Raw genomic sequence first — 57,671 nt, forward strand, 5'->3', positions numbered from 1 at the left:
GGAGAAGTTGAATTCCTTAGCCGTTCCAGCTTCAGAGGTAGCTGTCGCTTCGAACGCGCCGGTGATTTCACCAAAGACCGTCAGTTGCTTACCAGCCGGAGCATCCGAATTAACCGTGACACCGGGGATAACCATCTTCATCCAGTGATCCTTCGCACCAGCATCCATAACAATCTTTTGCAGCTGTGCGTAGTTCGTGACGTCCTTATTCAGCGTCATCTTCACCGTAAGGGTTCGACCGTGAACTGATGTTTCCTCAACCTTGAAGCCTTCACCAAAGTCCCGAGCTTGTGGCGTGACTTCTGCCGGAAGCGAGAGCCCTTCCGGAATAGTGAAGGTTGCTTCGAAGGCAAAGTTGCGAATCTGAATCCCAAGTTTCTCGTAATTAGCGACCCCAGGATAAAGAGCCTCGATTGCCTTCATTTGTTCTTTAATAGGCTCAACATTCAGTGCGCCTACAAAGTCGAGCGATTCCCCACGACGCACTGGATACGCAGCATTATGCTGAGTTTCTTCACCAACCCGAATATCGGCGGGCAGAATCCCCTGATACGGCTTCACTACGACGATCGTGTACTCAATTGCCTTGACGTTGCTCGAGTTCGGATCCCCTGTCGAACCATCTTGCACCGCATTCCAAGCAAACTTGAAAAGCTTTGAGGTGCCACCGGGGCTTGTAGCAACTGCCGAGAATGAACCAGTAACCTTTCCACTTATCGTGAGCTTGTCACCATTGGCAACCTTGTCACCATCAATACCCAAACCATTAACCGTCAGCGTTAAACCGCCATCAGCCATCGGGGTAACAGATTCTACAGCCGCCTTGAGTTTGGCGTAATCCGTCATTCCCGCTTTCAGGCTCAGGGTCACGGTGATGTCGCGATCGTCAACCTTCACGTCCGTGACCTCGAAAGCATCACCCAAACCTGCCGGAGTCACCTGAGGAGACTCAGGGATAGTGACGCCCTCTGGCATGGTCAACGTTGCAGTGAACGTCGATGTCGGAGAAGTCAAAGCAATCTGTGAAAGCTTCGAGTTTTCGCTGTTAGCGCTTCGATCCATCATGACCGCAGAACGATCACTACCCGTAACCTCAGGGAACAACGATTCAATCACGTTCATCTGATCTTTGATGGAATCTGCGTTGATAACACCGGTCACGCTGAATGTGTCACCAACGCGAACAAATTGTTCCTTGGAGCTTTCGGCAGGGTTGACACCCCAGATATCTCCAGGGATTTCAGCATCGTTCTCGATCTTGTCAACCTTCGGATCTTCTTTCCATCCGAGGTAGAAGGTCATATCTTTCGTGATTTGTGGGTTATCGCCTGGTCTGGAGAACAGCCACGACTTCCGGTCCTTGAAGTTATATTTCTTTCCACCGGTGGGGGTTGTGTACCAATTCGTCGTGTCGCCGAGTATCCATCCGTTCTTCTGAGCCTTCTGATCCGGCACAAGCGTGTTGTAGTCGAGCGCACCAAGAAGAGAGCGGAACTCGTCGCCGTATTCTGCCTTCTTCTTCAGTACTGCGACGTCGCCACCGTTGGGATCGGTAATAACCGTGAACACGTCTGGATTCGTCTTGAAAACGGAATCATCGGAGAAGCGACCACCATTTGCAGAGAATGCAACCTGATACAGGTTGACGTCGTACTGCGCATACAAGTCGATGCTTGATGCACCCGTAATGGAAAGAGTCTCGCCCGGAGCAATCGGCTTGCCCTGCCCTGCAGGATCCGTCGTCCAATGTTTAAACGTCTTTCCTGGAACAGCAAATGTTGAATCTTGAGCGCTGATCGAGTCAAAGTCCAGAACAGTCGCTGACTGAGCCGAGGGAGCAACGGCACTGACGAAGTTCGTGCCACCGTTGTTGTTGTGGTAGATCACCGACGCTGCATTCCACTTAGCGTAAACCTCAAGGTTCGTATCCACGGCAGATGAAGCATCAAACTCGTGTTCCGCACCAGCGTCATCCCTGTAGAACCATCCAAGGAACTCGACTCCATTCGCGTCGGTCGGAGTACCGGGATCCACATTTCCAGCAATCATGTCGAGGGCATAACCGCGAATTGTGGTGGCAGTCTTGGACTGTTGTGACCCGTCTGCGAATGAGGCGTTGGAGTTGTTCAATACGTAGGTAACCTTGGCGCTTGGCACCCACACGTGTTTGAGACCATCATCTGAGGCACGCGCAACGTTATAGGTGTACCTGTCACCGTTAATGTTCTTCGGATTCAACACATTCGTTGAAGAATCAGCCAAGGTCAGCAGGCTCAGTCGCTCATTACCGTTCTCGGCACCGTTCGTCGGCGTAGTGACGTTATAGTTGTAGGTCGGATCGTAAGCGATCTTGAACGAGCCACCGGTTACAACGTACTGCGCAGGAGCGTTCGCACCACCATTATCGGCTGTTTTATCTACCGCAGCAGTGTTGACAACGCTGTTGCCAACAAACTTAATGAACTGGCCTTCTGGGTTGTTACGACCAGCTCCGAATAGTGGAATGTACCGCAGGTTTTCACCGACGAGAGTCGAGTTCGTAAACGTGGCGTTTGAATTCTCGTAGTTGATGTTGTAGCCACCTGCGGTGCTGTTTTTGAAGACCATCGTGGAGTCGGTGACTTCCATGGTTGAATGATCACCCTGAGAAATACGCGATCCGTCAGAAGTGAGCGTAGAGCCGTTGACGATTCGAAGCTGGCCGAAAATTGCCATCGTCTGCTTATATGCAGAAGAACCAATGGCTTTGTAGACATACAAGTCAGAGTTATTCAAATCGAGAGAATACGTGTCTTTTTCAGGGTTCAGGTAGTACCAGACTCCGCGCGTGGTGAGCGACGCATTATTCATCACAAGCGGAGCGTACTGCTCGCTCTTTTCGTCCTTCGCTTGCACATTCACCGTGCAGTTGTTAAAGCTAGAACCTTTCCCATAGGTGAAAGCTCGCCCAGTGCTCTCTAGGGCAGATACGGTCAGCGCTTCTCGCGACGAACCGTTGAATTTGCCTTTCAAGTTAAAAGCAATCGCGTTCCGATCAAGGATGTAGATACCATCATTGACTTCCGCGCCAGAAGCAATGTCGAGAGCAGTTGCAAAACCGCTCATCGTGAGCTTAGCGCCATGAGAGGCCCCCAGCTTCGCACCGGCAGAGAGAATGATGCCATTTTGGCCGTTTGAACCGGTAAAGGTGGCATCTGAGTACACGTCAAGGTGTGCACCACTTGGGATAGTAAGCGGAGTGCCGGTTGTAAAAGTGCCTGCGATATGCAAAGTTCCGCCGTCACCAAGTGCATTTAAACCAGCTTTCAGCGATGCAAGTGGCGCATCTGCAGAAGTGCCAGCATTATCATCACTGCCAGAATCAGCATTCACCCAGACGTCAGACAAAGACTTGGTAGCCGGCGCCATACGAGGAAGCCTCTGTGGCTGAGCTATCTTATTTGAATCGGAGGGGGAGGCTTGAGAAGGAAGCGATGACGAAGCGGTTGGTTCGCCAGAGCCAGTCGACTGCGTGTTTTCCGTTGGAGCATTCTCTGAATCGCTCGAATTTGAAGCCGAAACTCCCATTCCATTGTCCGATGCATCTGCCTGGGATGACGAATCAGTCGGTGCAGTCTGAGACGCAGGAGCCTGCACCTTAGAAACCGTACTCTCTGAGCCTTCTATCTGTTCAGTAGCCCATGCGCTTGCTGGTACGCCAATCAGGACTACCGAGGCAGAGACGGCGAGCGCAAGTAGGCGCCGGCATGTCCCCCTCGTCCACGGAGCTCGATGATTCTTCATCACTTACCTCTTATTCTTAGACACACGTTTGTTTTCAACGAGGAAAACTCCGGCTCACATATGCAGTGGGATGCTTACATTATCTTCCTCGTCATCAAGAAAGCACCAGCCCCGCACTCCCGCGAGATATGTCATACCTTTTTGGAGTAACTGTCCGTACCAAGCGCAAACCGAGACATGTGCATACACACAGGTGGGCCCACCCAAAGGGTAGGCCCACCAAGAGTTCGAATCAGCAGAGCTGTCAGGACGCCTTGCCGAGCGTGACGGTCACATCCCGCTTCTCACCATTGCGGACGTAAGTGATCGTTACTTCCTGACCACTCCGGTAGCGACGGATGTACCCGGTCAACTGCTTCGACGAGGACACCGACTCTCCATCAACGGCGGTGATCACGTCCCCTGCCTGCAACCCGGCCTGAGCAGCGGCACCGCCACGCGTCAGTTCCTCAACCGAGGCGCCCGCAACGTTAGAACCATCAACGGCAACAGCCTTCGTGGTCACCGAAACACCCAGGACCGCATGATCAACGGTGCCGGTTGCGATTAGCTGATCGGCCACGGAGGTCACCAAATCAACGGGGATAGCGAAGCCCAAGCCGATCGACCCGGCCTTGTCCGAGCTGGTATTCGACGCAATCGACGAGTTGATTCCGATCACCTTACCGGTCGCATCAAACAGCGGGCCACCGGAATTACCAGGGTTAATAGATGCATCAACTTGGATAGCGTTGGTGATCTGAGTATCCGTGGGGGACTGAGCCTGAGCCTGATTTTCTTCTTGTCCACCACCAAAACCGGGCAGTTGACCGAACGGATCGTTCGGGTCGACCTCTTGAGAGTTTTCTTTGCTTCTCGAAACTTCAACTGGCCTGTTCAGAGCGGAAATGATACCGGTGGTTGCAGTGTTTGACAGGCCCAGCGGAGCGCCCACGGCCATGACTTCCTGGCCGACAGCCAAGTCTGACGACGAACCGAAGGCAGCAACCGTCAGGTCGGAAGGAGCGTTTTCCAGGCGAATAACCGCAAGGTCAGTCGTCGGGTCAGTTCCGACGACTGTCGCGTTGTACAAGCGACCATCGCTGAGAGTCACCTGGATCGTCGCATCGGCACCGGTCGCACCTGAAACGACGTGGTAGTTCGTGACAATGTCGCCTTGAGCGTCGTAGATGACGCCGGATCCGACGCCGGAGGACGAACTGGAGCTCACTGAAATCGTGACAACCGCGGGTTGGACAGCGGCTGCAACCGCCTGCCAGTCAGGGTCTTCACCGCTGGTACTAACAGGCTGAACGGTTGACGCGCTTGTCTTCGTGTTTGCTGACGAATCGGTTTCGTTTGCCTTTCCATGGCCGGCATTCATCATCGCGAAGGCTCCCGACAGGGACACGGCAGCAGTAGCCGTCATGCCAAGGATCATTGCAAGCCAGCTAGGACCGCGACGCTTCGAACTCCGCCTTGCAATAGATACCGTCGGCGTATTTGTCGGTGCACTCAAAGGTGAGGTGTAGGGGTGAGTCTGCGTCGTCGGCCCATTCCCGCCCGCGTACGAGGCTCCTTGCGAACGCGATCCTGGCTGATTCGGCTGTTGAAAGCCTGCTGATTGAGTGGCCCCCGCACCCTGGTAAGCCTGAGAGCTCGACGGCTGGTAGGGCTGGCCGCTCGTTGCAGATTGGTAGGTGCCACCGGAGGTCACGCCGGAGTACGCAGAACCTGTTCCGTATGACCCCTGCTGTTGGGAGGGAGTCGAACCGGTCGCACTGGCCTGCTGAGCGGGTGAGGATGGACGCGCAAACCTTGCGTGAGGCAACGGCTCTGTCGGCCTAGTTGGAGACGACTCTGTCGGCGTGGTGGGACCTGAGACTTGAGCGGGACGCCCCGCCCAGCGGGAGAGCGGAGTCGATTCCGATGTCCTCGAAGCGCCCGTGCCACTGGCCTGCGTCTGGACACGTGGTGCTGGCTTAGCTGTGGGGGTGGTTTCTGTCTTCGTCGGTTCCGATGACAAGGCGCGCTGTTTACCATTGTTGGGTGAGTCGCTCATTGCGGATCCTTCATTAGCTAGCGTGTTAAAAACTGAGTGCTTCTTGGAAGCTGATGACATTAGTGTGCACCCGCTTCTTGCCGACTCACTGAATCTTTCCTGTGCGTTTCCTGTGGTGCTAAATCTGATCCGCCAGCTTCCTCACATCAGCAATTTGCACAGGTCGAGCGCATTTCACATGACAGATCCGGATCCCGTGTACGTCGGAATCAAGCTCGCGCATCACGTCTTGACGCGTCATACATTCCACATAATCCACGTCGTAGGCGTGAGCCAGGTGCTTAAGAGACTGCGGTTGAGCAGTCGCAAACCATCTCTCGAACGTCGGAGCGTTTTCTGGGCGCCCGTGTTCAAGGGTGGAGAAAATTGACCCGCCACCATCGTCAGCAACAAAGATCAACAAATCGGGGGCGGCCTCGTCCGCTGGGATAGCCAACGCGCCCACATCGTGGAAGAACGTCAGATCCCCCATCAGCGCAACAGTCGGCTCTTCGCGAACAAGTGCCAGACCAATCGCAGAAGCGATCGTGCCATCAATTCCCGCAAGGCCCCGGTGAGAAACAACGGAGCGCCCATGCCCATCACCGCCAACCAGGTCAAGTGCACGGATCGAGTGAGATGCTCCCACCATCAGCGGACGCGAATCGTAACTCCACACTAAGTCAGCAAGAACAAGCACTGACATCGGGGATTCATCAAGAATCGTGCGAATCTGCTGGGAGACTCTTCGGCCAGCTTCCTTCCACTGCTCCAGCCACACATCGTCCGTTGAAACCTGGCGTGGCGGAGCAAGCGATGCCACCACTTCACTGGCACACCCTTGAACATCAACCCACTCATCATGCGGGTCGACAACAATCAAGCGAATGTCACTGCGCCCAAGTAACGCAGACACGGGACGCGACAGGGTCGGACGACCGGTAACGATCACCTGTTGAATCTGATCTGCTAGGGGCGAGGCAAGGAGCACCTGCTGGTGAGCAATTCGATTCGGATCGCACGCAAGAACACTGGTCGGTTCAGCAAAAATCGGGATCTTCGCATAATTCGCCCAAGCTTCCCCACTCTGGTCATCACCATCGCCCGCCACGATCACAGTTCGCAGTGACGAATCAACGACGTCATCCCACGTCTGACCGAGACGACGAGGCCGGTAGATCGACGGCGATGACACCTTGGCAAGAGACAAAGGCTCAAGTGTCGCTGAACCTGACTGAGGTGTCAGCGGATCACGGAACGCAACATTGATGTGAACGGGACCTGCAACACCTGACGGTCTACCGCATGCGCGATGCACGGCTCGAGCTACTCGCGAGTCAACGCGCTGATCGGGCTTGGTATCCGCTGGCAAATCAAGGACAGTTGGAGCGTGCGGACCGAAAATGCCGTACTGAATCGTGGTTTGGGATGCTCCAACACCGCGCATTTCATCTGGACGATCCGCACTGAGAACGATCAGAGGCCGGTGAGCATGAGCGGCCTCGGCGACCGACGCATGTAACTCAGCCACTGCCCCGCCCGAAGTCGTCACAATCGCAACCGGCGACAGGTCCTCGACGTCGTGGCAGGTGGGCTCGCTTGCCCATCTCCTGGTCAAGCCGAGTGCGAGGAATCCAGCTGAGCGCTCATCAAGGCGAACATGGGCGCGGACAAGGTCGCCCCGCACTGCTGAGTCAAGAGCGTAAGCAAGGGGCGCGCTACGAGACCCAGGGCAGTACACGATGTCATTGACACCCGCAGCAATCAGCGCACCGACAATGCGCTGGGCAAGAACAATTGACTGGGATTCAGGCATGATGTCCTCCAGCGACAGATTCGAGATGCGCACACATGAGGTCAAGACGGTGAAGCCACCGGTCACGTATTTCAGCGTCAACGGGGCGGGCATCAACCAGACTCTGATCTGGTTCAACGTCACGCACCGGCAAAAACCCGTCAACAGGAAGCAGGCGTTGAGGGACAACGTCACAAGCCAAGAAGTGCGATGTCGCCAATCCGCACGCGCGTATCATTCCTGGCAGAAGCGAAGCGGCCCGCACACCGACGGCCAGGCCAACACTGGATTCCAAGGCGGACGAAACCACTAGGTCCAAGCCGGTTTGCTCACCAATCTGTAGGGCTCGTTCGATTCCACCAAGCGGAGCAATCTTAATGATCGCAACATCCGCGGCCTGAGCGCGCGCAACTGCTTGAGGATCATCCGCCCTGCGAATTGATTCGTCTGCAGCAATGGGCACATCAATTGAACGACGCAAGGTTGCCAAATCTTCGACCCTGGCACACGGCTGTTCTGCGTATTCAAGACCGCCCACTTGCATTGCTGCACGGTCTAGCTGAGGAACGGCTTTTCGCGCGTAGTCCACATCCCATGCGGCATTCACATCGACTCGAATACGACCGCGTTCGGCTCCGACCGTATCAACAAGCGCCTGAGCAACGGCTTCGACTCGAGCAATATCTTCGCTCAGTTCAGTATTGGGATCCGCAACTTTCACCTTCGCCGTAGCGCAACCACCCGAACTGATGACTCTCTGGTAGGCATCGGATGCGCAAACAACCGGAATCGTGACATTCACGGGAACACGATCGTGCAGTGAAGTTCTGCGCGGTCCAGTCGCCACCGAATAGGCGCCAGCCAGCCAGGTTGAGGATTCAACCGGGTCATAATCCCAAAATGGCGACGCTTCTGCCCAGCCGGACGGCCCGTGTAATAGCAGTCCTTCCCTGCTGGTCACGCGCCTAAAACGCACGTTCATCGGCAGATGGTGAAGAAGCAGATCATCGACGCCATCAAGAACGCGACGAACATGGCTCGGCAAAGATGCCATATCAATGCGCGTCAATTCACCATGGGATTCGCTCATACTTCCATTGTGCCCGAATTGGCGTCTCAACAAACTGTGAGGACGCCCAGTTGTGGATTGTCGTTATTCACAGGCGATACCTATGGATAACTGGTTTCCACAAGGAGTCCCAGCCTCGTGCGCTTCACGGAAGGCAAGACGCTAGGCTGGTTGCATGAGCGCACTGCCTTTCATCTCCGATACTTTCGACCCTGCCCGTTGGCGCGAGGTCGAAGGATTCACGCTGACCGACATGACATACCACCGCGGTATTTCGCGTGGTGAAGCCGAAGACGGCCAGCCCAAGGGCGCCGACATGCCCGTCGTTCGAATTGCATTTGACCGCCCCGACATTCGAAACGCCTTCCGCCCCCACACCGTTGATGAGCTCTATCGCTGCCTCGACCACGCACGGATGACGGGCGATGTCGCTGCGGTGATCCTGACGGGCAATGGCCCCAGCTCCAAAGACGGTGGCTATTCCTTCTGTTCGGGCGGAGACCAACGCGTGCGAGGCAACGACGGCTATCGATACGAAGTGGACGGAGCCGACTCTCAAGCCGACACTGTAGTTCGTCGCGAGCAAGTAGATCCCGCTCAGGCTGGACGCCTGCATATTCTTGAAGTTCAGCGTTTGATTCGTACCATGCCGAAAGTTGTCATCGCGGCAGTTCCTGGGTGGGCTGCCGGTGGCGGGCATTCTCTGAACGTGGTCTGTGACCTGTCCGTCGCGTCGAAAGAGCATGCTGCGTTTATGCAGACTGACGCGAATGTGGGGTCCTTTGACGCCGGATACGGGTCAGCTCTACTGGCCCGCCAGGTCGGCGACAAAAGGGCACGCGAGATCTTCTTCCTCGCCGAGCGCTACGACGGCGATACTGCTGAAAAGTGGGGCGTTGTCAACGCGTCGGTTCCCCACGCGCAACTGGAGGAACGCGCGCTCGAGTGGGCTGGCACAATCGCTACCAAGAGTCCACAGGCAGTCCGCATGCTCAAGTTCGCATTCAATTTGGCAGATGATGGAATGGCAGGCCAGCAGGTGTTCGCGGGCGAGGCCACTCGCATGGCGTATATGACTGCGGAAGCACAAGAGGGACGCGATGCATTCTTAGAGCATCGTCAGCCCGATTGGAGCGGGCACCCGTACTACTTCTAAACCGAGGAAGCCAGAACGCAGTGAAGGCTCAGCGGCATACAACCGCTGAGCCTTCACTATACAAACGTGTGGACAAACCTTGGTAAAAGCCTGTAGCGGGCCCCCAGTAAAAGCCTGGGCATACCTCAGTAGTGAGAAACCACCGTGGTGCCGTAGTCGGACCAGTCGTAGATGAACTTGGCCGCTTCAACTGGCATGTTCACACAACCGTGCGAGCCACCGGGGCCAGACCAACCGAAGGATGAACGCCATGGTGCACCGTGGAACGCGTAGCTACCGGTGAAGTAGGTAACCCACGGGACGTTCGGAGTTTCGTACTTGGAACCGTCAACGTTTTCGCCACGCATTGTCTGCTTCGCGTACTTCAAGTAGACGTGGTAGGTGCCGGTGACAGTCGGGGTCGCGGGGGCGCCGGGAACCATGTAGTAGGGGCCGCCAACGACCGTACCACCCTCATATGCAATAACGGTGCTTTCGCTGAGGTTGAGGTCGATCCACTTTTCACCGTCGGCCGCCTGGTAGACCAGGTTTTCTGCGCCTTCAGCGACCTGACGGCTCTCGTAGGTGGGTTGAACCTCGTCATAGGTAAATTCAGCACTGTACGCGGTCCGGGCGTTGACAGATTCAACCAGTGCCTGAGCGATCGCATCGACATTGTTGACATTCTTGCCAGGCTGGCCTTCCTTGAAGACAGTCAGAACCTGACCCGCAGAGTTCACATTGTTCACGCCGTTCACAACGGCGATGTTTGATGCTTCAGCGGTTGCCTGAACCCACGCGGTGGCCTTTTCAAGGTTGACCGAAGGAGCCTTCAGCGAGCCGTCTTCGTTTGTGGTGACTTCAATCCACGATGCTTTTTCTGCCGGTGTCGCGGTCACGGTTTCTGTTCCAGTGTTGATCGAAACGTCAACGGCGACCAGAGCATTTGCTTCAGTGGCTTTCTCGGCAGCGTCTTCAGTTGTCACCTTAGGCTCACGCTGAACCGGAGAAAGAGTAACAGATCCGGAGGTCAGTGTACTCGCCTGCGTCAGCACGCCGTCCTTCACAGTCTTTGTATCGATCAGCGCACCCGCAACAGCTTCGGTGCCTTCGAAAGTTACACCGTCGCCGCCAAGGACAACCGTGCCTTCCTGCGCGACAGTGCCGGTCGATTCAGCTAGTGTGGTCGCAAACTCGGACAGGATCACGTCGTCGGTGACCAGAACCGGAGCAACGTCCTTCTTGACGAACAGAGCCTTCATTTCAGTGAAGAAATTCTTGTTGCCTTCAAACGCTTCGTCGACGGTCTTGTCAACGTCAACAGTAACGCCAGCATCGGCAAGAGTCGTCTGCGAGGTCGCACCATCAACGTCGAACGTCACGATGGTGTCCTCAACTCGCTGTGCGATGGACTCTTTGACCTGGTCGCGCGTCATCCACGTAACGGAAACACCAGCGATCTTGATTCCAGGTAGAGCCTTGTGAGCGAAATACGCGGCATATGCGCCGGAGGCACCCAGGGCGACAAGAACAGCCACAACGATACCTGCGACCGTCCACTTCATCTTGGAATTCAGCGTGTTCAACATCGGCTCAACCTTATCGGTTGTACATTTTTCAAGCGACTTGAGTCCCACAAGGATGACTGGGAAATCTGCCACAAATTCCACGACCATTCTTGGCTTAATTTAGCGCTTTTTATACGTGCAACCTAGGCTGTACGCAGTACAGAACAGACGCATTCTAGGGGGATCCACATTGACAACTCGAACGCTGGTCGTACCTGGAGGAACCTCAATCGGAGCTGTCGCTCTTGCACATGCGGCTCTTCACAAGCTGGTGGAACTTTACGAAGAACGCCAAGCTGACCCGAATCACCCCGCACCTCACACGGTGGTTGTGATGCGTGATCCGAAGGATGTTCCGCCATCAACTCTGCGCGGGGCCTCGGCAACCGTCGAAGAGGCGTTTCCAGCCGAGCGTTTCCCCTCGCTCTATCCGGCGATCACCGAGCCTGATTTCTTTAGCGGTGTCGACCTGGTCATTCCCACGTCCGGTTCGTCCGCAGGCACACCTCATCTTGTGGGCTTGTCGATCGATGCGTTGATCGCGTCCGCGCGTGCAACGCACGAAGCCCTTTCCGGGCCGGGAAAATGGATTCTAGCATTGCCGGCCCACCACATTGCCGGAGCGATGGTTTTGCTTCGCGCGGCCGTTGCCGAAACGAATCCGCAAATCGTTGATACGTCTGCGGGCTTCGATCCGCGAGCGCTTCTTCCTGCGATCGCTGGGGCTACGGCCGAGGACGGAGTTCCTGGTTATCTGTCGTTGGTTCCGACTCAGTTGGCCTCGTGCTTGGCTGACGATCAAGTGATCGAGGCTCTTTCAGGGCTTTCTGCGATTTTGGTTGGTGGCGCGCACACGCGTTCGGATCTGCTGGATGTGGCACGAGGCCGTGGTCTGAATATCGTCACGACGTATGGGATGACGGAAACGTGCGGAGGGTGCATCTATAACGGGGTGCCTCAGCCCGGTGTTGAGGTGCGAACTGTTGAGCATGATTCTCAGGCGCGGATCGCTCTTTCAGGCCCGATGCTGATGACTCGTTATGTGGACGGGGATTCCCCTCTTTTTGTTGAAGGAGGCACAACCTGGATGCTGACGGGCGATATCGGTGTGATCACGAGTGAGTCAACCGTGAAAATTCAGGGGCGCGCGGATGATGTCATTGTTTCCGGTGGTCTTTCTGTTGCTCCTGCCCCGGTCTTAGAAGCTGTTCTATCTTGCGATGAGGTAGCTGACGCATGGGTGACGTCGACTCCTGACGATAAGTGGGGCGAGTTAATCACGACGCTGGTTGTCCCGAAGAATCCTATTTCATCTGCGGACGAAGTCGATCAGTTTGCTCGGCATCTGCGTTCTGACGTGGGCGAGGTCTTGGGGCGCGTGTACGCTCCTCGCCGTGTTGTTGTGACCGGTGTTCTCCCCTACCTGTCGGAGATGAAGATCGATCGCATGGCGGCCACGAAACTGTTGAAGGATGCTGAAGACACGGTCTTTGACTGGCGTCGTTAAGGCGCGCTTCTTGGCTTTTGTGCCTGACATGCAACCGAAGCAGAATGCTGTTTTCATCTTAGACAGCGTATTCTCGTGAAGCACGCTTGCGACAAACGCTCGTGAGCCCGTCACTTTTTCAGACAATGGAAAGCAGGTACTGCCACTCATGGCAACGTTGAACGACTGGATCGAAGGGGCGCGTCTTCGCACTCTGCCTGCTGCTATTGCTCCCGTGATGGTCGGTACCGCGTCAGCAATCCACATGGGTGCCGTTGCGCCAGTGCGCGCCGTTCTTGCTCTTGTCGTTGCCTTGGCGTTGCAGATCGGCGCAAACTATTCGAATGATTATTCGGACGGTATTCGAGGCACCGACGATTTCCGCCTGGGGCCTGCGCGCCTTACGGGTGGAAAGTTGACCGCTCCGAAGAATGTCCTGATTGCCGCGCTCACTTGTTTCGGGATTGCTGGTGTGGCCGGCTTAGCCCTGCTTGCTTTGTCTGGCGCATGGATTCTTCTGATCCCGGGCATTTTGGCCGTGCTTGCCACATGGTTCTACACGGGTGGCCGCACTCCCTACGGCTACATGGGGATCGGCTTGTCCGAGCTGTTCGTTTTCCTTTTCTTCGGTTTGATGGCGTGCGTGGGCACCACGTGGACTCAGATCCCTCAGGCACCGGGCTGGCTTTGGATGCTCGCATCCACGCTGGGTTTCCTGTCAGTCGCACTGCTGATGGCGAATAACATCCGCGATATTCCAACGGATCGCAAATCCGGTAAACGCACTCTTGCTGTTCGCCTGGGTGATACAACGTCGCGCAATATATTCACCGCCTGCTTTACTCTGTCCGTGATGAGCCTTGCAGTATTGCTGTTCACCCTCACCTATTCGTGGCCACTGATTCTTGTTGCCCTCATCATCACCGGATTCATGACTGCTCTCGCAGTTCTCCCGATCGTGCGTGGAGAAACTGGCGCCCGTTTGATTCCTGTTTTGCGCAACACCGGCCTGTACACGCTCGCCTGGGCGATCGAGGTCAGCGCTTTCCTGCTCCTCGCCTGATCCCCTAGCCACTCAGCTCGGACTTTCAGCCTGAGCCTCGTACACGATGGCGAGATTGAGCACCCCGCGCATTTCGCTCGCATCCGTTGACCGCGAAGCCCTCCCCGCGAAGCCCTCGCTGCGACGCTTCAACGCTCCTTGGATAGACTGGCGCAATGGTACGCATTCTTGGCATCGTCATTTGGGCCGCGGTCACGATTTACGCGATCACGGATTGGCTTCGCACGCCCGAAGATCAAGTGCCGGCGAAGTTGCCAAAGAACATCTGGCTACTGCTGATAATCCTGACGATCCCGTCGTTGTCGATCGGGTCGATCGCGTGGATCGCCTTGCGTTTCGTCGCCAAAGCGGAAGCCGGCGAGGCTCCCATCAGCTTCTCCGTCACCCGCCTCCCCTCGGAGAAACAAACGCCCGCACCCCTTGCTCCCGATGACGATCCGGAGTTTCTTTTCCGGCTCGAGCGCGACATTCAACGCCAACGCAAGAAGGCCAGCAAGGAAAGCGCGAACGCGTCTAACGATTCCGCTCCCGATTCACCATCCGCATTCGAAGAGGGCTCGGGTGCGTCAGATACGTCCGCGAACCATGACGACGAGACCACAAACCGCAACGACCCCCCGGCTTGATCGGGTCGGCGCGATAAAGACTCAGCGTTTGAGGGCCGCTTCGGAATCCCCGGGAGTCATATCGTGTGCGTGAACAAGCAAGTCAGCGCTTGGCTCAACGTAGTCAATATCGACCAGTGTGCCGTCATCGAAAATAAACGTCGTGATCGACGCTAGGGAACAGTGCCTCGACCATGGGGCGTGTGCCAGCATCTGCTTGCGAGCAAAACGCGTGAGCAACGTAATCGGACTCTGGTGCGAAACAACAAGGGCCTCGTGACCATAGGCGCGTTTCAACGCGCCTGACAGTGCGGCACTCATGCGCGACGCAATCTGCGCATACGGTTCGCCCCACGATGGCTCAAATGGATTGCGATAGTACTTCAGCACATTCGGCTTGATCAACACCCTGCGGTCAGCATTCACCGGCTGGCCTTCGAAGATATTTCCAGCTTCGATCAGGCGAAGATCCGAGTGAATAGGAAGCTCGTAGGCGCGAGCAGTCGGGGTCGCGGTCTGCTGCGCACGAAGAAGAGGCGACGCAATGACGGCCGTGATATCCGCGTCGGTTTCTTTCAGATAGTCGGCTCCACGCTGAGCCATCTGATGTCCGAGCTCCGTCAAACCAAAACCGGGAAGACGCCCATAGAGCAGGCCGTCTGGATTATCGACTTCGCCGTGGCGCATCACGTGGATCTTCGTTGTCGTCATGGGGTAAGTCTGACACGAATCATGTGAGTACGCGCAAAACGGGCTCCGACCAAAGCGGGCTCCACAGATAAAAGCGAAGGCCCGACCGAATCGGCCGGGCCTTGAAGCTCACTTCTTGTTGCGACGCTGGTGACGCGTCTTGCGCAGCAGCTTGCGGTGCTTCTTCTTTGCCATACGCTTGCGGCGCTTCTTGATGACGGAGCCCATGGGGTTCCTCCCTCTTGTTGAAACTAGCTCGCGGCAGAGGTTCCTACCGCCTGACGAATCATGCCCATTACAGGCATAGCGTTGCTATCTTACCCGTTAATGGCACTACTCACCGAAATGGAAGTCTCGGTGTGATCAGCAAGACCCGATTCGATGATCTGGCCAAGAGCTGCTTCCGGCACGCGGAAGCTCTTGCCGACGCGGATCGCAGGCAGGTCGCCAGAATGAATCAAACGGTAGACGGTCATTTTTGAGACGCGCATAATTTCCGCCACTTCAGCGACCGTTAGAAAACGGGGGGCGGAATGCGACACCATGAGAACTCCCAAAAATATCTTCGTGAGGCAGCCAGTGGCGCCGGTCCTTTTGCGCGCGTAGCCTCAGGGTCAATACTAATGCCTAAAGACAGGTTGTGGATAATTCTGGAAGAATGCGTTCAGATATCTTTACTTCGCAGTCGCGCGCCGGCGAAAACCAAGAGTTTCTTTGGTGATAGTGGGGTGGTAGCGTGGCAAGGAATCATGGAATGCCAAGCGATAGGGGGCGAGTGTTGTGTCGATAAGGCGAAAGCATTCCGCATCGTCTGAACGCTCGTCGCACTCCGATGACTTCGCCGCTACCCCTCTTGTGCAATACGCAGACCAGTCCCTGGCGACACACTCAGCGTCCACGCGCCCCTTGGCTCACGAAAAAGAAACCACTCGGATGGATAAGTTCCGTGCGTGGTTTGTTTCTCAGGCCCGCTATTCGCCGGCGCGTCTGGCTCTGGGCATTTTCGCTCTGATCATTGCGGTCATCACGGGGCTTCTCTGCTTACCTTTTGCGTCCGTGTCAACGCGTTCGGCATCGTTCGTTGACATTCTTTTCACCGCGGTTTCTGCCGTGTGTGTGACAGGTTTAACGACCGTTGATACAGCCACCCATTGGACAGTGTTCGGTCAGGTCGTCATTGCAATGGGCATCATGATCGGTGGCTTGGGCGTGATGACCCTGGCGTCGATCCTCGGTTTTGCCGTTTCACGTCACCTGGGTTTGACGCAAAGAATGCTGGCCGCCCAGGAAACAAAGTCCGACGGCCTCGGCCAAATCACGGGGCTGTTGAAGGCTGTTATCGCAACCTCACTTGTGGGCGAGTTGCTTCTTTTCCTGGTTTTCCTGCCACGTTTCCTGACCATGGGTGAAGGCGTTCTTCACTCGCTATGGGAAGCGCTTTTCATGGCGATCTCAGTGTTCAATAACGCGGGATTCGTGATTCTAGTTGGTGGGCTTGCTCCCCACGTTTCCGACTGGTGGATGCTGGCTCCGATTGCTTTAGGTACCTTCACCGGCGCCATTGGTTTCCCCGTCATCCAGGATCTTGCTCACCGTTGGCGCACCCCGCAAAAGTGGGCGCTCCACACGAAGCTGACCCTGTCGGTCTACGTGTCCTTGATCTTCATTGGCGCTGTCCTTTTCGCATTGACGGAGTGGACAAACCCGGAGACGCTGGGAGCCTTGCCTGTTCCCAGTCGTATCTTGAATGCGTTGTTATCCGGTGTGAATACACGTTCCTCGGGATTATCCGCGGTTGACGTTGGGGTGATGCGCCCGCAGACGCACTTCGTTCAAGACATCTTGATGATGATCGGTGGTGGCAGCGCATCGACGGCCGGTGGCGTGAAGGTGACGACTTTCGCCATCTTGGTACTCGCCGTTATCGCCGAGGCTCGAGGTGATCAGGACATCGAAACCTTTGGCCGTCGCATTGCTCCGTCGGTTGTCCGCCTTGCTGTTGCCGTCTCGCTGTTGGGGCTGGCAATGGTGGCCGTTTCCGTTGTTATTTTGCTGAGCCTGACGAACTATTCGCTGGACACGATTCTGTTCGAAACAATTTCTGCCTTCGCAACAGTTGGCTTGTCGACAGGCATTACGGCGACTTTGCCTCCACTAGCGAAGTATGTCTTGATCGCCCTGATGTTTGCCGGCCGAACGGGGTCGATGACGGTTGCTGCAGCTCTGGCTCTTCGTGAGCGTTCTCGCGTGATCCGCATGCCCGAGGAACGCCCAATTATCGGCTAACGTTGCCTGATCGGCCACCGGGAAAAAGAGGGCCACGAAGGTGCGGCCGGCCTCGTCGCTTGGTGCGAACGGCCACCTACCTGCCCGCCCACGCCGCGGCCTGTCTGCCCCATACCCATTGGAAACAAAAACAGGGCATAATTGCGCCATGGCATCAGATGACATCAAGGACCTTTCGTCCGGCACCCTGGCTATCGGATTGGGTCGTTTCGGATCGGCAGTTGCGGTCACACTCGACAAGCTGGGATACGAGATCCTGGCAGTGGAAAAGAACCCCGCTCGCGTTCAGGCGTTCGCAGGCAGGTTCCCACTGGTGGAGGCCGACGCAACGAGTATCGAGGCTCTTGAACAGCTAGGTGCTCGCGATTTCCGCGCTGCCGTGGTTGGCGTCGGCTCGTCCTTGGAAGCGTCCGTGCTCATCACAGCAAACTTGGTTGACATGGGGATGCCGTCGATTTGGGCGAAGGCAACCTCGCGTGAACACGGTCGAATCCTGCGTCGTATTGGCGCTCATCACGTCATCTATCCCGAGTTTGATGCCGGCCAGCGCACGGCTCACCTCGTTGGTGGTCGCATGATCGACTACATCGAGATGGAGAAGGACGGCTTCGCGATTATGAAGTTGCGTCCACCAAAGGAAGTGCACGGTTTTACGTTGGCCGATCTGGATCTACGAGGCCGGTATGGCGTGAATATGCTCGGCTTACTCAGGCCGGGAATGCCGTTCGAGTACGCCGATGCAACGACCCGCATTAATCCCGAAGACGTCATCATCGTATCGGGCGATGCGCGCCTTCTGGAGTACTTCGCGAACCGTCCATAAAGTCGCATCACTTCAGCGGGTTGCACCACGTCATGTGGAATTGCAATCGGGTTTCTACACGGTGGGCTGTAGCGTTGTCCTATGGCTAAGGAAAAGATCAGCTACCGATGCACCGACTGCGGGTGGACTTCACCCAAATGGGTCGGCCAGTGTCGCGAGTGCCAGGCGTGGGGAACAGTGGAAGAGGCCAGCGCGGGTGGCGCCATCGCTGGTGTTGCCACGCCGGTTGCACCCAGGGTTCTTGCCCGACCTATTGCTGACGTTGATTCTGCTCAAGCCCAGTCTCGTCCAACAGGGGTGGGGGAAGTCGACCGCGTCTTGGGTGGGGGCATTGTTCCCGGTGCGGTGATCCTTCTTGCCGGGGAACCGGGCGTTGGTAAATCAACACTTCTTTTAGACGTTGCCGCACGCGCCGCGCGGGATTCAGGGAAAAAGGGGCCGGTTCTTTACATCACGGGTGAAGAATCATCGTCGCAGGTGAAGGCTCGCGCAGAACGCATTGGAGCGATTCACAATGATCTTCTGCTCGCCGACGACAATTCTCTGCCGACCATTTTGGGGCACGTGGATGCGACTTCTCCTTCGCTTCTGGTGGTTGATTCGGTTCAGACAATTCAGTCTCCACAGGTTGATGGTGGCGCGGGTGGTGTCGCGCAGGTACGCGCTGTTGCCGCTGGGCTGATTCGCTTGGCTAAGGAACGAAACCTGCCGATTCTTCTGGTTGGTCACGTAACAAAAGACGGCGGGATCGCCGGCCCTCGCGTCCTTGAGCACCTTGTGGATGTGGTGTGTCAGTTTGAGGGCGAACGCCATTCACGCCTACGCCTATTGCGGGCAGTCAAGAACCGCTACGGACCAACTGACGAGGTCGGTTGTTTTGAACTGATCGATTCTGGGATCCGCGCTCTGCCGGATCCTTCCGGATTGTTCTTGTCACAGACGTCGCGTGATGTCCCAGGATCGTGCGCGACCGTGTCGCTTGAAGGCCGACGCCCCATGCCGATCGAGATTCAAGCTCTTCTTGCCCCTAGCGCGGGCGGATCTCCCCGGCGCACAACATCGGGCGTCGACCATTCGCGTGTTTCGATGATCTTGGCGGTGGCACAATCGCGATTGGGGCTCGATTCGTCTTCCTTAGACGTGTATGTCTCAACCGTTGGTGGAGCCAAGACAACTGAGCCCGCCATTGACCTTGCTACCGCCATTGCGATCATCTCGGCTTTTAAGGGCACTCCCCCACGGGAGTCACTCGTTGCGATGGGTGAAATCGGTTTAACCGGAGAAATCCGAGCATGCACCGGACTTGGGCGTCGCCTCACGGAAGCCACTCGCCTGGGGTTCACAACGGCGATCATTCCCGCACAGGGAAGCGAAGATTTGCCACCAATCGAGGGAATGACCGTGTTCACCGTCTCTGATCTTTCAACAGCCATTCGTGTTGGTCTCCCGTAAAATTTCAATAGATACTCGATAAAGGAAGGCCCGAGCGATGACAGACGATTCTGTAACTCTCCGTGAAGCCCTGCAGGCTGTTGCTCCAGGCACAGACCTCCGCGAGGGACTTGAACGCATTAAGCGTTCGCACACAGGGGCGTTGATCGTGCTCGGATACACGCCTGAAATTGAAGCCATGTGTTCGGGCGGCTTCGATCTCGATATTCCTTTCAGCGCCTCGCGTCTTCGCGAACTCTGCAAGATGGACGGCGCTGTCATCTTGGACAAAAACAACTGGCAGATCCGAAAGGCGAACGTCCAGTTACTTCCAGACCCGTCGATTCCGACGGAAGAATCCGGTATGCGCCACCGCACGGCTCAGCGTACCGCCCGCCAAACACACTTGCCTGTCCTGTCGCTCTCGGCGTCGATGCGCATGATTTCCATCTACGTTGGACCTCATCACCACTTGGTTGAAGAGCCTGAAGCTCTGCTGGCGCGCGCAAACCTGGCCGTCGACACATTAGACCGCTACTCGCAGCGTCTTGACGAGGTCCTCCAGACTCTGACCGTTCTTGAGATGCGCGATTCTGCGACCGTTCGCGATGTCGCAACCGTTATGCAGCGCATGGAAATGATCCGCAGGATCACATCCGAAATTAATGGTTATCTTGAAGAACTCGGTTCGGAAGGTCGACTACTTGCGCTGCAGCTTGATGATCTGATCCGAGGCTCTGCATCCGAACGTGCGCTGGTGATGCGCGATTACATTCGCGATCAAGCAAATGTTGCTTCGGTCGAAAAGCATCTGTCGGATATGCCCAGTGAAAAGCTCGTCGACCTGGCAGTAATCGCTAACGTTCTTGGCCTGTCCGTCTTTGAGGTCGCTGACCTCGACCGTGAGATTCAACCTCGTGGCATTCGTTCGTTGTCGTTGGTTCCGCATCTTCCGTGGAGCGTCATCAAAGCACTGACCACCCACTGGGATTCATTCGCATCTCTACGTGGAGCTTCCGTGGACGAACTCCAGAGCATCGAAGGAATCGGCCCCTACCGCGCACGCTTGATTCGTGACAGTTTGGAACACCAAGCCCAGGTTGCCGCAAACGGAATTGTCGGCTGGTAATTCTTCGAATTGAGCACTACTCCAAACTGCATAAGCCCTCTGGTGAAGTAACTGTTGAACCGACAGACTTTTCAGCTTCAGTTCATTCTGCGAGGTTTTCTCAGGCTTGACGATCCTGCTGAGCCCTACGCAGCAGGATCCGGTTCGGGGGCAATCACAACAAACGCACTCTTATCCGTTACCGAGCGAGCTCCCACATACAGCTGAGCGTTATAGGTTCCCGCAGCGGCAACCGGTGCCGAACTGGTTTCTTCACCCTCAGCAAGCTCAACGCATCCGCCTAAGTGATGACGCCCATCCCACGTGATACTGGTAGCCCATTCAAGGTCAGGGGTCAATACCAGCTTCGTCGCCGTCTCATCGAACGCAGAACACTGCGCTGAATCATAAATCAGCTGATCACCACTGGTGATCTTGAGTGAAACCTGCCCGAAGGTTGTCCAGCAGGAAATATTTCCCTCATTTTTCACGATAACACTGACTCCCTCGCCAGCGCCCTCATTCGTATCCGTCGTCGATGCCTGATACTTAATCGCGGCCGAAGTACAGCGAGGGATCGTCACCGAATCATCGGCAGCAATAATCCCATCCTTGGTGACCTTATCGGTTGAGCGAAGACGAATCTCACCATCACCAGATTGCACCGTCTCTTCGGTGTACACCGAAATCGACTGAGGTCCTTCCACCTGCTTCTTCGTTGCATCCGTTGCCATTATGACGAGCGAATAGATGCCCCACCCAAGCAGAGCAATAATCAGAAGAAGACCCGTGCCCGTGATGATACGTCGCGGCCAGAGATTCACTTTTTTCACGCGCTTCTTCGCAGGCTGAGGCCGAGGTGCTGTGGAAGATAAGCCCATCGCCGAATTCCTCCTTATGAAGTAAAAGCAGGCAAAAACGTGTGGTTCGTCGAATCAGGCGGGGCTGACATTCGGGCTGTGATGCTCCGGATCATCGTCAGCATCGATGACGCACCAGCGTTCAACGATAACCGCACACACGCACCAAATGATTCCCGCAACGGCGCTCAACCCAGAAATCACAGCATTGGCAACCATTGCTGGAGCCCCAATACGCGCCATCGAAATGAGCATGAGAGCGATAAGCGTACCCGTGACGATTGATGAAACATACGCGCTGGCGCGGGCTGCCACGGCGATACGCAACGCATTGAGCGCGTTCACCCAGGTTTTACGGTGAGCAAGATAGCGCTTCACATGAATACCCGACCAGATCAGCATGAGTGCAAGGAAAAGTTCAAGCACCATGATCATCGGAGTGACTTCAAGTGGAGTGCCCCCCATGATGACAACACCCATTCCGATCACGCCCACCAAGAGCAACGCAATGATTGCGTACCCAATCAGACGAGGTAACGAAACGGGTTTCATTCACTCACCCTGATCTTTAGTCAGTGGAATGTGTCCAGTTGAAGAGGGACGAACCACAAGCTTGCGGATGATCGATGTCTTCGTTACTTCAGAGTCATCGATCGGACCGCGAAGCGCATCTGCCGGTAGCTGAGGATCAACGATTGAACGTCGCTGAACGGCCCCAGATGACGAAAGAGCATCGACGGGGCTTGGTTCGTCAACAATACGTACCTCACGATGAGCGAAATCCCAACTCGGAAGAGCACGTGACGTCGGCCGAACCTCACCCTTGCGAGCGTTTTCAGGCACACGATCTTCGGTCGGGTTCAGTTCTTGGGCTTCGTCACGCGGGAACAGTGGGAACCACTTCAGTGAGCGTCCAAACCCCTGCAGACGATGGGAAGACGTCGACTTGGAAACAGGTTCTGACTCCCGGCCAGCCTCTTCACCCGCTGATGTTTCTTCGTCGTCATGAACGTCTGCATCAGCATCCGCAACAGATTCTTCCTGCGCATCCACGTTAGGAGGAATAGAAGCCTCGTCGCTCATCTCGACGGGCGATTCCGATTCTGTTTCGTTCCCTTCGACCAAGTTGTCCTGATCAAGCATCACTGGATTATCAACGTCCAGCTCAGGCACCTCGACGATATCGCCAGATTCTTCCTGGTACTGAGTGTCAGCTTCGTCCTGCTCAGCAACGGTTTCTAAGGCCTCGTCGGCCCGGCTCAGCGACCACTTGGCCCACAACGCGTTCCAGAGTTTGTCATCTGCTCCCTTATCCGGTTGCAGATTCACGCGAGAGATAGCCGGCATACGGTCAAGACGAGTCTCTTCACCTTCAAGAGTCGGAGGAGCAGCTAACGCGACCGACAGATCCGACAGATCCAAGTCATACAAGCTCGGAACACGTGGCGTCTGAGACTCAGCATCAACGCCAACAGCAGAGTCCTGCCGAAGCTCAGACTCCGATTCAGGCATCGCGTCAGCCGAACGTGTCTCTTCGAGATCCACAATCGAAGAGACACGAGCAGACGAAGTAGCATTCAGACACTCATCCGACTCAGCGATCACGGACGCTGGGTCCATCAGCCAATCTTCAACCGCGTCAATGATGCCATCTTTGTCCGAGGCATCGTTGAAAAGCTTTTCAACTTCCACCCCATCAAGCTGGGCCGAAGAATCAGCCATCAGCCAAGGAGCGAGAACAAAAGCACGAGAATGCGCGCGAATATGCGGAAGAACAAGCACGCCATCGTCGTATGAAATACCCGCGTAATCGACAATGTCAATGTCCAGCGTGCGCGCACCCCAGTGCTCGCTACGTTCGCGCCCAGCTGCGTCCTCAAGTTCGTGGGCAACGTCGAGGACCTCGCGCGGGGTCAAATCTGTATCAACCAGTACGACAGCATTCCAGTAGTCACTCTGCGGCTCCTGGTTCTCGTTCAAAACAGGAAGTGTGCGTAGGATCGGCGATACGTTCACAACGTCGAAACGCGCATCATCAATCAACGCTTCGATTGCCGAAGCGAAGGTTGACGGCACGTCACCAATATTTCCGCCCAATGCCAAGACCACTCGGACGGGCGATGCCGGACAATCCTCACCCTGATCGGCTACCTCGTCTACCTCGGAATCAAGGGCAAGGACAGGAACCAAAGCCGAAGGTCGCGGCGAAGAAGAATCCGTGTCCACGACAGACGCCGATTCGCTCAGGTTCGCGAGCCGATCATCATCGGCCATATCACCGCCAGTAGCGACTGAGCCGGGGTGGCCGGCCTCGTCGATAAAGGAACGATCCCGGGCAGAATCTGACACGCCAGCTGACGCGGACACATCAGGAGACGAAGATGCAGATGACGGCACAGCAAGCGGAACCTGCCCGCGACGAACCGTCACCGACACATCCACAAATGGCTGTTCAAGCGGGGCCTGGGGCTTGTGAACCGTCACTTCAACGCCGAGGACGTGAGCCAAGCGCAAAAGACGCCTCGCAATCGCATTGCCGAGGGTCTCGATCAGCTTCACGGAGGGACCTGAAACAATCGACGTGATTTCATCCGCGACCAGCGCATACGACACAGTGTCGGCGATATCATCTGACGATGAGGAAGCGGACGTATCCACCCACAGGGCACAGTCGACGATAAACGGCTGGGGCGCGTCATGCTCGAAGTCAAATACACCGTGAGCAGCCTCAACGTTCAGACCACGCAAAGTGATGACGTCAAGCGGCGAGCTCATCGCGTTTCCTCATTTCCTTCACGCATCATGGCAACGTTCAAGCCAACGTTGTGAACGCGAACCGCCCACACACTGTTACGCATGCACGTCACACTGATCCGACCAGTTTCTTCATCCATGTCCCGCCCAGTCGCTTTGATGAAACGCTTACGGGACGCACCGATAAGAATAGGGTAGCCCAGTGCGGTCAGTTCCCCTAGAGAACGCACAATCTGCCAGCATTGTTCGTTCGTCAGCGAGAATCCGAGACCGGGATCAATGACAATCGCATCACCACTCACGCCGGCATCCAGAGCCAGATCAACCTGGTGCATCAGACGCTCCGACAGTGTTGCCATCAAGTCGGAGCCGTAGTCGAAATGTTCACCAGGCATTCCGGGAAGCGCACGATAGTGCTGAAGAATGAAACCTGCCTTCGTATCCGCAACAACCGAGAGCATCTGCGGATCCCAGCCACCACCGGACACATCGTTAATGATCAGCGCCCCAGCTTCCATGGCACGCACCGCGCTCACAGCGTGCAACGTATCAACCGAGCAAACGATCCCATCTTCAGCCAGCGATGAAACGACGGGACCAATGCGTTTCCACTCTTCGTCCGTATCGATCCGCGTTGACCCGGGAGCCGTGGACTCGCCACCAATGTCGACCAGCGCAGCCCCTTCGGCGATCATCTGGTGCGCATGTTCGATCGCGGCATCCACGTGCGCCCATTTCCCGCCGTCTGAAAAAGAGTCGGGAGTGACGTTAAGGATGCCCATGACCAGCGTGTTTTCGCCCCCAAGCGTACGGCCATCAGGCAGAAGCGGACCGCGGAGATTCACGAACGATCACCTCCAAGGACGAGAGCCATCATCTCAGCGCGTGTCGTTCCGTCATTCATGATTCCGCGCAGTGCACTGGTAACAGTGGAAGACCCGGGCTTCGTGATGCCACGCATGGACATGCACATATGCTCTGCTTCCATAACGACGATGACTCCCTGGGGGCAAAGGACCTCGTCGATGGCGTCCGCGATCTGCGCGGTCAGGCGTTCTTGAACCTGAGGGCGACGCGCGTAGCCTTCGACGACACGTGCGAGCTTCGACAGGCCAGTGACCTTGCCACCGCACGGAATATAACCGACGTGTGCACGACCGTAGAAGGGGAGCAGGTGGTGTTCGCAGATAGAGTGGAAGGTGATGTCGCGGACTAGGACAAGTTCGTCCGTTCCCGCCTCAAACTGAGTACGCAGGTAGTCGCGCGGATCTTCTTCCAAGCCAGAGAGCATTTCACGCCATGCGCGCGCCATCCGTTCAGGAGTACCTGCCATACCTTCGCGCGTCGGGTCCTCGCCGATCGCAATCAGCAGGTCGCGCGACGCTTTTTCCACGCCGGCCGCGTCGTACGCCATCAGTTCTCCCCTGCTTGGCTTTCGTTCGTGGACGAGGCCGGGGCCTCTTCAACACGGTCAGCTTGCTGGGCCGGCGCAGTGGGAGTCTGAGCCGAGGGAATACCCACGGGGTTACCCAAGCGAGCACCTTCAATAGCGGCATCCGCGCCGTAGTTCCAAACGGGGCGCTCATCCTGCTTAACGACATCCTTAAAGATTTCAGCAAGCTGAGCTTCATCCAGGGTCTCTTCGTCCAGTAGGCGCTGGGCAAGGGTGTCCAAGACATCGCGGTTCTTGGTCAGAATCTCCCATGCTTCGCGCATAGCGCCATCCAAGAGTAGGCGAACTTCATCGTCGATGATGCCAGCCATCTCGTTAGAGTAGGGGCGAGCTTCAGAGCCACCGCCGTGACCGAAAGCTTCGGTGTCGGTGGTGCCAAGCTTGACCAGACCCACGCGCTCAGACATACCGTAATCAGTGATCATGGCGCGTGCGGTCTTGGTGGCCTGCTGGATGTCGTTTGCCGGGCCCGTCGACGGATCGCGGAAGATGAGTTCTTCGGCTACGCGACCACCCATTGCGTACACCAGTTCATCGAGGAGCTGGTTGCGCGTGTGGTTGAAGCGGTCTTCGGTCGGCATGACCATGGTGTAGCCGAGCGCGCGGCCACGCGGAAGGATCGTCACTTTCGTGACTGGGTCGGTATAGCGCAACGCTGCGGCGCAGAGTGCGTGACCACCCTCGTGGTAGGCGGTAACAGCCTTGTCATGGTCATTCATCACGCGGGTGCGCTTCTGCGGGCCGGCAATCACGCGATCGATTGCTTCGTCAATCGCACGATTGTCGATCAGGTCCGCGTTCGAGCGCGCTGTCAGCAGGGCTGCTTCGTTCAGAACGTTGGCCAAGTCAGCGCCGGTGAAACCAGGGGTGCGCTTCGCGATCTGACGCAGATCAACGTCGTTGGTCATGGGCTTGCCACCAGCGTGGACCTTCAGGATGGCTTCGCGGCCCTTCAAGTCGGGAGCTTCAACAGCGATCTGACGGTCAAAACGACCCGGGCGAAGAAGAGCCGGATCCAGAATGTCAGGGCGGTTCGTTGCAGCGATCATGATGATGTTCGCACGCTCGTCGAAGCCGTCCATTTCAACCAGCAACTGGTTCAGAGTCTGTTCACGTTCGTCGTTGCCACCGCCAATGCCGGAGCCACGATGGCGACCAACTGCGTCGATTTCGTCGACGAAGATGATCGCGGGAGCCGCCTTCTTGGCGCGCTCGAACAGGTCGCGAACACGAGATGCGCCGACGCCGACGTAGAGTTCCATGAACTCCGAACCGGAGATTGAGAAGAATGGGGCGTGCGCTTCACCTGCGACTGCCTTGGCCAGCAGGGTCTTGCCGGTTCCGGGAGGACCGTAGAGCAGAACACCACGCGGGATGCGTGCACCAACCTTGTGGAACTTGTCAGGCGAAGCCAAGAATTCGCGGATTTCTTCGAGTTCTTCGACGGCCTCGTCTTCTCCGGCAACGTCAGCAAAAGAGATGTCGGGGCGTTCCTGGTTAAATTCCTTTGCCTTGGATTGGGCGAATCCGCCCATCATCCGTGAGCCGGACAATCTGGACATCAAGAACCAGAAGGCGAGCATCAGGATCAGGATGGGGATGACCATCTGTAGGACGGCAGAAATGGCTGACCCCTGGGGACGAATGGCGTTCCATCCCTTTACGGGGGCCTTTTCAGTGACCGTGGTAAGAATCTCTTCGGTCTGGGTGTACGAGTACGTGAAGTAGACGTTCTTACCCAGATTGCGAGTCCTATCCCCCAGGCCGGTGGCCTCGTGTGTGTAGTCCTGCGTCAGCGTCAGGTTGACCTGCTGGGTGCCTTCGTTCAGGACAACGCGTGACACGGTTTCACCCTTGAGGATTTCGAGGCCCTCGGACGTGTCAACTGCGCGCGGTTGGAAGTACTGCCAGAGGAACCATCCACCGATCATGAAAATCATGAAAGGGACGATGATTCCAGTCCAGCGAACTCGCTTCTTCTTTGCCTTTTCAGCCACAAGTTTCCTTTGAAGTAATGCGATAGATCAGTGTGAGTACACGAACGGCTTGAGCGTTCCAACGAACGGCAGATTCCTGTACTTTTCGGCGTAGTCGAGGCCGTATCCGACGACGAATTCATCAGGAATGTCGAAACCGACGTAGGAAACTTCCACGTCAACCTTCATTGCTTCCGGCTTGCGCAGGGCGGTGGCGATCTTCACACTCTTCGCGCCACGCGATTCAAGGTTGGTCTTCAACCACGCAAGGGTCAGGCCGGAGTCGATGATGTCTTCAACGATCAACACGTCGCGACCATTCACATCGTGGTCTAGGTCCTTCAGGATCCGGACAACACCCGACGACTTAGTACCACTGCCATACGAGGACACGGCCATCCAGTCCATTTCCAGCGGAGTGTGCAGTTTGCGTGACAGGTCAGCCATCACCATGACAGCGCCACGAAGGACACCAACCATGAGGATTTCTTTGCCTTGATAATCCGCGTCAATTTGCGCGGCCATTTCGCTCAGGCGCTGGTCAAGCTGCTCTGCCGTGACCAGAATTTCCTGCAGGTCGTCGCCCATATCCTGTGCGTCCACGTCATCTTCTTTCCGTGAATGCGCCCCCAATTCGAGAAGCGCCCTACCATCAAGATTGCCACATGTGCCCGCCTGACGCGATCCATCACGTTCTTTGTCACCTTAGGGCGAACGTGCCACTGAGGTTCGACGCTAGTGAGTGCGAAGAAATGGGACGAGGCTGGCCCCATTTTCTTTATCTTTTAGCCGAAAAATGGCCAGTGAGGGCACCTCAATTTCCTTCTGACCGTGCCAATTCACGACAAGGTTGTCGACGCGATCAATGTGGGTCATAGCGAGCTTTGATTCGTCAGCTCCACATTCGATAAGGAAGCGTCGAATGATGCGGGTTCTGACAGCTTGCGGAAGTGATTTCAAAGGTTCGACTGTAAGAGCCACCGTTTGAGTGTGCGCCTCGGGATACGTGTGGGTGGCCTCGTCGATGGGGGAAAGCGAAACGGGGCGCTCTAGCGTCACTTTCACGCGCGCCCACTCCCTATCAGCCCATTGGTTCAGAGCATCATCGTCACGCGCCACAAGGGTCGCCGTGCGCGCTAGGGCAAGCGCAGGGTCACTACCGAGCGCCTCCCCCAGTATCGGAATCGCACGGTGACGCAGAGCAGATCGGCGAAGAGGAGACCCGTCGGCGGCTTTCCAAGGACCATCGGGATAGTTCGTCGGATCATCAACAAAGCTAACTGCAAGCGCCTGACAGGTAGCGATCGTGTCGGCTCGACGCAGATGTAGCAGGGGACGAATCCACCTGATCCCCTCGCGGTCGGTCGCATCTTGACGCATCGCACGTAGCGAATGTGCTCCCGAGCCTCGTCCCAGGCGCAGGAGAACCGTTTCCGCCTGATCGTCCAATGTATGCCCCAGCAGAATCGGAGCATCGTAGGAACGCGCCACCCGCGCGAGCACCTCACGACGCGCCTCGCGCCCAGCACCTTCAGGACCTCCTTTATCCGCGAGCGCGACCCGCACAACGCGGGAGTCGGCTCCATAGGATCGGGCAAGGTCTCCGACGGTACGTGCCTCGTCAGCTGATTCCGCGCGAACTCCGTGGTCGACAGTCACAGTGACAATGTTGAGTCTCAAGCGGGAGGCACAATCTAGGGCACACAAGGTGAGCGCCAACGAATCGGCGCCACCGGACAAGCCGATGACAACAGCGGAGCCCGGCTGGAATTCCTTCAAACACGCCCAGACGGCACGCGATACTCTGCCGAGTCCGCCACCGGGGTTTGGGCCGATACGCGACGAAAGAGAGGGTGTTTCAGCCAACGCGCATAGTCCACACGTCAGGGTTTGCGCATTCGTGAGCCGAAGGAACGTTCGCTTCGTCTTCAACCAGTCGCGGCAAATGCCCACCGTGGATGATGAATCGAGCAAATTCTTCAATACCGTCACGGCTGGGATTGTCAGGCATATGAGTGTTCTGGTTCTCGTCGGTTGGCTCGCCAACTCCGACGTAGTCAATCAGGGAACGAACAGAGACACGAGGCCCGTGACTGCGCAACCACTCTACCGAGGACAGGTCCTTTGCCGTCAGAGTGTCCATACATGCGTCGACAAGAGCGTCAGCAAGCAGGAGTCGTTCAATGAAAACGTCCAGCCCACCATCCGGTTTCCAGAGGAAGGGAGCGGCGCTCAAGATGACGCCATAGAGACCCGCATGCATATTGACCCACTTACACCATTGGGACTGATCCAAGGAATAGCGGTAGGTGCGTTCCAAAACGTTGGGAGCCAGCAGAACACGCGAGCTGGTTGTCGGATCCCACAGGGCGGTCGCGTGCATTGTGAGCGTGCGGGTAATCCTTGCCCCAGTGACAACATCCATCAGAGATTCGTTGGGCATCGACGTGTCATAGATCCTGGCGACCATTGAGGCGAAGGTATGACGATCAACCACATAGGTCGGCTGATTGACTACACAATCAGCCGCTTCGTCTAGTCCGGTCAACTTGGCAAGCCTGCGATCTGCCCACCCGGTTGCTTTCTTCAGCATCGCAACACACGTATAGGCATTCGACGAGTGAGTCGCCGGGCCAGCATAGGACAAGGCATTCATCACGGACGCCATAGCGGACGCGCCAAAAGGTACCTGCATGCCCCCAAGTCTAAAAGGAAAGTGCTGTCCCGACCTTTTAGTCGGAGAAACGTGCACGGGCGAATAGAGGAAAGGTGGTGCGGGCACACGTCCGGCGTGTCTCAGAGCTACGGCATCACTCCTCAGGGCCACACGGCCTGGCGCGTCAGAGAGCTGCAAGTGCGCCGACGAACTTATCCAACGCGGGACGAGTGTTCGCAGCTGCATCGTCAGGAACGTTCTCCGTGCCGATCACGTAGACCAGCAGTCGCCCGCTGGAGGTCGACACGATGCCAGCGAGGGTCGAAGCCGTCGACAGTGAACCAGTCTTGGCCTGTGCGTTTGCCCAGGCGGCAGAGTTGGACATACGACGTGTCATCGTCCCGTCAAGGCCGGCCCACGGCAGTGAACGGACCAGGTCAGCCGTGCCACCCGACCCCATAACGGACGATTGGATGACATGTGCCAGCGTGTAGGGGGCTATTCTGTCGTTGCTCGACAGGCCCGAGCAGTCGTCTAGGCGCAGCCCGTCAATAGGATGCCCCGCGTTCGCGACAGTGGTGGCAAGAGTGGCGGCCGCTCCTTGGTACGAGGTCTCTTGTCCTGCGGCGGATGCACTCAATCGACAGTATTGGTCGGCAAGCGTGTTGTCAGAGTTGTGAAGCATCCATCTGACCTGTTCAGCGACCGTTGCTGAGTCGATTTCTGCGATCTTCTGCGCCCCTTCGGGGGCAGTGGCAACAGAGCCTAGGGTTGTCGCGATTCCGGCCGAATACAGGGCGTTCGCGAACACCTGCGCGACTTGCGCTTCGGGGTCAGCAAAGAAGGAGTAGGCGTCAGGCGCTGTCCTGCCAGCATCGATGGCCATCGCCCCAACATGTCCCTCGAATTCACCAGCACCCTGAGAAATCCAGTCTGAGAGATAGTCGGGGCCGACAAACGGATCGGCTTGCCAGTAGAGGGTGGTTGCGCTCACCCCAGCTTCGGCCAGCCCCTTCGCGGTTTCGTTTGCCAGATCGACGAGGCCGGCTCGCCCATTGACCTCACTGGCATTCGAGGGGCCGGCGCCAAGAAGTAGATCCCCATCGGAGGACAGGTAGATGTCTGAGCCTTGAAGCTGAACGCGCGTCTTCAACGTTGAGGAGGGATCAAGGGTGTTGAGTGCGGTAAATGCTGTCAGAACTTTTGTGATTGATGCGGGAGTGTGCCCTTGGTTTGCTCCAGCATCCAGCAGAACTGTGCCCGTTTGCGCGTCAAGGACGCTTCCCCATGTCGTGTAGTGGCCTTCGCTGCCTGCTCGGGTGACAGAAGATGCCCAGGCGGCTGCGACAGCGTCAGGAGATACTTCAGCGCCTTGCGAGAGTGTTGCCGGCGAGAGGGATTGGGGTTGTTCAGCGGGAAATCCAGGAATCGGAGCCGCTTGCACATCTGACGACGTTTGCGCGGCCGACGAGGCACTATCACCAATATCGGCACTGTTGCACGCAGCAAGACCCGCAACTAGGCCTACAGCGCATACAATCACACCAACAGTCCTGTGACGCATGGATCTCCTCGAGGTTAAATACACTGGTTTCAACAGTAGCGTTTCGGGTAGCAGGCAGGCGGTCCGACACCCATAGGGCCGTCTCGATAATGAAGGAGCTCACCATGATGGAATTCGACGTGACCATCGAAATTCCCAAGGGGAATAGAAACAAGTACGAGATCGATCATGAGACCGGGCGTATCCGTCTGGATCGTATGCTCTTCACGTCGACGCGTTATCCGGATGATTACGGTTTTATCGATGACACCCTCGGCGAAGACGGCGACCCCCTTGATGCGCTGGTTCTGCTTGAAGAACCCACGTTCCCCGGTTGTGTGATTCGTTGCCGTGCTCTGGGTATGTTCCGTATGCGCGACGAAAAGGGCGGTGACGACAAGGTTCTGTGTGTCCCCGCATCTGACCAGCGCGCCTCATGGCGTACCGACATCGATGATGTGTCGGAGTTCCACCGCCTCGAAATCCAGCACTTCTTCGAGGTCTACAAGGATCTTGAGCCCGGCAAGAGCGTTGAAGGCGCTCACTGGGTAGGTCGTGAAGACGCCGAAGCTGAAATCCAGCGTTCCTATGATCGCCTCACGGCAGCAGAAGACCACTGACCTTCCCTGAACCTCAAGAGGGGCGGGAATCGAGTTCAACTCGATTCCCGCCCCTCTTTTTGGATGCTCTGAGCTTCCTTGCGATACCTCGATCAGAATGACTGGTATCAGAAGCGCACGACGTACGGCATGAGCTGATTCCAACCCCAGATTGAGGTGATACGGACACTACTACCCGGAGCCGGTGCTTCGATCATGCTACCGCCACCTAAGTAAATGGCAACATGATAAATTCCGGACTGCGAACCGTTGGTCGACCAGAACAGCAAATCACCGGGTTGAGCGTTATTGAAGGACACTTTGGTTCCGTAGTCGTACTGCGACTTGGAATAGTGAGGAAGATAAACACCTGCTGATGCCCACGCAATCTGAGTGAGACCCGAACAGTCAACACCACCTCGTGACGCCCCACCCCATACGTAGGGGACGCCCAGGTAGCTCTTCGCTGTTGCGATAGCAGTCGATGCACCACCGGAGCCGGGGTAGCTGACTGGCGGTTCGTATGACGGTTCCGGAGTCCACGACGATGAGCCTGACGCCGCCGCTTCAGCTTGGCGAGCTGCTTCACGTCGCGCAGCTTCCTCGGCCGCTGCACGCGCCGCAGCTTCGGCGGCGGCTGCGCGTTCTGCTTCAAGGGCCGCTTCGCGTTCTTGGATCAGTTCGACCGTGGTGTTCTGCTTGCGGGCGAGCTCAGCAAGGTAACCTTGGCGGGTTGCCTCAGTGGTTTCTTGAAGAGCGAGTGCCTTCTGGGCACTCGCCTGCGCAGCTTCAGTGCGTCGCTGTACTTCAGTCGTTGCTTCAGTTTGTGCAGCAACTGCTTCGTCGGCAGCTTTCTGCATGACGTTGGCGACCTGTTGAAGGGCAGCAACGCGTTGCATCTTTGCGTCAGCTGAAGCGGAGAAAGCTTCGATTGATGCCTGCTTGGTTTCAACGGTGCGCAGACCATCCGCGTTCACGTAGGGGGCAAGGGCATCCATTTCGGATCCGCCATCGCGGTACGCAGTCTGTGCGACTGAGGCAATTTCTTTCTTGCCCGCTTCGAAGTTCGCTTTTGCTTCATCAGCATCAGCTTGCGCTGAGCTGGCAGTGTTCTTGGCTTCTTCGAGAGCTATGTTGGCTGCGTTGAGATCTTCTGCTGCGACCTGGGCGGCCTGAAATGCTTGATCGGCTTCAGTCTTCACTGATGCAAGGCGAACTTCGATCTGAGCCACTGAAAGCTTGGCAGCTTCTTCTTCTGCCTGCGCGCGGGCGATGTCCGCTTCTGAGGGGGCAGCTTGCGCCATTTGTGGGGCGATCAGCGCCATGCTGGCAAGCAGAACCATTGCTCCTACACGGAAGCGGAGACGCTGCGAACGTCTTGACTGGTTGAACACTACTTCACCTGTCGTCGGGAACATATACGAGCATCGTCATCAGACAGTGCACCTGTGGTGAGAGTAGTCACTCTTAACAACAAAAGCAACACCTGCAACTATTTTCACATCTTTCCCATTTACAACATTGACAACATCAGCAACATATTTGGTCATCATCTCGCCCCCGCGTCATACAAGTCCTTGGACTGAACAGAGCGCTTTTTCTCCTCTTAGGCGGACACGTGATCTTACGGATACCTCGCTGACTGCGGGTCAGTCACTTTCAGCACCAGCACTAAAGCGCGCCGAGCAAGTAGCACACCGCTTTGCCTTGCGCCTCAACCGTCACGTTGACAATGCGCTCGCAGCCGCAAAGGTCGGCCTCATCCAGCGCGCACTGACGGGTGATGCTCAGTTTTCGACCGAGCCGCACCGTCAAATCCCGTCGCGCGTCTCCGTTTTTGCGCAGTAAGTCCTCAGAATGACGCACACCTTCCCGCCCACCAGGAAGTCCTGCCGGACTTGGCGGAACCTCGTAGGGTTGTCGTATGACTGACGAGGATCTCGAGACACGCACACTTCACACTCGTGAAGCGGCCGCGGACAGTGAGCACCTAGAGGGTCTCGCCGCTTCAGATGGGGAACCCACCTATGACGTGATGAGCCCCTGGGGCGAAGAAGGACCAGCTCCGGTTGGCCAGTGGCGCACCGACATCCTGGGGCCGGCTTATCAGTCACAGACGATCGAACTGATCGCAGATGCCGAGGGCGACAACGTGGCAACGCTGGTGAAGTATCTTCCCCACCGTGACCCAGATGTCAGCGAAAATGCGAAAGCATTCCCGAAGAGCGTCACCCTGTACCTACACGGGCGCAACGACTATTTCTTCCAGACTGAGCTGGCGCAGACGTTCGCCGAAGCAGGTTCCGCTTTCTATGCGCTTGACCTGCGCAAATACGGTCGTTCACTTCGCCCCTGGCAAACGATCGGCTACACGGACAACCTGAATGTCTACGACGAGGAGATTGGCGAAGCACTCGACATCATTGCCGAAGAGAATCCAAATCTGCCCCTGATCCTGTCGGGACATTCAACGGGTGGTTTGATCACAACGCTGTGGGCGCATCGCCACCCTGGCGCGTTCGACGCGTTAGTTTTGAATTCAGCGTGGTTAGAAATGCAAACGCTAGCAAATCTACGGACGACGGTTGCGCCTGTCCTAGAACGGATCGCGCAACGCAACCCTCGCTGGGAAGTTCCCGGTGGCGGTGGCCCCGGCTTCTACGGGCGTTCACTGACTCAAGGCTGGGCAACCTCCGGTCTGACTGTGCCACAAGCGTGCGCAGACAATCCCGACGATCCAGCGGTGAAGGGCTGGGAGTATGCGCTGGCCTGGAAGCGCCCGGAGTCGTATCCGATTCCCGTCGCATGGTTAGACGCAATCTTGGATGGCCACAACACGGTCGAAAACGACGTGCACCTGTCATGCCCGGTTCTGTCCATGATGTCGACCTCGTCGTACACGGGCGAAGAATGGTCAGAACGCATCTTTTCCTCTGACGTTGTCTTGGACGTCGAGGTGATTGCTGAACGCTCAATGAATCTTGCTGATTGCGTGACGATTGCTCGTTTCCCAGGCAAGCACGACCTATTCTTGTCCGACCCGGATGTGCGCGCGAATGTGCGTCAAACGATGAAACGTTGGATCGGAGCGTTCGTCACGCCCGTTGAGTAAACCAACCGGCAACTAGGCCGTGAGCGGTCAGATACGGGTCATCGCCCGTGTTTCCCCATGCCCGAAGAAGCGGGAACGATGCGGTATTCGCGGATCATTTCGCGATTGACCTCTATAAGGGCCTCGGCAAGTGTTGGTCCCGCAAGGTCAGCGATGTAGAGGTTATTCCAGGCGTCAGAAAAGTTGGGAAGAAGCTCTTCAAGCTCATCGACGTCGTTCCACTGTCCAAGCGCGCTTCGAATCATGCCATCGACACCAAGTTGAAGGTCGGACGGCACCTTGAACGTTGGAGGGGCAACAAGGGGAACTGCCTGGCCGATAATCGCTCCAAGAATAGGAAGAGTCGATGCGGTGGCATCTAGGATCGGCACTCCATCTTCACGAGCTTGGCGAATATCGTCGGGTTCAACGAAGCCACGTTCATCTTTAGTTGCCGGGGCATCCGTAACGATGGAGTCGAAACCATCCGCGTCGTCTGTTTCATTAAGGTTGGCGCGGACTCCCCCGGCAACAAGAGCAAGTGCATCGTTGACAAAGTCAGAGACACCAGCGTCGAGCGTCATTTCGATTTCTTCGGGTGCAGCAATGAATTCCGCGTCGTCTGCCGGTTGATCATTCTCAGGTGCCTGTTCCAATGCTGACGCATCATGGCCGGAGTCATCGAGGGAAGCCGTGATTTCACTGATGCCTTGGGAGCCTTGGGACAACAGGGCTGGCGAGTGCATGTACAGGCGCGAGCCAACGGGCACAACATCAAGGAAAACGCGTCCATTGGACATCACTCGAACCTGAACCTCGTGAACTTCCACGCCAGAATTCGCCAGAACGTCCAGAGCGGGGCGAACCTGCGGATCAATTTCGCCGGTAACAACGATCAAGCGCGGGCCCGCACCCGGCGACGGTGGCATAGCGTCACGGAACTGCATCCACCCATGACGGAACGCGTCAAGACCACCGTCGTATTCGCGCGCCAAGTCACTCCACGACAGGGCAGCAGTATCCGCCAAACGCGACAGAGAGCTAATGAGGGTGTCTGAATCAAGGTATGTAATCACTTCAACACTGACGACTTGCCCCGTCGCATCGAGGGCAGTCAAGCGTTGAGAATCTTCGTCTTCTTCGTAACCGCGAACAATATCCCGCCAAGTAATTGGGAAAAGCGGGCGGGAAACAATCTCCAAGACCTGCCCACACACAGCGTCGATAACGTCGCCAGTCAAACCAGAATCCAATGGGCGCCCAAATTGCGCAGGAACCAGACGACCGTTGTCGAACTCGAAAAGAGCCACTGGCGTTTCCTCCCTGGATTGACCGGACATATCGCCTTGCCGAGAAAGGCGACAGTGTCCCCCTATTGTTTCACATCTGGCAGGCGCATAACACTGCCCAAAAACTAGGGGCTCAATAAGAATTACGGCCTATGCTCCCCCTCAAATTCAGGGCCTCATCACGGACTGTTCCACGTGGCGAACACACAGATTCACGCATTGGCGCCAAAAAGTATGCGACAAAGCAGTGAAAAGGCTAGCTCATGCGAAGATTCACCTATGAGCGTCACGTGGGATCCAGCCCCTACAACCGGGCATTCATCAACGCCGATCGATCCTGCCCCGAAGAATGGGACGGCAACACGGCAAGCTGCGGTAAGCCAGATCGATCCGGAGTTTCTGCGGGCTCTGACCGAAGCGGTCGACGGCGATATAGATACGTCGACGGGATCTCGCGCGCGCTTTTCCACGGATGCTGGCCTGTACCGCATTCCACCGTTGGCGATTGTGTTCCCGAAATCGATCGAGGATGTCGAGGCAACGCTTGCCGTGGCGCGCACCTTCGGCGTTCCGGTGACGACGCGCGGTGGTGGCACATCCTGCTCCGGCAATGCTGTTGGCCCAGGTCTCATTATCGAATTCACCCGCTATTTGAACCATGTGGTCAGCATTGATCCCAAGGCAAAGACCGCTGTCGTTGAGCCCGGATGCGTGCAGGCAACTTTGCAGGCCGCGGCGGCCCCTTTTGGGCTACGTTTCGGTCCTGATCCGTCCAGCCAGAATCGCGCGACGATCGCGGGCATGGTTGGCAATAACGCGTGTGGCCCACATGCGACCGCTTGGGGGCGTACGGCTGACAACATCGTGTCCCTCGAATGCATCGACGGGCTGGGACGTCGATTCACGGCAACCACCGAACATGCCCCCGATATTCCCGAAGTTCCGGGTCTGACAGAGCTTGTAGATGCGAACCTGGCATTGATCCGCACTGAGCTTGGCACCTTCGGCCGCCAAGTATCCGGCTATTCGCTGGAACATGCGACGCCGGAAGGTCACCGTAATCTTGCCGCGATGCTGGTGGGCACCGAAGGCACACTGGTCACGATCCTATCGGTCACGGTTCGCCTTGTTGACCTGCCAACGTCTCCCGTTTTGGTTGTCCTCGGCTATCCGAACATGATCGACGTTGCCGACGACGTGCCCGCACTTTTGGAGCATCATCCTCTGGCGGTTGAGGGTATGGATAAGCGCCTCGTCGATGTTGTTCGCCAGCACCGAGGCCCGGGCACTGTCCCCGAACTGCCGCCGGGCGAAGCCTGGATGATGTGCGAGGTCGGCGGAAGCTCGCCAGAGGATTCTCTGGAACGCGCTCACGCTTTGGTCGCGAGCGCCACCACCGACTCGGTCGCGATTTACCCGCCGGGTGACGATGCGGGTCGCTTGTGGCGTATTCGCGCTGATGGTGCCGGTCTTGGTGGCCGTACGCCGTTTGATCCGGCGTCCGGCACAGGCAATGAGCAGGGGTGGCCAGGATTCGAAGATGCCGCGGTTCCGCCCGCGAAATTGGGCGCGTACCTGCGTGATTTCACTGCTCTGATGGATGAGTTTGACATTGACGGCCTGCTCTACGGTCACTTCGGTGACGGCTGCGTCCACGTTCGTCTTGATTACCCATTGGACACTGACGAGGGTGTCGCCCACACTCGTCGCTTCTTGGAGCGCGCGGCGACCGTGTGCGCGAAGCACGGTGGGTCTGTGTCGGGTGAGCACGGTGATGGTCGCGCTCGCACAGAGTTGTTGCGCTTCATGTATTCGCCGGCAATGCTGGACTTGTTTGCACAGGTGAAGGCTCTGTTTGATCCGCGCAACATGATGAATCCGGGTTTGTTGACTGCACCGATGAGCCCGACCACCGCAACCGAACGTCGCCACGCTTTAGGTGACGCCTATTCACTGAAGCCGGCCGCTGTTGCTGTCTCGGCTTCGCGCGTTGATCCACAGCCGGGCGTTGATCTGGTGGATCATTTCCTTCGTCGTCCCGCAGCACGTTCGATGCCCGCCGATGGTGGCTTCGCGTTCTGCGAGGATCACGGCGATTTCACGAACGCGATTCACCGTTGCACGGGCGTGGGCAAGTGTCGCGCGGGTATTTCGGGGACGTTCATGTGCCCGAGTTGGAAGGCGACGAAGGACGAGAAGGACGTGACTCGAGGCCGCGCCCGCACCCTGCAGGATGCGGCGAACGGCCAGTTGATTTGGGCGATTGATTCTCCGGAAGTCCTCGATGCCCTCGACCTTTGCCTGGCATGCAAGGCGTGCTCCTCGGACTGCCCGGCGGGCGTCGACATGGCGAAGTACCGTTCGGAGACGCTGTTCCGCCGTTACCGCGGAAAGGCTCGTCCGTTGTCGCATTACACGCTGGGCTGGTTGCCACGCTGGACGCGCCTGACGGCATCAATCCCCGGTTTGGCAAAGGTCGGCAACGCACTCCTCGACGTGGATGCACTACGTCGCCTAGCGTTCGGACTGATCGGGTTGGATTCGCGGCGTCCGATGCCACCTCTGCAGTCGGGCACGTTCTCGCGCTGGGCACGTAAGCGTGGCACACGTTCGATAGTGCCGTCCGCTCTCTCCCCCATTGACGAGGCCACCTCCACGTCTAGCGACCAGCTGTCGCCGGGCGGAGGCCGACCGACCTCGTCAATAAGCGAAACTGGGAAATTGGCGACGCCCATTTCCCCCACGGACCCGGCTGGCCATCGTTATGCGGTGGTGTGGGCGGATTCCTTCTCGCAGACATTGGACGACACGGGCGCACGCGCTTTGACCGAGCTACTGGAAGCGAACGGCTTTTCCGTGATCGTAGCGCCGGACGTCTGTTGTGGTCTGACGTGGATTACGACGGGCCAGCTGAAGGGAGCAAAGAAGCATCTGGCAACTCTGTTGGACACGCTCGCGCCATTCGCGGCGAACGGCATCCCGATCGTGGGTGTGGAGCCGTCGTGTACTGCTGTTTTGCGCGATGACCTGCTGGATCTGTTGCCGGATGACCCGCGTTCGGCGATCGTCTCGAAGAATACTGTAACGCTTGCTGAGCTACTGGCGACCGTCCCGGATGAACAGTTGAACCTACCAGACCTGAGCGGTGTTGAAGTTGTGGCTCAGCCACACTGCCACCACTACTCGGTCATGGGGTGGGACGCGGATCGCGCGCTACTGGATCGTCTGGGTGCGACGGTTACTCAACTATCGGGATGCTGCGGTTTGGCCGGCAACTTCGGCATGGAGAAGGGACACTACGAGGTCTCCGTCGCGGTTGCAGAGCAGTCGTTGCTACCTGCGCTCAGCGAGCACCCGGATGCCGTGTACCTGGCGGATGGATTCTCCTGCCGCACTCAGGCCGGCCAACTCGCCGAGCGCGGCGGCGTCCACCTCGCGACCCTCCTCGCGTGCGGCCCGAAGGCCGACTGAGCCCTCCCGGCGGAGACACCGACGCGCTCCCGGACTCAGGCCGAGCTCTTGGAGGCGGAGGCGATACGCAGGATCCACGTCGATCGAGACGAGCCTTCCGCGACTGTTCCTGGGGCACTTCGAAAGCGGCACGCAGGGGAGCCTACTATAACGGGAACGAGAACGCCCTTCGGACGAATCGCGAGATCAGGGCGCGGATCCGCCCGTTCCTCGAGCCCCTTTCGGCACCCACCCCGCCCCCTCGGAGAAGGCAATCCCGTCCCTGCGCGCGACGACGCTCTCCCACCGGGTCGAGAGCCCCCTCGCCCTCCCCCAGACGTCCAAACGGGTACCGTCGACGCATTCCTCCCCGGCGACGAGGAGGGCCGTTGAAAGCGCCTCCGCCATGACTCCCGACGCGCAGATCACGCTCGCCTGGAGAACGCCCGATTCGCTCGGCCGTCCCGTCCTCGGATCGAAGGTCTCGTGGGCGAGCGCCTCCGGGAACGGGCGACCGGCGTCGAATGATGCGGGCGCGTAGTCGCCCGAGGTCGACAGAGCCGATGAGGAGGAGAGCTCGACGCTGCCCGTCCACTCATTCTCCGCCGCGCCCGGCTCCCGCAGGCCGACCGTCCACGGCCTCCCGTCCCACCGGCGTCCGAAAGCGGCGATGGACGATGTGCCCAGGGAGACGAGAACCCCCTCGGCGCCGGCCGCCACGACCGCGTCACGCACCGCGTCGGCGGTCGCCCCTTTCGCGATGGCGCCGAGGTCGAGGGCCGGTCCCCTCGACGGTGAGGCTCCCCCGTTCACGGCCCGCGCGAGACGCCAGCGAGCGGCCTCGTCGCGTTCCAGGAGCGCCGGATCGCACGAGCGGAGCGCCCCGTCGATCTCCTCCTGGGACGGGGCCTCGGGCACGCGCCCGCTCGCGAGGAAAGACCTTCGAGCACCCTTGACATCCCACAGGCGCGCGAGCGCCCCCGCCAGCGGAGTGAAGGCCCCACCGGTCGCCTCCGACAGGGCCAGAGAATCGAGGAGCAGCGAATCCGTGCGCGGATCGACTTCGCACCACCCCTCGCCGGAGTTGATCCGCGAGACGTCCGAGTCTGGGCGGAAGACGGACCACAGCGCTTCGCGTTCGGCGACCAGTCGGCACACCCCGCGCGTGATGTGCGGAAGATCCCCGCCCGCACCGATGAGGTCAACGCGCGTGCCCATCGCCGGGAAGGAGACTCGCCAGGAACGCGCGCCCCCGCCCTCGCCGACCTCGAATTCGACGAGCGGACGCTCCCCCACCGCTAGCGGTCCGTCCCGCCGAGGTCCTTGTCGAGATCCGCGTCCCCGATGCGGGTCGACTCCTCCAGCCCCGGGATCTCCACGCCGTTCGCCCCAGAGTCGTCGACCCCCTGGGCCGCGGAGATCGCCCGGATCGCGGCCTGGATGAACTGGCGGTGCGCGACGGTCGCGCCCGACACGACATCGACCTTCGCGGGATCGTCCTTCTCGGTGAGCTCCTGCGAGTAGCGCGCAAAGGATTCGACGGCCCTCTGCGCCTTCTCGTAGTAGTCCTCGTTGAAGACCTCCCCGGAGGAGCTCTTCCCGTAGTCGACGTCCTTGTCCGTTCCGTTAGCCTGGAGGGTCTCGTAGCTCGTGCTCGTGATGTCGCCACCCTCGACCGTGATCGTGATGACCCCGATCGCCCCCTGATCGTCCGCGTTCGAACGGCCCTTCCACTCACCGTCCTTCATCGGCACGCTCATGTCGACGCCCGGCGAGGAAGCGCATGCGGCGAGCATCATCGCGCCGAGTCCCACGATCCCGGCCCTCAGGGCCCCGCGCTTCGCGTTCATCGCAGATCCACCTTGCTCTTCCCCGTTCCCGACTCGAGCCCCGCCTCGAGCGCGTCGTGATCGTGCCACGTCTCCTTGAAGATGCGCCCGTGATCGAGGGCGATCTCGCGCTGGCCTCGGCCGGCGACCAGGGCGTCGTGCGTGACGACCATGAGGGTCGTGCCCTCCTCGTGGAGTCGCCCGAACAGGTCGAGGACGATCCTCTCGTTCGTCTCATCGAGGTTGCCGGTCGGCTCATCGGCGAGGATGAGCTTCGGGTAGTTGATGAGCGCGCGCGCCACACACACCCTCTGCTGCTCGCCGCCGGAGAGCTGACGGGGCAGATGGGTGGCGCGATCGGCGAGGCCCACCCTGTCGAGGGCCTCCATCGCCTCCTTCTCGTCGGGCATCGAGTGGTAGTACTGGGCGACCATGATGTTCTCCAGCGCAGTGAGATGCCCGATGAGGTGGAACTGCTGGAATACAAGCCCGATCGTGGAGCGGCGGATCTCCGTGAGCTCGTCCCCCGTGAGATCCGAGATGTCCTGGCCGTCGAGGCGGACCCGTCCCTTGGACGCGGTGTCCATGCACCCGACGATGTTCATCAGGGTCGTCTTGCCCGATCCGGAGGGCCCGACGATGGAGACCCATTCCCCACGCCCGATGGTCAAGGAGACGTCGTCGAGCGCGTGGAGGTCGCCGTAGATCTTCGAGACCCCCTCCAGATCGAGAAGGGGCGTCGGCATCGTGTCTGTCATGATTCTTCCTTCATTCTCCACGTAGGACGAGGGCGGGGTCGACGGCGGCGGCTCGGCGCACCGGGGGCAGGCAGGCGAGGACGGCGACGGCCACGGATGCGAGGACCGTGATGAGAGCGATCAACGGCGGAAGGGAGATGCTCCGGTGGAACACGTTGTAGCTGATCCCCGAGGCGAGACCGTACCCGAGGACGACGCCGATCAGACCGCCGATCAGACCGAGGAGCACACCCTCGCCGATGAATTCGAGGGCGATGGAGCGCGAAGTCGCGCCCAGGGCCTTGCGCAGGCCGATCTCGTTGCGCCTTTCGGCGACGATGGCGACCATCGTCGTGGACACCCCGATCAGGGTGAGGACGAGGACGATGCCGGCGATGATGACAAGCAGGGAGCGCAGCATCGAGATGACGCCGGAGTCGGATTGCGCGAGGCGCTTGACGGCCTGCGCCGACACTCCGGGCACGGAGTCGTTGATGGCCGCGACGACGCCCTCCAGGACCGGGCCCTCGACAGCGATCGAGTACTCCGCGACCGTCGCGCGCGCCTCGACGCCGGTCAGGGCGGAGATCGCCTGCGAGGTCATGTACATGTAGGAGTCCTGCGTGCCCCCGGTCTTGAGGACCCCGGATACGGTGAAGTCGACGCTCGTCTTCGCCTCGGCCCCACCGGACTGGGCGCGCTCGTCCGCCTCCTCGAGGCGGACGACGGAGATCCTTTTCCCGACCGAAGCGCCGATCGTGTCCGCGATCTCCTCGCCGATCAGCACTTCGTCGGGTCCTTGCGGCCACTCCCCCTCGACGTACCAGTACGGGTTCATCGCGCGCACCGACTCCAGATCGGCTCCTGCGGCGACGTAGGGCCGATCGTTGACGCTGATCGCCTCGTAGTCGAAGGCCGCCGAGCCGACGAGGGCCCCCTTCGGCACGAGGGAGGGGATCGCCTCGAGGGACTCGGCGCTCATGGAGTCCTTCCCCGAAACGGGGGAGACAACGAGGTTCGCGCCGTAGGAGCGGACCTCGCGTGCGAGCTGAGCGGGGACCTCCAGGGCGATGGTCGCCAAGCCCGACAGGGTCGTGGCGCCGATGGCGACGGCCAGAACGGCGATGAGGACGCGGGAGCGCCTCCTCAGGATCGACGAGGAGACCATCCGCCAGAACATTGTGCGACGCTTCATCTCTCTCACCTTCCGTGGAGGACTTCCGCGGCGTTGAGCCGCAGCAGGTAGCGGATGGCCGGGATCGACGCGCTGAGGACGACGAGCAGGACGAGGAGCGAGACGAGTACCAGGACGACCGGGGTGAAGGAGATCGAGGCGCCGAACACGATCCGCCCGATGATCTGCGCGAGCCCGATCCCGCCCCCGTAGCCGAGGGCCCCTCCGACGAGGCCGACCACTGCGATCTCGCTGAGGTGCAGGGCGATGATCGAGCGGTTCTTCGCCCCGATCGCTTTCATCAGACCGATCTCCCCGGAGCGCTCCATGACGTTCGCGGTGACGAGATTCGCGATGGCCAGCGCGGAGGCGACGAGGGCGAGGACGGTGACGAGGAGCATGAGGAGCTGCGTCTTCTCCAGGATGGTCCCCTCCGATTCGGCGACCTGCCGAACGGGCCTGGCCACGGAATCGGTCATGACCTCTTCGATCTGGTAGGCGATGGAGGAGACGTAGGCGGTGCAGTACCAGGTCTCACGCTCGGACACGGACAGGGACTCCGGATTCTTCGCTGCCTTCCGCGCCAGGTCGTTGTCCGGGGTCGTCAGGGCGGACACCTCGACGGAGCTGACGGCTCCGGGCTCTCCGAGAAGGTCCTGGGCGACAGCCAGGTTCGCGTAGACGCCGGAATCGGCCTCGTCGCCCGATTCGAAGATCCCGCGCACCTTCAGCTCAACGGAGCGCCCGTCCCTGCTCAGGGTCAGGGGATCGCCGAGGGCGAGGCCATGCGCCGCGGCGTAGCCTTCACCGACCATCGCACCCTCGGGGTCCTCGTCTGCGACCCACTGGCCGGTAACCGTCCACCAGGCCCGCAGTTTGTCGAGGCCGGTATCGAGCGTCTCCTCAGTCTCCAGGTCGAGGTGGTGATCGAACCAGGTCCCGGTGAGCGCGACGGGCTCCCCCGAGGGGCCGACCGCGTCGACGGACAGCAGCGGGGCGAAGTCGAGGATGTTGTACGTCCAGAAGATCGTCTTGATCCGGCCGAGCTCGTCCTCGCGGAGGAAGGTCTGCGCGGGGGAGTGAGCGCCGTAGAGGTCCTGGAGGACCGCCGCGCCGCGCGGTCGCACAACGATGTTCGCGCCGTAGGACTTCAACTCCTGGTTGACTTTGTCCCCGACGTCGAACATCACCGAGAGCATGGACGTGGCCACGGCGGCGCCGAGGGCGACCGTCACGGCGATGAGGAGGTGACGCTCGCCCCTGCGCGCCAGAGCCCCCACCAGCATTCTCAGGAACATCATGGGATCAGATCCTCTCCCTTGTGGGGTCGGAAAACGAGAGGGCTCATGCGAAGACGCTCGCATTCGCCTCGAGGACCGACAGCGGGACCGTCAGCGTCCCGTTGGAGACCTCGTACTCGATCGGAATGGGGTTGCAGCCGCCCTTGAATCCGATCGTCGCGATGTTCATCGCGACTTCGCAGAGCTTGCAGATAATCTTCCCGTCCTTCTCGTAGTAGCCGGTCGGCCCGCAGATCTCGCAGGCGTCGAGGCCGACGCCGAAGGAGGCGCCCGCCTTCTGGATGACGATGAAGCGGACCTCGACCCCCGAAGAGGTCGTGTAGGCGTAGCGGTGGAGGTGGCCGTCGGAGATGTCCGCGATGTCGATGACCGCACGCTCCTCGACAACGGAGTAGGACTCCGGTTCGGAGAGCTCGACTTCGGCGGAGCCGACGACGACGCCGAGGGTGACCAGCAGCGCGCCGCACAGGTAGCCGCCCGCCGCCACCCCGGCCATCGTCTTCCAGACGCGGGCGCGGGCGCGGTAGAGGCGCCCCTCGGCGGGGTTGGAGCCGACTCGGGGCAGGGATCGTCCCTCGCGGACGACGAGAGCGGCGACGAGGAGGAGGACGAACATCGCGACGATCGGGAATACGGCTTCGTGGTTAATGAGCCAGGAGAGCACGGTGAAGGCCTCGTTCGACATCGAGACGACCCTTTGCGCCTGAAGGATGCGCACGACGAGCATGACGTGAGTAAGGGCGAGGACGGCCACGACGAGGGCGATCGGCCAGGTCCTGCGTCGACCGAGGGAGACGATCCTCCAGGAGAGGGCGCCGAGGGCGAGGGGGATGAGCCAGCCGAGGACGTAGCCGACCAGGGCGAGCATCGTAGTCGTCGCGAAGACCTCGATTCCCCGAGGGAACATCATGACCGCCTGGGCCATCGCCGTGGGAGCCGCGCGGAAGATGATGAGCGCCAGGTAGGCGCTCATCACGAGGAGGAGAGCGGAGTCGAGGGGCGCGCTCGGCGCCCGGCGCGCCCGCAGCGCCAAGAGCGAAACGAAGGCGATCGCGAGGAGGACGGCCAGGGGCAGGGTCCACAGGGCGACCGTTTGCCGATTGACGGCGCGAGGCGCGAGGGTGTTGACGAGGGTGAGGACGAAGGCGGAGACGAACCCGGCGACGGCACCGATGCCGATGGCCCATCTCCGGGCGGCTCTACCGGATCTGCCGCGCTCTCGCGCCGGTAGCGCGCCGATGGCCGCTCCCGCAGCGAGAGCGGTGAGGAGCAGCGCGAGAGTCGCCTGGCTCATCTGTTCGATCATCGTTCATCCTTATTCTCGTCGTCGCGACGCGGGGGCGCGTCGGCGTCATCACGAGGGCACGACAACGGGCCGGAGTCCGCCTCCGGCCCGTCCGTCACGTGGTCACCACTCTACAGCGGAGGGGTCCCACTTCCAATCCTTGAACTCCGCGGTGATCGGCTCGGTCCAGAAGCGCCCCTTGACGCCCGTGGTCTCGTCGGTGTGGAGGAGCCAGCCGTTCTCCTCGGGGGAGTGGACGATGAACTGAACCGTGTAGGTGCCGGCGTCGAGCTTCGGCAGGTTGAGGCCGTAGTGCGGGCCGTCGGAGGCGTTCATCGGCATGAAGGTGCCCTCGAGAACGGCGTTGCCGTCGGCACCGAGGATCTTGTAGTCGACCTTGAGGCCCGGGATGAAGTCGCCGACGCCGTAGCCGAGATCGTTGCCCTCGACGGCGGAGATGTCAGCCTCGATGTGCATCGAGGAGTCCTTGGCGGGGGTCTGGACCTGGGGCTCCATGTCGACCGGCTGGAAGTAGACGCCGGAGATCTTCAGAGGGCCGGAGAATACGTCGTCGCCGAGGGGGAACTCGTCGAAGCCGGCGTCCTCGCCGGGCGCAGCAGCCTCGCTCTCGCTGGACTGAGTGGCCATTTCCGCGGGCTTCTCGGTCTCTGCGGTCTGGGAAGAACATGCCGAGAGGCCGGTCATCAGGGCGACGGCCGCGACGGCCGCGCCGATGGTGCTAAGTGAGCGCTTCATGAATCAAACTCCATGTCAGTGTGGGATGGTTCGACGGTTCGTCACTTCTCGGGGATCGCGCGGCGCATGCGCCGCTTCCCCCAGAGGTACAGGCCGACGATGATGACGAGAACCGCTGCCTGTGCGGAGAGGTTCTCCACTCGGGGGTAGATCCCCAAGAGGTCGATGGTCGGGAGGCCGTCAAGAGGCGTCAGGGGCAGAACGTCGGCCTCCTGGAGCTCCTTGATGCCAGATCCGGTGAAGGTGACGGCCATGACCGCCAGGAGCAGCGATGTGACCGCGAAGAAGGGGCGCAGCGGAATCCTCAGGGCGGCGAATTGGATGAGGAGGTAGACCACGACGAGGACGGCGAGGCCGACGCCCATGCCGATCCACACGTGCCCGATGGCCGCGCCCGCGTGGGAGATGACCGGCACATAGAAGAGAATCGTCTCGGCGCCCTCGCGAAGGACCGCGAGGAACGCGATGGCGGCCAGGCCGAGGAGGGAGCCGCGAGTGAGCGAGGCATCCGTCTGACCCTTGATGTAACGGTCCCAGGCTTCGTTGGAGGACTTCGAGACCATCCAGTTCGAGACCCAGATGAGCATGGCGACCGCGAAGAGGGCGGCGAAGCCTTCGAGGAGCTCCTGATTGGCTCCGGCGAGATTCGCGAACGAGGAGAAGAGGACGGCGAGGGCCGCGGAGGCGACGAGGGCGAGCGCGACCCCGATCCACACGATCTTCGACTTGTCCTTGTGCCCGGCCTTGCCGAGGTAGGCGAGGATCGCGGCGACGACGAGGATCGCCTCCATGCCCTCTCGGAGGATGACGAGGAGCGAGGGGAGGAAGCCCGAGAGCCAAGGGCTCGTGGGGGCGGCCGCCTCGCCGACGTAGCCGTCGAGGGTGTTGGCGTCCTCGCGCAGGTAGTTCTTGAGATCGGTGAGGTGCTGAGCGACCGCAGCGTCGTCATGATCGCTCATCGCCTTCTTGACGAGGGAGAACTTCATCTCGACGGTGGAGACCCGATTCCCCGAGATGCGCGCCATGACCTGCTTCTCGAAGCCGAGGGTCTCATAACGCCGGTAGTAGGCGGTATTCACCCCGTCTTTACCCGCCTCGACATCGCCCGCCAGATAGTCCTTCTCGGCCTGATCCAGGATCTCACCCATCTCCTTCGCGACGCGCCCCCAGGCCCCCGGGCTGTAGTCGTTCGAGACAGCCGAGTTCCCGGCGCCGTCGAGGGTCTTGGCGTCCTCGCGCAGGTAGTTCTTGAGATCGGTGAGGTGCTGAGCGACCGCAGCGTCGTCATGATCGCTCATCGCCTTCTTGACGAGGGAGAACTTCATCTCGACGGTGGAGACCCGATTCCCCGAGATGCGCGCCATGACCTGCTTCTCGAAGCCGAGGGTCTCATAACGCCGGTAGTAGGCGGTATTCACCCCGTCTTTACCCGCCTCGACATCGCCCGCCAGATAGTCCTTCTCGGCCTGATCCAGGATCTCACCCATCTCCTCGGCGACCGCGCCCCAGCTGGACACGGCGCCCTCGGCTCGCGCAGCGGCCGGGGCGAGGACCCCGATGAGGAGGGCGAGGAGGAGCGGGGCGAAGAGGATCCAGGGACGCCTCGTCAATGCCGTCGTCGAGGATGTCGATACGCCCACCCGTGTTCCTCCAGAATTCCGCTTGTCGATGTTGATGAGGGCGAGGGGACCATGCCGACCCCGAAATCGCCAGAATTAGTTTAGCCTAACCTCCGCAAATTCAGAAATAAGTCACCGAAGAGTTACCTATTTGAGATCTTCGCAGGTGGGAGAGCCTCCGCGCGGGGCATCCCCAAGGCGCAGGACTCCGCTTTCCATCACCATCACACGATCGGCGAAATGAACGGCCTCATCCTCGTGCGTCACTACGAGCACCGCCGCACCCTCGTCCGCCGCACGCCGGAGCATCCTCAGCACCGTCTGGGCGTTCCCCGCGTCCAGCCCCGCGGTCGGTTCGTCGGCGAGGACCGTCTCCGGCCGCATCACCAGCGCCCGCGCCACAGCCATCCGACGCAGTTCCCCTCCCGAGAGCTCATCGGGGCGAGCGTCGGCCAGGGGCGCCAGATCGACGCCCTCCAGCAGGGCCTCCGCCCGCTCGCGGACCCCCTCCTGCTCGACTCGCGCCCGGATGATCGACGGGAGGAGGACGTTCTCCAGCACCGACAGGCTGCGTAGCGCGGTGTGCCCCTGAGGGATCACGCCGATCCGCTCGTTGCGGAGCGCCGAGGCCACGGCATCCGGGAGGGCGTACAGATCCTCGCCGTCGATCAGGACGGCCCCCTCCGTCGGCGCGAGGATCCCCGCCATCATCGACAGCAGGGTGCTCTTACCGCTCCCCGAGCGTCCGCGAATCACCAGCAACTCGCCGGGGTTCAGGCGAAGATCCACCGGCTCGACCGCCGAGAACATCGCTCCGCCGCGGACGCGCGGGAAGTCCTTCCTCACGCCTTTCGCTTCAAGAGTCACGTCATTCCCCTTCCCTGAGGACGAGCCCCACGTCCATCGCACCGATACGGCGAATCGAGACCCACCCCGCGACTCCCGCCGAGGCCAGGGCGACCAGGAGCGCGGCGAGGGCGATGAGTCCCGACTCCAAGGGCCCCGGCATGAGGAACCCGATGCCGAGCATTTGACTGACCAGCACCCGGAAGGCCGAGAGCAGGACCCCCGACACGACGATGCCCGCGAGCGCGCCGGCCAGATCGACGGCCGCGGACTCCGCGAGGACGAGACGTCCGAGCCGCGAGCGACTCACGCCCATCGCCCTGAGGAGGGCGAACTCCCGAGCCCTTTCGTGAATCATCATCGTGAACACGAGGACGCTCATCCCCGATCCGACCGCCCATACGACGCCCACGAGCAGCGCGACCGCGCGCGATGTCCGCACGAGCGTCTCCGAGATCCCCGAGACCATGCTCTTCGCCGTCGAAACGGAGACCCCGTCCACGTTCTCGCGGATCCGCTGAGCGACTGCCTCCGCGTCCTCGCCGTCCGCGACGCGGACGAGAACCGAGGACACGACGCTCCCCGGATCGGCGTCCTGATACTTGTTCAGTCCCTTCTCCAAGGAGGCCGCCATGAGGCTCCTGCCCGTGTCGAAGTTCGCGTACACGGCGTTGTCGAGGGTCGAGCCTGTCGGATCGAACTGGCCGACGACCCTGAGAGTCCGACCGTAGATCTTGAAGGAGCCGTCGACCGGTACGGTGACGTTCGCTCCCACGAGGACGTCCATCTCGCCGATCTCCACGTCGCCCGTCGTGTCGGCGATCCACGGTTGAATGGCGAAATCCGTCTCCGGATCGAAGGCGATGACCTGGTATCTCCCCGAGCAGCAGCTCGCCCTCGCGGATGCGAGGAAGATCTGGGGAGATGCCTTCTCCACGCCGACGACATCGCGGACCCTCGCAACGACTCCCGCATCCATGTAGAAATAGCCCGGCTCGGCCTCGAGGAGGAAGGTCTGGGCGTCGAAATCTCCGCCGGCATCGCTCGGGGTGACGAGCACATCGGCCCCGAGACGCGCCTCCACCGTCGCCAAGCCGCCGCAGATCCCCTGGACGAGGATGGTTCCCCCGAAGACGGCCGAGGCCATGAGCGCTGCGAATATGAACAGCGCGAAGGCGCGAATCGGCTGCGCGCGCAGAGCGCGAAGGGGCAGCTCCCTCAAAGAACGCATGGATCCGTCTCCTTCCTACGTCGTCAACAGCATCGAGTCGTCGGCGGCTCGCAACAGCCTCGGAAGCACGGCCCTTGCGCCGATCCAGGCGACGAGGAGGCTCATCGCCATCGCCGCGGCGGCGAGCGTGGCGAGGTTGCCCGGGGAGACGAGCTCGCTCCTCACGGGCGCGACGCCGATGAGGGCGACGAGCCCCGCTGCCACGAGCGCCCCGAGCAGAGCCCCCGAGGCGTGGACCATGAGCGCCTCCCGTAGGAGGACGCGCTCGACGAGGGCCCTCGAAGCCCCGAGGATCCGCCACACGTTCGCCTCGCGGCGCCGCTCGTTGAACAGCGCCCATTGGGCGACGGCGAGCGCCCCGAGCAGGATCAGCCACGTCAGGGCCGCGACCCCGGCGAGCATGGACGAATGCGCGGACACCGAGGAGGCGGTCCCCGCCAGCGCTTCCTCCGAATGGACGGCCGTCACGCGTCGGATGTAGAGGTTGATCCAGTTCGTCACCGATTCCGCGTCGGAGCGCTCCTTGAGTCGTAGCAGCGCGACCGAGTAGTCGGCATGCGGGTCGATAGAGGCATAGGAATCGTCGCCTGTGGCGACCGCGGCGGCGATCACCCGCTCGAGGGAGCCTATCGGCACGAGCACCGCCTTGTCCAGCTCGGCGCCGGTCCTCTCGAGATGGGAGTCGACCGGCCATTCCTCGCCGAAGAGGGTCACCGTGCCCTCCCGCGACACCGCCACATCGGCGCCCACCGCGACGGATCCCTCCGGCACCACGTGATCGGGGCCCTCGCGCAGCCAGGGCGCGACGACGAAGTCGGAGGCGGGGTCGAAACCGATGATCCAGAGGGGCTCCCCCCCACCGCTCGCGTCCGACAGGTAGAGCTGATAGGCGATGCGATCGATGTCCTCGTTGGAGTTCAGACGCGACAGAGTTGAGCGCTCCTTGTGGAAGAGGACGGGGCTACCGACCATCTGGATGCAGGACTTGTCGAGTTGTAGGAAGCCCGCCGAGGGGTAGACGACGACGTCCGCGCCCAGTCTGTCTCGAGCCAGAGAGAGCTCCGCCCTCGTCGACTGCACGAGGAGCAGGCCCGTCAGCGCACAGGCGGTCTGCGCGAGCGCGAGGAGCGCGATGATCATCGTCCTCAGCGGGCGGGCCCGCGCGCTCTTCAGCGGGAGGCCCCTCAGGGAAAGACGGTCGTGCCTCATCACCCGGCACCTCCCGCGCTCGTATCGAGCCACAGGGCCGGACGGACTCCGTAGGTCGCATCGGCGGCGGCACCGGAGCCGTGGCGTACGCCCTCACGGTCGACGTACTGCGCCGTGAAGTCGTAGGTCCCCGGGGAGCGCAACCACCAGTCGGCCCGCCCCTCCTCGTCCGCGGGCAGATCGTCGTTGTCGACGGCCGCAGACAGGGCGGCCGAACCGAGCGCGGCGCGCTCGACGGCGTTGGAGATGTAGATCGAGGCCTCGGTCTCGCTCAGCGCGAAGACGCGATCCTTCGTCGCGGGGCCCGCAGCGGTGCCGGTCGTGGACTGCGGAGTGTTGGGGACCTCGACCGTCGGGACGAGGGAGAGCTCGCTTTCATTGAAAGCTGCCGCGAGGAAGTCCGAGTTCATCCATCTGCGGAGGTCGGAGCGCTCCCAGGTGACGGGCTCGAAGGGGACGCGGTGGTAGGGGGCGGCGTCGAGGGAATCGCGGCTGAGCAGCAGCAGCCTCCCGTCGATCCGGTCGAGGACGATCCAGCGGATCGGCTCCGGGCCGTTCGCGGCATCGCCGTCCTGTTCGAAGGAGCCGAACTCGATGAGATCCCCCTTCTTCGCCGAACGATAAGGGAGGGCGGGGTCCGCCTCGGTCATCCCCCGAAGGCGCTCGGCCGAGTCGGCGTACCCATCGAGGCGCGAATAGGCGCGGTAGGCCCCTTCGCGCTCGCCGACCTCTTCAAGGCGGAGAGCCTCCCGATAGGCGGCGTCCATCCGAAGGCGGTGGATCCCGAAGAGGGCGAGCGCGAGCGCAAGCAACGCGACCCCGACGACGATCGCGCGCCGCTTCCGCCTCGCAGGGGAGGGCGGAAGCGCGATGGCACGCGCCCTCACCTCAGGCGACGGTCCGCTCGCCACGCTTCGCCACGGAGGCGAGCGCCCCTGCGCCGGACAGGGCGATGAGACCCGTCATCACCCGGGTGAAGGGCTGGAATACGGTGTAGCAGCGCATGTTCTTCATCATGCACATGGGGCAGATCCCGCCGGGGACGAAGAAGAGGACAACACTCGCGATGACGGCGAGAAGCTGAAGAAGGATCCTCACACCCCTGTTCTTCACGAAAGTGGCGGTCCCGAAGAGGACGACGAGGCCAACGCCTCCCGCAGCTACCGTGTTCTGACACTGGTGACAGTGCATCCAGGTGCCGTCCTCTCGACGGGGGCAGGCGGAGAAGACCGTCATGACCCCGAGGATGAGCAGGACGCTCAACGCTGCTGGGGTGACGGCAAGCGCCAGATTCTTCTTCGACATGGGTTCGTTCCTCTGTTCTTTAACGAGCGCATATGCTGACAAGGTTGGACACATATAGTTAAGGGCATCCTTACTTAAATTGTCAATCTGCGGGCACCGCCGGAACGCGGGCCTCCGGAACGCGGATCTCCGATCCTGGGATTCCGGAAACCGGAAGCACCCGAGAGCCTTCGACATACGCGATAATCGAGCGGAAACAGGCGGAAGGCGACGTCGCCCGATCCCGCTCGCTGATGCCGACCCCGAGGAGTTCTCAGTGCTCGCAGCCACCTTCACACCATAGACCACCGCAGTAGCCGCCCGATCCCGGGGAAGGCGGAGCCCCCGCTCTCGGCCACGACGGTCGAGGGCGGGGGCTCCGAGGTTCGACGGGCTCTCATCGCCGCTCATCGGCGACGGGAGAGCACGATCCGGACCGACTCCCGTTCCACGGGCGCACGATCCGGGCCGCGGAATCGGCTCAGGCCTCCTCGGTGAGGACCGCGGCGCGGCCAGCCTCAAGGCGAGCAACCGGGACGCGGAACGGCGAGCACGACACGTAATCGACGCCGACCTCGTGGAAGAAGTGGATCGACAGCGGATCGCCACCATGCTCGCCACATACACCCAGCTTGATGTTCGGCTTGGTCGAACGAGCGCGCGTCACGCCCTCGCGGACCAGGGTGCCAACACCGTGGACATCGATGGACTCGAACGGCGAAACACCGAAGATGCCGGCCTCAATATAGTGCGGGAAGAAGACGCCTTCGACGTCGTCACGCGAGAAGCCCCAGACGGTCTGAGTCAGGTCGTTCGTGCCGAACGAGAAGAAGTCAGCTTCTTCAGCGAGATCTTCAGCGGTCATTGCTGCACGCGGAAGCTCGATCATTGCGCCGATGGTGACACCGGACAGGTCAACGCCACGCTCGGCTGCGACCTCGGCGATAATGTCTTCGCCCTCTTCGCGGATCAGCTGGAGCTCGCGGACGGAGCCGACCAGCGGAACCATGATTTCCGGCTTCGGGGACAGGCCACGGGAAACGAGTTCAGCGGCTGCCTCGCAGAGTGCGCGCATCTGCAGGGCGAACAGGCCGGGCAGGTAAATGCCGAGGCGGACGCCACGCAGGCCGAGCATCGGGTTCTGCTCGTGGAAGCGACGAACCTCAGCCAGCATCTTCTCGTCAGCCGGATCAGCTTCGCCGGTCGCCTTCGCGACAGCAACCTTGATTTCCAGCTCGGACAGTGCCGGCATGAACTCGTGGAGCGGCGGGTCAATCAGGCGGACGGTCATCGACTTGCCATCCATGACCTCGAGCATCTCGAGGAAGTCCTGCTTCTGAAGCTTTTCGAGTTCGCCGAACGCTGCGGCGCGTTCCTTCGAGCCCGGTGCGGAGAGGATTGCGCGCTCAACCAGTGGGCGACGTGCGCCGAGGAACATGTGCTCGGTACGGCAGAGACCGATGCCTTCAGCGCCGAACTCGATCGCGCGACGCGAGTCGGTCGGGGTGTCAGCGTTGGCGCGGACGCTCAGGCGACGAACCTTGTCGGCGCGCTGCAGGATCTTGTCAACCGCCTTAACCAGTTCCTGGGTGCCTTCGTCGTTGCCGGCAGCAATCAGGCCAGCTTCGAGGCCGTGCGACAGGTAGGTGGTGACCGGAGAGTCGGTAACCGGGACCTCGCCGATGAAGATTTCACCAGTCTGACCGTCGATCGCGATCGTGTCGTCGGAGGTGTAGGTGGTGCCATCAATGACGACGGTGCCGGCCTCGGCGTCAATCTCGAGTGCTTCGGCGCCACAGACGCAGGTCTTGCCCATACCACGCGCGACAACTGCAGCGTGCGAGGTCTTGCCACCGCGGGCGGTCAGAACGCCTTCGGCGACAACCATGCCCGGCAGGTCATCCGGGTTGGTTTCGCGACGAACCAGAACGCACTTGACGCCGTCAGCGTGGAACTTCTCAGCTTGAGCGTTGTCGAAGGCAATCTTGCCGACTGCTGCGCCCGGTGAAGCGGCCATGCCACGTGCGATGAGTTCCTTGGCAGCCTTCGAGTCGAACTGCGGGAACATCAGCTGGGTCAGCTGATCGCCGGTGACGCGAGTCAGGGCCTCGTCGCGGGTAATCAGCTTTTCTTCGGTCAGCTGGATGGCGATACGGAATGCGGCGGCAGCGGTGCGCTTGCCAACGCGGGTCTGGAGCATCCAGAGCTTGCCGCGCTCGATGGTGAACTCGATATCACACATGTCGCGGTAGTGGGTTTCAAGCTTGCGCATGATGCCACGCAACTTGTCGTAGGAAGCCTTGTCGATATTCTCGAGGTCGGCGAGGGACAGGGTGTTGCGGATACCTGCAACGACGTCCTCACCCTGAGCGTTCTCAAGGTAGTCGCCGTACACGCCTGCGTGGCCGGACGAGGGGTCGCGGGTGAAGCAGACACCGGTGCCGGAGCCTTCACCCATGTTACCGAAGACCATAGTGCAGATATTGACTGCGGTGCCCAGGTCGTGAGGGATGCGCTCACGACGACGGTAGATGCGTGCGCGCTCGGTGTTCCAGGAGCGGAACACGGCTTCGATGGCCATATCCATCTGGGTGCGAGGATCCTGCGGGAAGTCCATGCCCTTCTGCTCGGAAACGATCTTCTTGAAGGTCTCAACGAGGCCCTTCAGGTCGTCAGCGGTCAATTCGGTGTCGCCCTTGACGCCACGAGCTGCCTTCAGATCGTCCAGGGCGTCGGAGAACAGGTCACCATCAATGTCGAGAACCGTCTTGCCGAACATCTGGATCAGACGACGGTAGGAGTCCCATGCGAAGCGCTCGTTGCCCGAGATCTTTGCGAGACCCTGAACCGAGTCGTCGTTCAGACCGATATTGAGGACGGTTTCCATCATGCCCGGCATCGAGAACTTTGCGCCTGAACGCACCGAGACAAGGAGCGGGTTGTAGGGGTCACCCAGGTGGCGTTCCATCTGATCTTCGACGCGGCGAAGAGCGGTGGTCACCTCAGTTTCCAGGGATTCGGGAACAATCGAATCCTTGAGGTATGCGCGGCATGCCTCGGTGGTGATGGTGAATCCGGGGGGAACGGGCAGTCCAAGCTTCGTCATTTCCGCAAGGTTTGCACCCTTACCTCCGAGCAGGTCCTTCATGGACTTGTCGCCCTCGGAGAAGTCATACACATATTTGACCATTGAGGTCCTCAACTTCCGTCGATCACGTAAAAGTGGCCCACCATCGGGCCGCTAGTGGGAAGAATAGCAAAAAGGGACTTAGGTCACCGAATGCTTTACCTTTGTTTTCAACATCTTTGCAGTTCGCTTAGGCAGTTTGTCGCATATATGACATTTTCAGGCTGTTTCAGTAGGGGCAGAGGTGTGCCTACGCCTCGTTCCACTTCCCATCGACGAGGCCCCTCGACGCACTGCACCTGACGCGACACACCCGAGCTCAAACACGCAAAACCGTCGCACCAAGTGCACCCGGGAACACAAAACCCACCGACACGCGTCACCACCTACACCTCGCGCGACAAAACCCCACCAAAACAAACCAAACCGTCGCACCAAGTGCAGTCGGTGCACAAAAACACTGGCGGGCCCACCCCAAGGGTGAGCCCGCCAGCTCTACACGGTCAACGCCGGCCGCTAAGCATTGAAGCCGCTGACCGTTGAAGGTCAGTGAGCGTTGAAAGTGAATTTTCTGTCCGAACCTTCACCCTCAACACCGACCGTAACAACCTGGCCGGCCACGATCTCTCCGAAGAGGATGCGCTCAGACAGAGCGTCTTCGATCTCGCGCTGGATGGCGCGACGCAAGGGGCGCGCACCGAGCACCGGGTCGAAGCCAAGATCGGCCACCAGGTCGCGCG

The 57,671-nt window shown here is 59.6% G+C and carries 47 protein-coding genes and 1 pseudogene (2 of these 48 cut by a window edge); 12 read left to right on the forward strand and 36 right to left on the reverse strand.

Going from position 1 to position 57,671, the window contains the following annotated elements:
- The 4 genes from QP381_RS04905 to QP381_RS04920 form a co-directional block, all read right to left on the reverse strand.
- Nucleotides 1-3,408, reverse strand: partial view of an InlB B-repeat-containing protein gene (locus QP381_RS04905; RefSeq protein WP_285068007.1) — the 5' portion only. 888 nt of this gene lie to the left of the window's left edge; only the first 3,408 of its 4,296 coding nucleotides appear in the window; the start codon lies at nucleotides 3,406-3,408; its stop codon lies beyond the left edge, outside the window.
- Between the two features lie 619 nt (nucleotides 3,409-4,027).
- Complete coding sequence (locus QP381_RS04910) at nucleotides 4,028-5,824, reverse strand: S1C family serine protease (protein ID WP_285068008.1); 1,797 nt, start codon at nucleotides 5,822-5,824, stop codon at nucleotides 4,028-4,030.
- Between the two features lie 118 nt (nucleotides 5,825-5,942).
- Nucleotides 5,943-7,712: a 2-succinyl-5-enolpyruvyl-6-hydroxy-3-cyclohexene-1-carboxylic-acid synthase gene (gene menD / locus QP381_RS04915; protein WP_285068009.1), complete on the reverse strand. Its 1,770-nt coding sequence runs from the start codon at nucleotides 7,710-7,712 to the stop codon at nucleotides 5,943-5,945.
- Complete coding sequence (locus QP381_RS04920; RefSeq protein ID WP_006680791.1) at nucleotides 7,612-8,688, reverse strand: o-succinylbenzoate synthase; 1,077 nt, start codon at nucleotides 8,686-8,688, stop codon at nucleotides 7,612-7,614. The genes menD and QP381_RS04920 overlap by 101 nt, the downstream gene beginning before the upstream one ends.
- 154 nt (nucleotides 8,689-8,842) lie before the next feature.
- Between QP381_RS04920 and QP381_RS04925 the strand changes: the two genes are divergently transcribed.
- The gene (locus tag QP381_RS04925; protein ID WP_006680790.1) at nucleotides 8,843-9,823 is read left to right on the forward strand and encodes a 1,4-dihydroxy-2-naphthoyl-CoA synthase; all 981 of its coding nucleotides are present in this window, start codon (nucleotides 8,843-8,845) and stop codon (nucleotides 9,821-9,823) included.
- A 125-nt stretch (nucleotides 9,824-9,948) separates the two neighbouring features.
- Here QP381_RS04925 and QP381_RS04930 read toward each other — a convergent pair whose 3' ends face one another.
- Entirely contained in the window at nucleotides 9,949-11,463 is a 1,515-nt protein-coding gene (locus QP381_RS04930) for a L,D-transpeptidase family protein (protein WP_285068010.1), read from the reverse strand.
- A 97-nt stretch (nucleotides 11,464-11,560) separates the two neighbouring features.
- On the opposite strand from QP381_RS04930, the gene QP381_RS04935 reads away from it, so the two are divergent.
- The 3 genes from QP381_RS04935 (at nucleotide 11,561) to QP381_RS04945 (ending at nucleotide 14,545) form a co-directional block, all read left to right on the forward strand.
- A complete protein-coding gene (locus QP381_RS04935; RefSeq protein ID WP_006680788.1) occupies nucleotides 11,561-12,877 on the forward strand; it encodes an AMP-binding protein in 1,317 nt (438 codons plus the stop codon).
- Nucleotides 12,878-13,025: 148 nt separating this feature from the next.
- Nucleotides 13,026-13,919, forward strand: a complete 894-nt coding sequence (locus QP381_RS04940; RefSeq protein WP_006680787.1) for a 1,4-dihydroxy-2-naphthoate polyprenyltransferase — start codon at nucleotides 13,026-13,028, stop codon at nucleotides 13,917-13,919.
- A gap of 155 nt (nucleotides 13,920-14,074) precedes the next feature.
- Entirely contained in the window at nucleotides 14,075-14,545 is a 471-nt protein-coding gene (locus tag QP381_RS04945) for a hypothetical protein (RefSeq protein WP_103632670.1), read from the forward strand.
- A gap of 21 nt (nucleotides 14,546-14,566) precedes the next feature.
- Here QP381_RS04945 and QP381_RS04950 read toward each other — a convergent pair whose 3' ends face one another.
- From QP381_RS04950 to QP381_RS04960, 3 genes are all read right to left on the reverse strand, one after another.
- Nucleotides 14,567-15,235: a histidine phosphatase family protein gene (locus QP381_RS04950; protein ID WP_103632669.1), complete on the reverse strand. Its 669-nt coding sequence runs from the start codon at nucleotides 15,233-15,235 to the stop codon at nucleotides 14,567-14,569.
- Between the two features lie 108 nt (nucleotides 15,236-15,343).
- Nucleotides 15,344-15,442, reverse strand: coding sequence for a 30S ribosomal protein bS22 (locus QP381_RS04955; protein ID WP_003792170.1), 99 nt, complete (start codon nucleotides 15,440-15,442; stop codon nucleotides 15,344-15,346).
- A gap of 89 nt (nucleotides 15,443-15,531) precedes the next feature.
- Nucleotides 15,532-15,759, reverse strand: coding sequence for a helix-turn-helix domain-containing protein (locus tag QP381_RS04960; RefSeq protein ID WP_006680784.1), 228 nt, complete (start codon nucleotides 15,757-15,759; stop codon nucleotides 15,532-15,534).
- 388 nt (nucleotides 15,760-16,147) lie between these two features.
- On the opposite strand from QP381_RS04960, the gene QP381_RS04965 reads away from it, so the two are divergent.
- From QP381_RS04965 to disA, 4 genes are all read left to right on the forward strand, one after another.
- On the forward strand, nucleotides 16,148-17,500 hold the full coding sequence (locus QP381_RS04965; RefSeq protein WP_131367607.1) for a potassium transporter TrkG: 1,353 nt from the start codon (nucleotides 16,148-16,150) through the stop codon (nucleotides 17,498-17,500).
- A 148-nt stretch (nucleotides 17,501-17,648) separates the two neighbouring features.
- Entirely contained in the window at nucleotides 17,649-18,323 is a 675-nt protein-coding gene (locus QP381_RS04970) for a potassium channel family protein (protein WP_040318363.1), read from the forward strand.
- An 81-nt stretch (nucleotides 18,324-18,404) separates the two neighbouring features.
- Entirely contained in the window at nucleotides 18,405-19,775 is a 1,371-nt protein-coding gene (gene radA / locus QP381_RS04975) for a DNA repair protein RadA (protein WP_179370148.1), read from the forward strand.
- A 37-nt stretch (nucleotides 19,776-19,812) separates the two neighbouring features.
- Nucleotides 19,813-20,883, forward strand: a complete 1,071-nt coding sequence (disA, locus tag QP381_RS04980; protein WP_179370147.1) for a DNA integrity scanning diadenylate cyclase DisA — start codon at nucleotides 19,813-19,815, stop codon at nucleotides 20,881-20,883.
- Nucleotides 20,884-21,008: 125 nt separating this feature from the next.
- Here the strand turns inward: disA and QP381_RS04985 are convergent, their stop codons facing one another.
- The 10 genes from QP381_RS04985 to QP381_RS05030 all read right to left on the reverse strand — a co-directional run bounded on the left by QP381_RS04985 (nucleotide 21,009) and on the right by QP381_RS05030 (nucleotide 32,125).
- Nucleotides 21,009-21,743, reverse strand: a complete 735-nt coding sequence (locus QP381_RS04985) for a hypothetical protein (RefSeq protein ID WP_179370146.1) — start codon at nucleotides 21,741-21,743, stop codon at nucleotides 21,009-21,011.
- 54 nt (nucleotides 21,744-21,797) lie between these two features.
- Nucleotides 21,798-22,274: a DUF3180 domain-containing protein gene (locus QP381_RS04990; protein WP_006680778.1), complete on the reverse strand. Its 477-nt coding sequence runs from the start codon at nucleotides 22,272-22,274 to the stop codon at nucleotides 21,798-21,800.
- On the reverse strand, nucleotides 22,275-24,497 hold the full coding sequence (folK, locus tag QP381_RS04995; RefSeq protein WP_179370145.1) for a 2-amino-4-hydroxy-6-hydroxymethyldihydropteridine diphosphokinase: 2,223 nt from the start codon (nucleotides 24,495-24,497) through the stop codon (nucleotides 22,275-22,277).
- A complete protein-coding gene (folP, locus tag QP381_RS05000; protein WP_179370144.1) occupies nucleotides 24,494-25,321 on the reverse strand; it encodes a dihydropteroate synthase in 828 nt (275 codons plus the stop codon). The genes folK and folP overlap by 4 nt, the downstream gene beginning before the upstream one ends.
- A complete protein-coding gene (gene folE / locus QP381_RS05005) occupies nucleotides 25,318-25,890 on the reverse strand; it encodes a GTP cyclohydrolase I FolE (protein WP_006680775.1) in 573 nt (190 codons plus the stop codon). The genes folP and folE overlap by 4 nt, the downstream gene beginning before the upstream one ends.
- Entirely contained in the window at nucleotides 25,890-27,869 is a 1,980-nt protein-coding gene (gene ftsH / locus QP381_RS05010) for an ATP-dependent zinc metalloprotease FtsH (RefSeq protein ID WP_103632698.1), read from the reverse strand. The genes folE and ftsH overlap by 1 nt, the downstream gene beginning before the upstream one ends.
- 84 nt (nucleotides 27,870-27,953) lie before the next feature.
- Complete coding sequence (gene hpt, locus QP381_RS05015) at nucleotides 27,954-28,508, reverse strand: hypoxanthine phosphoribosyltransferase (RefSeq protein ID WP_219585621.1); 555 nt, start codon at nucleotides 28,506-28,508, stop codon at nucleotides 27,954-27,956.
- Between the two features lie 132 nt (nucleotides 28,509-28,640).
- Nucleotides 28,641-29,771 (reverse strand): tRNA lysidine(34) synthetase TilS, encoded by a 1,131-nt coding sequence (tilS, locus tag QP381_RS05020; RefSeq protein WP_181002144.1) that lies wholly within the window; start codon nucleotides 29,769-29,771, stop codon nucleotides 28,641-28,643.
- A complete protein-coding gene (locus QP381_RS05025) occupies nucleotides 29,764-30,600 on the reverse strand; it encodes a hypothetical protein (RefSeq protein WP_181002143.1) in 837 nt (278 codons plus the stop codon). The genes tilS and QP381_RS05025 overlap by 8 nt, the downstream gene beginning before the upstream one ends.
- Nucleotides 30,601-30,745: 145 nt before the next feature.
- On the reverse strand, nucleotides 30,746-32,125 hold the full coding sequence (locus tag QP381_RS05030; RefSeq protein WP_285068011.1) for a D-alanyl-D-alanine carboxypeptidase/D-alanyl-D-alanine-endopeptidase: 1,380 nt from the start codon (nucleotides 32,123-32,125) through the stop codon (nucleotides 30,746-30,748).
- A 107-nt stretch (nucleotides 32,126-32,232) separates the two neighbouring features.
- Here QP381_RS05030 and QP381_RS05035 point away from each other — a divergent pair, with 107 nt between their 5' ends.
- On the forward strand, nucleotides 32,233-32,724 hold the full coding sequence (locus QP381_RS05035; RefSeq protein WP_040318497.1) for an inorganic diphosphatase: 492 nt from the start codon (nucleotides 32,233-32,235) through the stop codon (nucleotides 32,722-32,724).
- Nucleotides 32,725-32,831: 107 nt separating this feature from the next.
- Here the strand turns inward: QP381_RS05035 and QP381_RS05040 are convergent, their stop codons facing one another.
- Nucleotides 32,832-34,121: a C40 family peptidase gene (locus QP381_RS05040; protein WP_285084210.1), complete on the reverse strand. Its 1,290-nt coding sequence runs from the start codon at nucleotides 34,119-34,121 to the stop codon at nucleotides 32,832-32,834.
- A 289-nt stretch (nucleotides 34,122-34,410) separates the two neighbouring features.
- On the opposite strand from QP381_RS05040, the gene QP381_RS05045 reads away from it, so the two are divergent.
- Nucleotides 34,411-34,551, forward strand: coding sequence for a hypothetical protein (locus QP381_RS05045; protein ID WP_285068012.1), 141 nt, complete (start codon nucleotides 34,411-34,413; stop codon nucleotides 34,549-34,551).
- Nucleotides 34,552-34,627: 76 nt separating this feature from the next.
- A complete protein-coding gene (locus tag QP381_RS05050) occupies nucleotides 34,628-35,815 on the forward strand; it encodes an alpha/beta fold hydrolase (protein ID WP_006680766.1) in 1,188 nt (395 codons plus the stop codon).
- A 38-nt stretch (nucleotides 35,816-35,853) separates the two neighbouring features.
- Here QP381_RS05050 and QP381_RS05055 read toward each other — a convergent pair whose 3' ends face one another.
- A complete protein-coding gene (locus QP381_RS05055; RefSeq protein ID WP_006680765.1) occupies nucleotides 35,854-37,104 on the reverse strand; it encodes a hypothetical protein in 1,251 nt (416 codons plus the stop codon).
- Nucleotides 37,105-37,362: 258 nt separating this feature from the next.
- Between QP381_RS05055 and QP381_RS05060 the strand changes: the two genes are divergently transcribed.
- Nucleotides 37,363-40,554 (forward strand): FAD-binding and (Fe-S)-binding domain-containing protein, encoded by a 3,192-nt coding sequence (locus QP381_RS05060; protein ID WP_285068013.1) that lies wholly within the window; start codon nucleotides 37,363-37,365, stop codon nucleotides 40,552-40,554.
- A 33-nt stretch (nucleotides 40,555-40,587) separates the two neighbouring features.
- On the opposite strand, the pseudogene QP381_RS09675 reads toward QP381_RS05060, so the two are convergent.
- The 16 genes and pseudogenes from QP381_RS09675 to QP381_RS05135 all read right to left on the reverse strand — a co-directional run.
- Nucleotides 40,588-40,686: pseudogene (locus tag QP381_RS09675) on the reverse strand (hypothetical protein); the annotation flags it as partial.
- Between the two features lie 54 nt (nucleotides 40,687-40,740).
- Nucleotides 40,741-41,829, reverse strand: a complete 1,089-nt coding sequence (locus QP381_RS05065; protein ID WP_285068014.1) for an FAD:protein FMN transferase — start codon at nucleotides 41,827-41,829, stop codon at nucleotides 40,741-40,743.
- A gap of 2 nt (nucleotides 41,830-41,831) precedes the next feature.
- On the reverse strand, nucleotides 41,832-42,383 hold the full coding sequence (locus tag QP381_RS05070; RefSeq protein WP_006680761.1) for an FMN-binding protein: 552 nt from the start codon (nucleotides 42,381-42,383) through the stop codon (nucleotides 41,832-41,834).
- A complete protein-coding gene (locus tag QP381_RS05075) occupies nucleotides 42,380-43,120 on the reverse strand; it encodes an ABC transporter ATP-binding protein (RefSeq protein ID WP_006680760.1) in 741 nt (246 codons plus the stop codon). The genes QP381_RS05070 and QP381_RS05075 overlap by 4 nt, the downstream gene beginning before the upstream one ends.
- A gap of 10 nt (nucleotides 43,121-43,130) precedes the next feature.
- The gene (locus QP381_RS05080) at nucleotides 43,131-44,294 is read right to left on the reverse strand and encodes an ABC transporter permease (RefSeq protein WP_006680759.1); all 1,164 of its coding nucleotides are present in this window, start codon (nucleotides 44,292-44,294) and stop codon (nucleotides 43,131-43,133) included.
- Nucleotides 44,295-44,299: 5 nt separating this feature from the next.
- Nucleotides 44,300-45,571: an ABC transporter permease gene (locus QP381_RS05085; RefSeq protein WP_207326468.1), complete on the reverse strand. Its 1,272-nt coding sequence runs from the start codon at nucleotides 45,569-45,571 to the stop codon at nucleotides 44,300-44,302.
- A 46-nt stretch (nucleotides 45,572-45,617) separates the two neighbouring features.
- Nucleotides 45,618-46,880, reverse strand: coding sequence for a DUF2318 domain-containing protein (locus tag QP381_RS05090; RefSeq protein WP_006680757.1), 1,263 nt, complete (start codon nucleotides 46,878-46,880; stop codon nucleotides 45,618-45,620).
- A 102-nt stretch (nucleotides 46,881-46,982) separates the two neighbouring features.
- Complete coding sequence (locus QP381_RS05095; RefSeq protein ID WP_006680756.1) at nucleotides 46,983-47,615, reverse strand: iron transporter; 633 nt, start codon at nucleotides 47,613-47,615, stop codon at nucleotides 46,983-46,985.
- A gap of 41 nt (nucleotides 47,616-47,656) precedes the next feature.
- Nucleotides 47,657-49,255, reverse strand: a complete 1,599-nt coding sequence (locus QP381_RS05100; protein WP_219585618.1) for an FTR1 family iron permease — start codon at nucleotides 49,253-49,255, stop codon at nucleotides 47,657-47,659.
- A gap of 126 nt (nucleotides 49,256-49,381) precedes the next feature.
- Nucleotides 49,382-50,101: an ABC transporter ATP-binding protein gene (locus QP381_RS05105; protein WP_179370134.1), complete on the reverse strand. Its 720-nt coding sequence runs from the start codon at nucleotides 50,099-50,101 to the stop codon at nucleotides 49,382-49,384.
- Between the two features lies 1 nt (nucleotide 50,102).
- Nucleotides 50,103-51,311: an ABC transporter permease gene (locus tag QP381_RS05110; RefSeq protein ID WP_006680753.1), complete on the reverse strand. Its 1,209-nt coding sequence runs from the start codon at nucleotides 51,309-51,311 to the stop codon at nucleotides 50,103-50,105.
- Nucleotides 51,312-51,326: 15 nt separating this feature from the next.
- On the reverse strand, nucleotides 51,327-52,451 hold the full coding sequence (locus tag QP381_RS05115) for an FtsX-like permease family protein (protein WP_243440758.1): 1,125 nt from the start codon (nucleotides 52,449-52,451) through the stop codon (nucleotides 51,327-51,329).
- Between the two features lie 68 nt (nucleotides 52,452-52,519).
- Nucleotides 52,520-53,287: a DUF6273 domain-containing protein gene (locus tag QP381_RS05120; RefSeq protein WP_285068015.1), complete on the reverse strand. Its 768-nt coding sequence runs from the start codon at nucleotides 53,285-53,287 to the stop codon at nucleotides 52,520-52,522.
- A 121-nt stretch (nucleotides 53,288-53,408) separates the two neighbouring features.
- Nucleotides 53,409-53,825, reverse strand: a complete 417-nt coding sequence (locus QP381_RS05125; protein WP_285068016.1) for a DUF4418 family protein — start codon at nucleotides 53,823-53,825, stop codon at nucleotides 53,409-53,411.
- A gap of 460 nt (nucleotides 53,826-54,285) precedes the next feature.
- The gene (ppdK, locus tag QP381_RS05130; protein WP_006680749.1) at nucleotides 54,286-56,994 is read right to left on the reverse strand and encodes a pyruvate, phosphate dikinase; all 2,709 of its coding nucleotides are present in this window, start codon (nucleotides 56,992-56,994) and stop codon (nucleotides 54,286-54,288) included.
- Between the two features lie 483 nt (nucleotides 56,995-57,477).
- Nucleotides 57,478-57,671 carry the end of an ATP-dependent Clp protease ATP-binding subunit gene (locus tag QP381_RS05135; RefSeq protein ID WP_103633146.1) on the reverse strand. Its footprint extends 2,275 nt past the window's final position, so only the last 194 of its 2,469 coding nucleotides appear in the window; its start codon lies beyond the right edge, outside the window — the gene reads right to left on this strand; its stop codon occupies nucleotides 57,478-57,480.

It is taken from the genome of Pauljensenia sp. UMB6358, assembly GCF_030216865.1.
GTDB classification, from domain to species: Bacteria; Actinomycetota; Actinomycetes; order Actinomycetales; family Actinomycetaceae; genus Pauljensenia; species Pauljensenia turicensis_A.

What these genes read in the sequence shown, in the direction of transcription:
- menD (WP_285068009.1), bottom strand. Translation starts at nt 7,712, where the DNA reads ATGCCCGCCCCGTTGACGCTGAAATACGTGACCGGTGGCTTCACCGTC.
- QP381_RS05110 (WP_006680753.1), bottom strand. Translation starts at nt 51,311, where the DNA reads ATGCGTTCTTTGAGGGAGCTGCCCCTTCGCGCTCTGCGCGCGCAGCCG.
- QP381_RS05050 (WP_006680766.1), top strand. Translation starts at nt 34,628, where the DNA reads ATGACTGACGAGGATCTCGAGACACGCACACTTCACACTCGTGAAGCG.
- QP381_RS05095 (WP_006680756.1), bottom strand. Translation starts at nt 47,615, where the DNA reads ATGAAGCGCTCACTTAGCACCATCGGCGCGGCCGTCGCGGCCGTCGCC.
- QP381_RS04960 (WP_006680784.1), bottom strand. Translation starts at nt 15,759, where the DNA reads ATGGTGTCGCATTCCGCCCCCCGTTTTCTAACGGTCGCTGAAGTGGCG.
- QP381_RS04950 (WP_103632669.1), bottom strand. Translation starts at nt 15,235, where the DNA reads ATGACGACAACGAAGATCCACGTGATGCGCCACGGCGAAGTCGATAAT.
- QP381_RS05115 (WP_243440758.1), bottom strand. Translation starts at nt 52,451, where the DNA reads ATGATCATCGCGCTCCTCGCGCTCGCGCAGACCGCCTGTGCGCTGACG.
- QP381_RS05030 (WP_285068011.1), bottom strand. Translation starts at nt 32,125, where the DNA reads ATGCGTCACAGGACTGTTGGTGTGATTGTATGCGCTGTAGGCCTAGTT.
- QP381_RS05090 (WP_006680757.1), bottom strand. Translation starts at nt 46,880, where the DNA reads ATGATCGAACAGATGAGCCAGGCGACTCTCGCGCTGCTCCTCACCGCT.
- QP381_RS04970 (WP_040318363.1), top strand. Translation starts at nt 17,649, where the DNA reads ATGGCATCAGATGACATCAAGGACCTTTCGTCCGGCACCCTGGCTATC.
- ppdK (WP_006680749.1), bottom strand. Translation starts at nt 56,994, where the DNA reads ATGGTCAAATATGTGTATGACTTCTCCGAGGGCGACAAGTCCATGAAG.
- QP381_RS05125 (WP_285068016.1), bottom strand. Translation starts at nt 53,825, where the DNA reads ATGTCGAAGAAGAATCTGGCGCTTGCCGTCACCCCAGCAGCGTTGAGC.
- QP381_RS04925 (WP_006680790.1), top strand. Translation starts at nt 8,843, where the DNA reads ATGAGCGCACTGCCTTTCATCTCCGATACTTTCGACCCTGCCCGTTGG.
- QP381_RS04910 (WP_285068008.1), bottom strand. Translation starts at nt 5,824, where the DNA reads ATGAGCGACTCACCCAACAATGGTAAACAGCGCGCCTTGTCATCGGAA.
- ftsH (WP_103632698.1), bottom strand. Translation starts at nt 27,869, where the DNA reads ATGATTTTCATGATCGGTGGATGGTTCCTCTGGCAGTACTTCCAACCG.
- QP381_RS05025 (WP_181002143.1), bottom strand. Translation starts at nt 30,600, where the DNA reads ATGCAGGTACCTTTTGGCGCGTCCGCTATGGCGTCCGTGATGAATGCC.
- QP381_RS05075 (WP_006680760.1), bottom strand. Translation starts at nt 43,120, where the DNA reads ATGACAGACACGATGCCGACGCCCCTTCTCGATCTGGAGGGGGTCTCG.
- QP381_RS04990 (WP_006680778.1), bottom strand. Translation starts at nt 22,274, where the DNA reads ATGAAACCCGTTTCGTTACCTCGTCTGATTGGGTACGCAATCATTGCG.
- QP381_RS05060 (WP_285068013.1), top strand. Translation starts at nt 37,363, where the DNA reads ATGAGCGTCACGTGGGATCCAGCCCCTACAACCGGGCATTCATCAACG.
- QP381_RS04940 (WP_006680787.1), top strand. Translation starts at nt 13,026, where the DNA reads ATGGCAACGTTGAACGACTGGATCGAAGGGGCGCGTCTTCGCACTCTG.
- QP381_RS05040 (WP_285084210.1), bottom strand. Translation starts at nt 34,121, where the DNA reads ATGTTCCCGACGACAGGTGAAGTAGTGTTCAACCAGTCAAGACGTTCG.
- disA (WP_179370147.1), top strand. Translation starts at nt 19,813, where the DNA reads ATGACAGACGATTCTGTAACTCTCCGTGAAGCCCTGCAGGCTGTTGCT.
- radA (WP_179370148.1), top strand. Translation starts at nt 18,405, where the DNA reads ATGGCTAAGGAAAAGATCAGCTACCGATGCACCGACTGCGGGTGGACT.
- QP381_RS05070 (WP_006680761.1), bottom strand. Translation starts at nt 42,383, where the DNA reads ATGAACGCGAAGCGCGGGGCCCTGAGGGCCGGGATCGTGGGACTCGGC.
- folE (WP_006680775.1), bottom strand. Translation starts at nt 25,890, where the DNA reads ATGGCGTACGACGCGGCCGGCGTGGAAAAAGCGTCGCGCGACCTGCTG.
- QP381_RS05035 (WP_040318497.1), top strand. Translation starts at nt 32,233, where the DNA reads ATGGAATTCGACGTGACCATCGAAATTCCCAAGGGGAATAGAAACAAG.
- QP381_RS05080 (WP_006680759.1), bottom strand. Translation starts at nt 44,294, where the DNA reads ATGAAGCGTCGCACAATGTTCTGGCGGATGGTCTCCTCGTCGATCCTG.
- QP381_RS05085 (WP_207326468.1), bottom strand. Translation starts at nt 45,571, where the DNA reads ATGTTCCTGAGAATGCTGGTGGGGGCTCTGGCGCGCAGGGGCGAGCGT.
- QP381_RS04955 (WP_003792170.1), bottom strand. Translation starts at nt 15,442, where the DNA reads ATGGGCTCCGTCATCAAGAAGCGCCGCAAGCGTATGGCAAAGAAGAAG.
- folK (WP_179370145.1), bottom strand. Translation starts at nt 24,497, where the DNA reads ATGAGCTCGCCGCTTGACGTCATCACTTTGCGTGGTCTGAACGTTGAG.
- QP381_RS04920 (WP_006680791.1), bottom strand. Translation starts at nt 8,688, where the DNA reads ATGAGCGAATCCCATGGTGAATTGACGCGCATTGATATGGCATCTTTG.
- QP381_RS05120 (WP_285068015.1), bottom strand. Translation starts at nt 53,287, where the DNA reads ATGGACGCCGCCTATCGGGAGGCTCTCCGCCTTGAAGAGGTCGGCGAG.
- QP381_RS04985 (WP_179370146.1), bottom strand. Translation starts at nt 21,743, where the DNA reads ATGGGCTTATCTTCCACAGCACCTCGGCCTCAGCCTGCGAAGAAGCGC.
- QP381_RS04945 (WP_103632670.1), top strand. Translation starts at nt 14,075, where the DNA reads ATGGTACGCATTCTTGGCATCGTCATTTGGGCCGCGGTCACGATTTAC.
- QP381_RS04965 (WP_131367607.1), top strand. Translation starts at nt 16,148, where the DNA reads ATGGATAAGTTCCGTGCGTGGTTTGTTTCTCAGGCCCGCTATTCGCCG.